The organism is Acidovorax sp. (assembly GCF_027492855.1).
Lineage (GTDB): Bacteria > Pseudomonadota > Gammaproteobacteria > Burkholderiales > Burkholderiaceae_C > Acidovorax.
Genome location: NZ_JAPUDY010000099.1, coordinates 1 through 55,358 on the forward strand (window position 1 = coordinate 1; position 55,358 = coordinate 55,358).

The window sequence follows — 55,358 nt, forward strand, 5'->3', positions numbered from 1 at the left end:
TGGATCTCGGTGCCCGCGCTGTTCCTGGCCTTTGCCATCTGGCAGGTCTGGAGCGTGGTCGCCGTGAGCCTGCCGGGCCTCGGGTTCAAGTATTCGACCAACCAGCTGTTCTGGCTGGCTGCAGCGCCCGCGCTCTCAGGCGCCACGCTGCGCATCTTCTACTCGTTCATGGTGCCGCTGGTGGGTGGCCGCCGCTGGACGGCGATCTCCACCGCATCGCTGCTGATCCCTGCCATCGGCATAGGCTTTGCGGTGCAGGACAACACCACGGCCTATCCCACCATGCTCATCCTGGCGCTGCTGTGTGGCCTGGGCGGCGGCAACTTCAGCTCCAGCATGGCCAACATCAGCTTCTTCTTTCCGAAGGAGCGCAAGGGCTCGGCGCTGGGCGTGAACGCGGGCCTGGGTAACCTCGGTGTGTCGGTGGTGCAGTTCCTGAGCCCGCTGGTCGTCACGGCCGGCATCTTCGGTATCTTTGGCGGCGAAGGCCAGACCATTGTGAAGAACGGCCAGACCGTGCAGGTGTGGACACAGAACGCCGCCTTCATCTGGGTGCCATGGATCGCCATCACCGCGCTGGCCGCCTGGTTCGGCATGAACGACATCGCCGACGCCCGCGCTTCGTTCGCCGCGCAGGCCGCCATCTTCAAGCGCAAGCACAACTGGCTGATGTGCGTGCTGTATCTCGGCACCTTCGGCTCGTTCATCGGCTATGCGGCGGGCTTCCCGCTGCTTATCAAGAGCCAGTTCCCCGGTGTGAACCCGCTGGCCTACGCCTGGCTGGGCCCTCTGGTGGGCGCCGTGATCCGCCCCTTTGGTGGCTGGCTGGCCGACAAGCTGGGTGGCGCACGTGTCACGCTGTGGAACTTCATCGTCATGGCCATGGCTGTGGTGGGTGTCACGGTTTTCCTGCCTTCGGCGGGCAATGAAGGTCAGTTTGCGGGCTTCTTCGTGTGCTTTCTGGTGCTGTTCCTCACCACCGGCATTGGCAACGGTTCCACGTTCCGCATGATCCCCGTGATCTTCCTCACCGAAGCCATGCGCGGTGTGGATACCCGCGACACCGCTGCCGTGGCCCAGGCCAACAAGGAAGGCAACACGCTGGGCGCCGCCACGCTGGGCTTCACCGCCGCCATGGCCGCCTATGGCGGGTTCTTCATCCCCAAGAGCTACGGCAGCTCGATTGCCCTGACCGGCAGCCCCCATGCAGCGCTGTGGACGTTCTTCGCGTTCTACATCATCTGCATCGTGATCACCTGGTGGTACTACGCGCGCAAGCGTGCCGAGATGCCTTGCTGACGATCACCCCTGAACAAAACAGAAAAAGGAGCCCCCGATGAGCCATTTCCTCGACCGCCTTTCGTACTTCTCGCAACCCCGCGAGACCTTTGCCCAAGGCCACGGCGAAACCAACGGTGAAGACCGTACCTGGGAAGACGCCTACCGCGACCGCTGGGCGCACGACAAAATCGTGCGCTCCACCCACGGCGTGAACTGCACGGGCTCCTGCTCGTGGAAGATTTACGTCAAGGGCGGTATCGTGACCTGGGAAACCCAGCAGACCGACTACCCCCGCACCCGGCCCGACCTGCCCAACCACGAACCCCGTGGCTGCGCGCGCGGCGCCAGCTACAGCTGGTACCTGTACAGCGCCAACCGCGTGAAGTACCCCATGGTGCGTGGCCGCCTGCTCAAGCACTGGCGTGCCGCCATCGCCCTGGCCAAGAGCCCGGTGGACGCCTGGGCCAGCATCGTCGAGAACGACGCTTCCAAGCGCGAATGGCAAAAGCAGCGCGGCCTGGGTGGCTTCGTGCGCAGCACCTGGGATGAAGTCAACCAGATGATCGCCGCCGCCAACGTGTACACCATCAAGAAGCACGGCCCGGACCGCATCATCGGCTTCTCGCCCATACCCGCGATGTCGATGATTTCGTACGCGGCAGGCTCGCGCTACCTGAGCCTGATCGGCGGCGTGTGCATGAGCTTCTACGACTGGTACTGCGACCTGCCACCCAGCAGCCCCCAGGTGTGGGGCGAGCAGACCGACGTGCCTGAGAGCGCCGACTGGTACAACAGCTCGTACATCATTGCCTGGGGTTCCAACGTGCCCCAGACGCGCACGCCCGATGCGCACTTCTTGACCGAAGTGCGCTACAAGGGCACCAAGGTCGTGTCCATCACGCCCGACTATTCCGAAGTCGCCAAGCTCGGCGATTTGTGGATGCACCCCAAGCAGGGCACTGACGCCGCCGTGGCCATGGCCATGGGGCATGTGATCCTGAAAGAGTTCTATTTCGACAAGCGCTCCGCTTACTTCGACGACTACGCGCGCCGCTACACCGACCTGCCGCTGTTGGTGGTGTTGAAGGAAAAGACCCTGCCCGACGGCCGCACGGTGATGGTGCCCGACCGCTACGTGCGCGCCAGCGACTTCCCCGGCCAGCTCGATCAGTCCAACAACCCCGACTGGAAGACCGTGGGCTACGACGAGTTGGGCCAGGTCACGCTGCCCAATGGCTCCATTGGTTTCCGCTGGGGCTCCGACGGCCGCGCTGACCAGGGCCTGTGGAACCTGGAGAACAAGGAAGCACGCACCGGCAATACCGTCAAGCTCAAGCTGTCGGTGCTGGAAGACGGCGCACAGGCGAACGAAGTGGCGAGCGTGGCTTTCCCTTATTTCGGTGGCGTGCAGTCGCCCAACTTCACGGCCAACGTGCAGGCCAGCGATGTGATGGTGCGCCCCGTGCCCGTGACGCATCTGGAACTGGCTGGGCATGAAGCCCAGGGCCGCGTGATGGTGGCGACCGTGTTCGACCTGCTGGCCGGTAACTACGGCATCGACCGCGGCCTGCCCGGTGAAGAACCCGGCGGCAGCTACGACGCCGACCGGCCTTACACCCCCGCGTGGCAGGAAAAGATCACGGGTGTGCCCCGCGACCAGATCATCACCGTGGCGCGCCAGTTTGCCGACAACGCCGACAAGACGCATGGCAAGTCCATGGTGATCATCGGCGCGGCGATGAACCACTGGTACCACTGCGACATGAACTACCGCGGCATCATCAACATGCTGATGCTGTGCGGCTGTATCGGCCAAAGCGGTGGCGGCTGGGCGCACTATGTGGGCCAGGAAAAGCTGCGGCCCCAGACCGGCTGGACGGCACTGGCCTTCGCGCTCGACTGGATCCGCCCGCCCCGCCAGATGAACAGCACGAGCTTCTTCTATGCCCACACCGACCAGTGGCGCTACGAGAAGCTGGGCATGGAGGAAATTCTTTCGCCGCTGGCCGACAAGAAGGCCTACAGCGGCTCGATGATCGACTACAACGTGCGTGCCGAGCGCATGGGCTGGCTGCCTTCGGCGCCCCAGCTCAAGACCAGCCCGCTGCAGGTGGCCAAGGACGCCGCCGCGAAAGGCATGGACGCCAAGGACTACGTGGTCCAGTCGCTCAAGGACGGCAGCCTGCAGATGAGCTGCGAGGACCCGGACCATCCGGACAACTGGCCGCGCAACATGTTCGTGTGGCGCTCCAACATCCTGGGCTCGTCAGGCAAGGGGCATGAATACTTCCTCAAGCACCTTCTGGGCACCACCCACGGCGTGCAGGGCAAGGACCTGGGCAAGGACGAGGCCAAGCCCGAGGAAGTGCAGTGGCACGCCAATGCGCCCGAAGGCAAGCTCGACCTGCTGGTCACGCTCGACTTCCGCATGAGCACCACTTGCCTGTACTCCGACATCGTGCTGCCCACGGCCACCTGGTATGAGAAGAACGACCTCAACACCAGCGACATGCACCCCTTCATCCACCCGCTGTCTACAGCCGTGGACCCTGCCTGGCAGGCCAAGAGCGATTGGGAGATCTACAAAGGTTTCGCCAAGGCCGTGAGCGAGGTCAGCGTGGGCCACCTGGGCGTCGAAAAGGACGTGGTGCTTACGCCCATCATGCATGACACGGCAGGCGAAATGGCCCAGCCGTATGGCGTACGCGACTGGAAGAGGGGCGAGTGCGAACTCATCCCCGGCAAGACCGCACCGCAGGTCACCGTGGTCGAGCGCGACTACCCCAACCTGTTCAAGCGCTTCACGGCCCTGGGCCCGCTGATGGACAAGGCCGGCAACGGCGGCAAGGGCATCGGCTGGAACACGCAGACCGAAGTGGGCCAACTGGGCGACCTGAACGGCCGCGTGAAGGAAGAGGGCGTGACGCAGGGCATGCCCCGCATCGTGAGCGACATCGACGCCACCGAGGTGGTGCTGATGCTGGCGCCTGAGACCAACGGCCATGTGGCCTGCAAGGCCTGGGATGCGCTCAGCAAACAAACCGGGCGCGACCACGTGCACCTGGCGCTGCACCGTGAGGACGAAAAAATCCGCTTCCGCGACATCCAGGCGCAGCCGCGCAAGATCATCAGCTCGCCCACCTGGTCGGGCCTGGAAAGCGAGAAGGTCAGCTACAACGCGGGCTACACCAATGTGCATGAGTACATCCCATGGCGCACCCTCACCGGCCGCCAGCAGTTCTACCAGGACCACCCGTGGATGCGTGACTTCGGCGAAGGCTTTGTGAGCTACCGCCCACCGGTGCATTTGAAGACGCTGCACGAAGTCGAAGGCAAGAAGCCCAACGGCAACAAAGAGATCCAGCTGAACTTCATCACGCCGCACCAAAAGTGGGGCATCCACAGCACGTACAGCGACAACCTGATGATGCTCACGCTGAACCGGGGCGGATCGGTGGTGTGGCTGAGCGAAGACGACGCGAAGGTCGCTGGCATCGTGGACAACGATTGGGTCGAACTCTTCAACGCCAACGGCGCCATTGCGGCCCGCGCGGTGGTGAGCCAGCGCGTGAACCCCGGCATGGTGATGATGTACCACTCGCAAGAGAAGATCATCAACACCCCCGGCTCCGAGATCACCGGCACCCGTGGCGGTATCCACAACTCGGTCACCCGCATCGTGCTCAAGCCCACCCACATGATCGGCGGCTACGCGCAGTACAGCTACGGCTTCAACTACTACGGAACCATCGGCACCAACCGCGACGAGTTCGTGCTGGTGCGCAAGATGGATCGCGTGGACTGGCTCGACGACGAAGAACCCGCATCGGCCGCGCACGCCTGAAGCCGAAGACAAGGAGAAACACGATGAAAATTCGCGCACAAATCGGCATGGTGCTGAACCTGGACAAGTGCATCGGCTGCCACACTTGTTCCGTCACCTGCAAGAACGTCTGGACCAGCCGCCCCGGTGTGGAATACGCCTGGTTCAACAACGTTGAAACCAAGCCCGGCATTGGCTACCCCAAGGAGTGGGAAAACCAGGACCGCTGGAACGGCGGCTGGGTGCGCAGCCCCGACGGCTCCATTGCCCCCCGCCAGGGCGGCAAGTGGAAGCTGCTCATGCGCATCTTCGCCAACCCCAACCTGCCGCAGATTGACGACTACTACGAGCCCTTCACGTTCGACTACGACCATCTGCAGTCGGCGCCTGAAAGCAAGGCCGCACCCACGGCCCGCCCACGCAGCCTGATCACCGGCAAGCGCATGGAGAAGATCGAGTGGGGCCCGAACTGGGAAGAAATCCTGGGCGGCGAGTTCAGCAAGCGCAGCAAGGACAAGAACTTCGACGAGGTGCAAAAAGACATCTACGGCCAGTTCGAAAACACCTTCATGATGTACCTGCCGCGCCTGTGCGAGCACTGCCTGAACCCGGCGTGCGTAGCATCGTGCCCCTCGGGCTCGATCTACAAGCGCGAGGAAGACGGCATCGTGCTGATCGACCAGGACAAGTGCCGTGGCTGGCGCATGTGTGTCTCGGGCTGCCCCTACAAGAAGATCTACTACAACTGGCAGTCGGGCAAGGCCGAGAAGTGCATCTTCTGCTACCCCCGCATCGAAGCGGGCCAGCCGACGGTGTGCTCTGAAACCTGCGTGGGCCGCATTCGTTATCTGGGTGTGCTGCTGTATGACGCAGACCGCATTCAGGAAGCCGCCAGCGTGGAACGCGACCGCGACCTGTATCAGGCGCAGCTCGACATCTTCCTGGACCCGAACGACCCCGACGTCATCAAGCAGGCCCGCATCGACGGTATCCCGGACAGCTGGATGGATGCCGCGCGCAACAGCCCCGTCTACAAGATGGCCGTGCAATGGAAGGTGGCCCTGCCGCTGCACCCCGAGTACCGCACGCTGCCCATGGTCTGGTATGTGCCACCGCTTTCGCCCATCACCGCTGCAGCCAACGCGGGCCATGTGGGTGTGAACGGCGAGATTCCGGATGTGTCGCAGCTGCGCATCCCCGTGCAGTACCTGGCCAACCTGCTCACCGCAGGCGACACCGGCCCCGTGGTGCGTGCGCTGGAGCGCATGCTGGCCATGCGCACCTACCAGCGTGACAAGCATGTGGAGCAGCGCCAGAACCTGTCGGTGCTCAAGCAGGCAGGCCTGTCGATGGCCGAGGTCGAGGAGATGTACCACGTGATGGCGATTGCCAATTACGAGGACCGCTTTGTGATTCCATCGGCCCACCGCGAGTACGCCGAGAACGCGTTCGACATCCGGGGCGGCTGTGGTTTCTCGTTTGGCAACGGTTGCTCTGATGGCGCCACCGAGACCAGTATGTTCGGCGGCAAAAAGCCTCGAACTATCCCGATCAAGGCCACGGTCTGATCGCACACAGGAAGGAATCACCATGTTCAAGAAGAACCCGACCTCTGTGCGCCTGACCCTGCGCGCCCTGGGCTACCTGCTGAGCTACCCCGATGCGCAGCTGCGCAGCGTGATGCCGCAGCTCATCGACGCGCTGCAGCTGGAACAGGCCTTGAGCCACGAGCGTGTGGCCGAGTTGACGAGCGTGTGCCAGCACCTTGCGGCGCTGGACCCGCTGGAGGCCGAAGCCCGCTACGTGGACAACTTCGACCGGGGCCGCCAGACCTCGCTGCACCTGTTCGAGCATGTGCACGGCGACTCGCGCGACCGGGGGCCAGCGCTCATCGACCTGATGCAGACCTACGAAAAGGCCGGACTGCAATTTGAGGCCGACGAGTTGCCCGACCACCTGCCGGTGGTGCTGGAGTTCGCCTCCACCCAGCCGCCAGAAGTGGCCAAGGAGTTTTTGGGCGAAATGGCCCACATCCTCAACGCCTTGTTCAGCGCGCTGGTGGCGCGCAACAGCCCATACGCCAGCGTCGTTGCCGCCGTGCTCGAAGTGTCGGGCCAGCGCGTGCAGTCGGTAGCGCTGACCCCCGAGCCGCCCATGGACGAAGTCTGGGCCGAGCCCGAAGCGTTTGGTGGTTGCAGCACCCAGGGCCAGTCCAAGCCCGACCAGCCGCAACCCATGCATTTTGTTCGTACCCCCCGCGCTGAGCGGGCACCAGAAGGAGTCTCCGTATGACCGCCTGGCTTGATACCCTGTTGTTTGGCATCTATCCCTATATTTGCCTGGCCGTCTTTTTCATTGGCAGTTGGGCGCGGTTCGACCGCGACCAGTACACCTGGAAAAGCGATTCGTCGCAGTTGTTGCGCACCGGCAGCCTGCGCTGGGGCAGCAATCTGTTCCACATCGGCGTGCTGTTCCTGTTCTTCGGCCACACCGTGGGCATGCTCACGCCGCACTTCCTGTATGAGCATTTCATGAGTGCGGGTGCCAAGCAACTCATGGCCATGGTGTCGGGCGGCATTGCGGGCACCCTGGGCTTCATCGGCCTGTCTATCCTGCTGCACCGCCGCCTGTCGGACCCGCGCATCCGCGCCACGTCCAAGACCAGCGACATCCTGCTTCTGGTGCTGCTGTGGGTGCAACTGGCGCTCGGCCTGGCCACCATTCCGCTGTCTGCGCAGCATCTGGACGGCTCCATGATGATGAAGCTGGCCGAGTGGGGTCAGCGCATCGTTACCTTCCGGGGTGGTGCGGTGGAACTGTTGGCCGAGGCGGGCTGGATCTTCAAGGCACACATGTTCCTGGGCATGAGCATCTTCCTGATCTTCCCGTTCACCCGCCTGGTGCACGTGTGGAGCGGTTTTGGCACGCTGGCCTATGTGCTGCGCCCCTACCAGGTGGTGCGTGCGCGCCGCCTGAACCTGCCGCCCGGTCATATGCAACCGCAAGACCGCAGCCACGGCGCTTGAATCCACACCACAAAAGGAGCACACCATGAGCGGATGTGGAACCGGGGGCTGCGGTTGCAGCTCCACCGATACCCAAGGCACTGCTGGCGCACACGCCAGCACGCTGACCCCCGCGCAGTCGGCGGCCTACGAGGCCCTGGCTGCGACGATGGGTCAGGCAAGCGTTCCGGCCACACAGCAGCCCGAAGCGGGCGGTGCGCTGGCCGCAGTGGCACGCATCAACGGCGTGGCCCTGAATGCACCGCATGAGCCATTGGACGAAGAATCCCTGCGCCAGCGCGCATGCACCGAACTGCTGCGCCAGGCGGCCCAGCAGGGTGGTCTGCTGGCGATGGACGATGCACCGGGTGTCGAAGGCGCTATCAGCACCGAGGCGTCCAATGCCATCGAGCTGCTGCTGGACCGCGAGCTGCCTATTCCCGATCCCTCGGAAGAAGCCTGCCGCCGTTACCACGAGGCGCATCCCGCCGCGCACGCCCAGGGCGAGCGCGCACAGCTGCGTCATGTGTTGTTTGCCGTCACGCCGGGCGTCGATGTGAAGCAATTGCGCCTGCGTGCCGAGGCCCTGCTGATCGAGCTGCGCTGTGCAGACGACGGCGGCGCGAAGTTTGCGCAGGCAGCGACCCAATGGTCCAACTGCCCCAGCTCTAGCCAAGGCGGCGAGCTGGGTTGGCTGACCCGTGCCGACTGCGCTCCCGAGTTCGCCCGTGAGGTGTTCGGCGGCGCAGAGATCGGCGTGTTGGCGCGGCTGGTGCACAGCCGTTTTGGCCTGCATGTGGTGGAGGTGGTGGCCCGCGATCCGGGGCAGCAGCCCGCGTTCGAGGAAGTGCGCCAGGCCATTGCGCTCACGCTGCGCCAGCAGGCCTGGGTGAACGCGCTGCGCCAATACCTGCAACTGCTGGCGGGCGTAGCGGTGGTGGAGGGCGTAGCACTGGACGCGGCCGATTCTCCGCTTGTGCAGTAGTAGTTGCGTCGCACTTCATTCGATTGCCTGCCCATGCCTGATGAACTGCTGGATCGCCTGCGCCGGTTCCACAACGATGAGTTTCCACTGTACCGTGAGCAGTTCCAGACGCTGGTGGACGAGGGGCAGCACCCCACCACCCTGTTCATAGGCTGCTCCGACTCGCGCCTGGTGCCCTACCTGCTGACCGGCGCGGGGCCGGGCGAGCTGTTTTTGGTGCGCAACGTGGGGGCTTTCATTCCGCCTTACGACGGGTCGCACGGCCACCATGGCACCACGGCCGCCATTGAATTTGCGGTGCTCAATTTGCAGGTGCGCCGCATCGTTGTGTGCGGCCACAGTCACTGTGGGGCTATCAAGGCGATGTATGGTGAGGTGTCGCCCGAAGCCCCCAACCTGAACCACTGGCTGGATTTGGGGCGCGAGGCCCTGCTGCCCATGCAGCCCGGCCCTGAGGTGCTGCGCCGCACGGAGCAGCGGGCGGTGGTGCTGCAGCTGGAGCGGCTCATGGAGTACCCCATGGTCCGCAGCCGCGTGCAGTCGGGCCAAATCAGCCTGCATGGCTGGCACTACGTGATCGAGGAAGGAGAAGTCCATGTGTTCGATGTTCAGACAGGCGGCTTTGTGCCGGCCTCGCGCGCGGACAACAGTGGCACCGGTCCCTACCACCCGTATGTGGAGCATGATGGGCAGGTCCTGCTGGACGAGTTGTGACCTCGTTCGGTGTTCCTGCGGCGCGCCCGCGGGGAATGAGCCCTTCTTGATGGAGCGCAAGACCGCACTGGCGTGAAACCCAAATCATCGGCACCCATGAAACGCGAATCACCGCCCCTCTTGCACCCCGCCTCGCCCATGCAACCCATCAGCCTGGATGTGTTGCGCGAGAAATACCTCAAACCCGGTGAAACCACCGCCGACGAGCTGTATCAGCGCGTGGCGCGGGCTCTGGCATCGGTCGAAGCTCCTGCATTGCGCGACCAGTACGAGGCCTTGTTCCTGGCCAATCTGAAGGCAGGTGCCATCGGCGCGGGCCGCATCATGAGCGCTGCGGGCACCGACATCCAGGCCACACTCATCAACTGCTTTGTGCAGCCCGTGGGCGATTGCATCCAGGGCGTAGACGACGAGGGTTTTCCGGGCATCTACGAAGCGCTGCGCGAGGCGGCTGAGACCATGCGGCGCGGCGGCGGCGTGGGCTACGATTTTTCGCGCATCCGGCCCAAGGGTGCGCATGTCAAGGGCACGGCCTCCATGGCCTCGGGTCCTTGCAGCTACATGAACGTGTTCGACCAGTCCTGCTCCACGGTCGAGAGCGCGGGCGCCCGCCGGGGCGCGCAGATGGGTGTGCTGCGCATCGACCATCCGGATGTGCACGAATTCATCACCGCCAAGCGCACGCCGGGCCGCTGGAACAATTTCAACGTGTCGGTGGGCGTATCGGACGAGTTCATCCAGGCCGTGCAGAACAACGCGCAGTGGGAGTTGGTGCACAAGGCCCCACCCGGCGCGGCCTTGCAGGCCCAGGGCGCCCGCCAGCGCGCCGACGGCCAGTGGATCTATGCCACCGTGCCCGCACGCGAGATGTGGGACACGATCATGAAGTCAGCCTACGACTTCGCCGAGCCCGGCATCTTGTTCCTGGGCCGCATCAACGAAGACAACAACCTGCAGTACTGCGAGGAAATTGCGGCTACGAATCCTTGTGTGACGGCCGATACCTGGGTGATGACCACCGAAGGCCCTGCGCAGGTGGCTGACCTGGTGGGGCGCCCGTTTTCTGCCGTGGTCGATGGGCGCGCCTACAGGGTAGAGAGTCACGGATTCTTCAAGACCGGCACCAAGCCCGTGCTGGAGCTGAAAACCCAGGAGGGGCATGCGCTGCGCCTCACGGCGGACCACCGGGTGCGCCGGGTGGCACGCAAGACCCGCTACTGTCTGGAGGTGGAATGGACCGAGGCCGCGCAGCTGCAGCCAGGCGATGAGGTGGTGTTGCATGACCACAGGGCCTTTGAAGGTTGGGCGGGGGCGGGGACACAAGCCGAGGGGTATTTGCTGGGGTTGTTGATTGGTGACGGAACCCTTAAGACCGACAAGGCCGTGATTTCAGTGTGGGCGCCAGAGTTGAAGGCAGTGGGGCTGGACTCCGTGGCTTACGCAGCATCCGGCGCGGATGGCATTGTGCGTGCAGCCACTGCGGCTGCAGCCACTTTGCCGCACCGTGCCGACTTCAAGGGGTTTCAGCGCCCCGTGGCGGGGCGTGGCGAGGCTCGCCTGGCCAGCGCTGCATTGTGGAAACTGGCCCATGAACTGGGCATGGCGCCTGGAAACAAAATCATCACCCCTGCCATGGAGCGGCAATCTTCAGGTTTTGCGCAAGGCCTGTTGTGCGGACTGTTTGATGCCGATGGCTCGGTGCAAGGGGCTCAGGACAAGGGCCTCAGCGTGCGCCTTGCACAAAGCGACGAGGCGCTGCTGCAGACCGTGCAGCGCATGCTGCTGCGCCTGGGCATTGCATCCACGCTGTACTGCAACCGCCGTCCGGCGGCTGTTCGACCGCTGCCTGACGGCAAAGGCGGCTTGCAAAGCTATGCCACGCGCGCCCAGCACGAATTGGTCATCAGTGGCGGCAATCTGCAGGTGTTTGCCGAACGCGTCGGTTTTTGCGACACCGAAAAATCGGCCCGCCTGGACGAAGGACTGGCGCAGTATCGCCGTGCGCTCAACCGCGAGCGGTTCACCGCAACGGTGCAGGCGGTGGCCGATGCCGGGGTGGAGGACGTTTACGACGTGACGGTAGCCGATGTGCATGCCTTCGACGCCAACGGCATTGTGGTGCACAACTGCGGTGAGCAGCCACTCCCCTCCTACGGCTGTTGCGACCTCGGTCCTGTCATCCTCACGCGCTTTGTGCGCAACCCGTTCGGTTTTGGCGGCGTGGCGGCGTTTGACTTCGAGGCGTTCAGCGCGGCAGTGGCGTTGCAGGTGCGCGCGCTCGACAACGTGCTCGACGTGACCTTCTGGCCGCTGCAGCAGCAGCGCGACGAGGCCATGGCCAAGCGGCGCATTGGCGTGGGCTTTACCGGCATGGGCAACACCCTGGCCATGCTGTGCCTGCGATACGACTTGCCCGAGGGCCGCACCATGGCTGCGCGTATCGCCGAATACATGCGCGATGCGGCCTATGCCGCCTCGGTGGCGCTGGCGCGCGAGAAGGGGGTGTTTCCAAAGTTCGATGCCCAGGGGTATTTGGCGGAAGGCACGTTTGCCAGCCGGTTGCCCGAATCCCTCAAGGCCTTGATCCGTGAGCACGGCATTCGCAACAGCCATCTGCTGTCCATTGCGCCCACCGGCACGGTAAGCCTGGCCTTTGCCGACAATGCCTCCAACGGCATCGAGCCGCCGTTCTCGTGGATGTACAAGCGCAAGAAGCGTGAGTCGGACGGCAGCACCACCGAATACGCAGTGGAGGACCATGCCTGGCGGCTGTACCGCGACCTGGGCGGTGATGTGAACGCGCTGCCCGACTACTTCGTCTCGGCGCTGGCCATGTCGGCGCAGGACCATATCGCCATGATGGAGGCGGTGCAGCCTTTTGTGGACACGGCCATCTCCAAGACTGTGAACATCCCGGCGGACTATCCGTATGAGGACTTCAAGGACCTGTACCTGCAGGCCTGGCGCGCACGGCTCAAGGGCCTGGCCACCTATCGGCCCAACAGCATTCTGGGTTCGGTGCTGGAAACCCATGCCGAGCCTGCATCCGCCCCGGCTGTGCCGCCGACCCCGGCCGCGCCGCCCGTGGACCCCATGCGCACCATGATCGAGAGCCGACCGCAGGGCGGCCTCTCGGCCGTGGCCGAGAAACTGGAATATTGGACGCAGGAAGGCCACAAGACGCTGTACCTCATCGTCTCGTTCCTGCCGGTCCCCACGGGGGTTGGCAATGGCATGGTGGACCGCGCCATCGAGTTCTTCATGCCCGTGGGGCAGAGCGGCGAGTCGCAGCAGTGGATCACCTCCAGCATGCGCATGCTCTCGCTGGCGGCGCGTGGCGGCTTCTTGGAGCGTGCGCTCAGCGACATGCGCAAGGTGGCCTGGGACCGGGGCCCCGTGCGCCTGGGCCAGCACCGCAAGGACGACGGCACGCTGGTGCCCATGTGGCATGACTCCGAGGTGGCGGCCATGGCCTACGCCATCCAGAACATCCTGGCGCGCCGCGTGGCCGACCCCTTGCAGCAGCAACTGCCGTTGGATGAGCCTGCACCGTCCCCCACGGCCGTGCCCCAGGCCATGGCGGGCAAGAAGTGCAGCGAATGTGGCGCCCACGCCGTGATCCGCAAGGATGGTTGCGACTACTGCACGCAATGTGGGCATCTGGGAAGCTGCGGGTGACACCTTCGCGCCCCACTATTCCTCTCGGGGTTGTCTCGGGCAAGCCCTCGCCTGAGGCGCTGGCGCAGATGGACAAGCACTGGCGTTGGCGCTACGTGATGCTGGCGCCCCACCGGCTCGGTTTTTTGCTGGCCATGGTGGTGCTGGTGGCTTCGGGGGCATGGTGGGCGCTGGTGCAGGTGGACCGGTCCACGGGGTGGTGGGGCTTGCCCGCTGCGCTGCCGCCCACGCTGGTGCACTCGGCGGTGATGGCGTTCGGTTTTATTCCGCTGTTTTTCTCCGGTTTTCTGTTCACCGCAGGCCCCAAGTGGCTGGGGGTGGAGCCCCTGGCGCCGCAGGCGCTGTTCAAGCCCCTGATGGCTCAGGCGGCGGGCTGGCTCTTGTGGTTGGCTGGGGCGCATGGGCATGTGATGGTGGCGCTCGCCGGGCTGGTGCTGGCCTGGGGTGGGCTGGTTTGGATGACCGTGCAGTTTTGGGGCCGCGTGCGGCTGAGCCAGGCGCATGATCAGCTCCATGCCCGCGTGATTGGGGGCGCCTGTGTGATCGGCTGCCTCAGCGTGGCCGGGTTGTGGCTCAGCCTGGCGCTGGGGGTGCCCGCCTTGGCGCGGGTTTGGGTGTTCACGGGCCTGTGGGGGTTTGTGGTCGTGGTGTACGTCACGGTGGCCCACCGCATGATTCCGTTTTTCACCTCCAGCGCCGTGCCCATGGTGCAGGCCTGGCGGCCGTTTTGGGTGCTGTGGCTCATGCTGGCAGCGGCCCTGCTGCAGGTGCTGGCTGCGTGGCTCGAATGGGCCGGTGTGCCCGCCAGCGCAGCGGGCCCTGCCTGGGGGTTGGTGTGGGGCACGCTGCAATTGGTGGTGGGCGGGGTGCTGGTCTGGCTGGCGTGGGTGTGGGGGTTGGTGCAAAGCCTCAAGAACCGGTTGCTGGCCATGCTGCACATCGGATTTTTGTGGCTGGGGCTGGCCTTTCTGCTGGGCGGCGTGTCGCAGTGGCTGGCCTGGGGGTTGGGTGTGGGCGGCTTGGGCATCGGGGCATTGCATGCGCTCACCATGGGCTGCCTGGCTTCGCTGATGCTGGCCATGGTCACGCGGGTGTCGTGCGGGCACAGCGGGCGGGCGCTGGTGGCTGACCGCATTGCGTGGTCGCTGTTCTTGTTGCTGCAGGTAGCCACGGTGCTGCGCATCGCTGCAGCCGTGCCGGGCGTGCCCGGTGGCGCGGTGCCCTGGCTGTTGCTGTTGGCAGCGGGCCTGTGGGCTGGCACCATGGGGGCCTGGGGTGTGCGCCTGGGTCGCTGGTATGGTTGCCTGCGGGCCGATGGCCGCCCCGGTTGAGATGGTGTGCATGAGCCCGTTCAAGGATTGTTTTCCATGGCTGTCATCCCCTGGCCTTTGAGCCCGTCTTTCAAGCCGAAACCCGCCGCCGCGAGCACGCCGGTGGCCGATGATGTGGCGGGTATGGCGGCGGCGCTGATCCAGTCGCGCCAGACCATCCTGCCCAAGCGCTTGGGCGCGCCAGGGCCGAATGCAGCCGAGCTGGCGCAGATTTTGAACGCTGCCGCCCATGCGCCCGACCACGGCCAACTGGTGCCCTGGCGCTTCATCCTGGTGCCCGAGGCCTCGCGCAAGCCGCTGGCCGACGTGTTTGCCCAGGCCCTGAGCGAGCGCGACCCCGCAGCCACGCCCGAGCAGGCTGAGCAGGCGCGCGAGAAGGCCTATCGCTCGCCCGTGCTGCTGCTGGCCGTTGTGGATGCCGCGCGCGGCGACGCCGAGATCGACCTGGCCGAGCGCACCGTCTCGGCCGGTTGTGCCGTGCAGAACATGCTGCTCATGGCCACCGCCCAGGGCTATGGTTCGGCGCTCACCAGCGGCAAGGCGCTCAAGGCAGACAGCCTGCGCGCACTGTTCGAGCTGACGCCGTCCGAGCAGGCCCTGTGTTTCGTCAGCATCGGCACCGTGTTGTCGCGCAAGGCCGTGCGCGCAAGGCCGGTGGCCGGTGCGTATGTGAGCACGCTGGACGCGAAGCGGGGCGTGTTGCCCGGCTTTTGATTTGTTTTTGATTGCGAGACTTTTTCATGGAAATTTCCAGCTTCGACGACCTGCTGCAAGCCTCACGCCAGCAGCCCGAGCCCCAGCGCCTGCTGTTTGTGTTTGCCGCTGCCGAATTGCCCGACGACGCCACCCCCGCGCAGCGCGCCCGCTTTGAAGCCGGGCAGGGCGGCGCCCTGGTGCCGCTGATGTGTGTGGACAAGGCGCCGCATGAGCTGGCCTCGTTCAACGCTTTGGTGGAAGAGGCCCGGCAGTTCACCGCCCCCGGCCACGACTGGGCCATGGTGTTTGCCGCAGCCATGTCAGGCACGCTCAACAAGGCGCCCACCAGCGCCGATGCCGAGGCGCCGCTGCAGCGCATGGTGGACGCGATCAAGGGCGGCGCACACGGCGCCTATATCCCGTTCGACCGCCAGGGCCTGCCCGTGCGATTGGGCTGAGGGGCCGGGTTGTGGCAACGGCAACCACTAACCAGGGCGCTGCCCGCCACCTTCCAGGCTTTAGCGCCCCGGCGGTGGGGTTCGAGCAGCCCTTTGCCATGCTGGAGGCCTGCCACGAACGTGTGTTGCGCACCCTGGCCCTGCTGGCGCGGCTGCGCGCCCATGTGCGCCAGCACGGGGCGGACGGCGACGCGCGCCAGGCCGCGCGTGACGTGCTGCGCTATTTCGACATGGCCGCGCCGCTGCACCATGAGGACGAAGAACTGCACGTCTTCCCGCTGCTGCTCGCGCAGGCCACGCCCGAGCTGAAAGCCCTGGTGCTGCGGCTGCAGCAGGACCATGTGGCGATGACCGCCGATTGGGCGGCCGCCCGAACGGGCCTGCTGGCGCTGGTGGACGGTGGCGCACAGGCATTCACCCCGCAGGACGAGGCTGCGTTCGACCGTTTTGCCGAACGCTATGGCGCACACATTGAAGCCGAAGAGGGCGCGGCCTATCCCGCTGCCGTCGCCCTGCTGGCCCCGGCCTCCTTGGCCACCATGGGGCGCGAGATGGCTGCACGGCGCGGCGCCTAATGTTCGCTATAAAAACAATAGCTTGTTGCGATTGATGGACGGGCGGTAGAGCCTTTTTTCTATCAAATAAAGTGGACACGAGGCCGCTTCGCGTGGCTCCACCCCGCTGCTTCCCACTGACGATGCCAGCCATGCCGCCTGGGCAGCACCTGTAACCACGCAAGGCGCCGTGGCCGCGCGATACTGGGCGCCGCCCCGTTTTGCCTGTCTGCCCGCCGGTTGTTTCGTATGCGCCGTCCCCTCTTTGTTCTTCGTGTCCTCGCCACGCTCGCACTGGCCTGGGCGGCGGCCGCTGCCTGTGTGGCGCTGCATACCCCCTTGCCCTGGATGATCGGCCCCTTGTTGGCCACATCGCTGGTGTCGATCATGGGCGGCCCCACCGAAAGCTGGGGCCCGCTGCGCAACGCAGGGCAGTGGACCATCGGCGCGGCACTGGGGCTGTATTTCACGCCCGATGTGGTGGCGCTGATTGGTGGCCTGTGGTGGGCCATCGTGCTGGGCATCGTGTGGGCGCTGCTGCTGGGCTGGCTGTTTGGCGCCTGGCTGTACCGGGTGCATGCGCCGCGCATGCATGGCGTGCCCGCGCCCATGCTGCGCGCCACCAGCTACTTTGCGGGCGCGATCGGCGCGGCGTCCGAGATGACCTTACTGTCCGAGCGCGAGAACGCGCGCACCGACCTGGTGGCGGCCAGCCACAGCCTGCGCCTGCTCATCGTCACGGTGACGATTCCGTTTGCGCTGCAGTGGAGCGGCCTGCACGGCCTCGATATCCTGCCGCCCACGCTGCGCGTGGTGAGCTGGCCGGGCTTGGCGCTGACGGCGCTGCTCACCGGGGCCGGTGCGCTGCTCATGGACCGCCTGGGCCGCGCCAACCCCTGGTTCATGGGGGCGATGCTGGTGTCCATGGGGCTCACCATGGCGGGGCAGAGCCTGTCGGCCGTGCCCCAGGGGCTGGTCAACGCGGCACAACTGGTGATTGGCGTCAGCCTGGGGGTGCGCTTTCGCAAGGAGTTCCTGCACACGGCGCCGCGCTGGCTGGCCACGGTGGCCGTGGGCACGCTGGGGCTGATGGGTGTGTGCGCCTTGTTCGCCGGGGCGCTGGCCTGGGCCACCGGGCTGCCCTGGGTCACGCTGCTGCTGGGCACTTCACCCGGCGGTATTACCGAAATGGCCATCACGGCCAAGGTGCTGCAACTGGGCGTGCCGGTGGTGACGGCCTTCCAGGTGTGCCGACTGATTGCGGTGCTGATGCTGGTGGAGCCGATGTACCGGCGGATTTACCCCGCCGGTCAGTGAACCACCACGGGGTTCTGCGCCAGGCCCGCATAGCGGTCCAGCGCGTCTTCCACCTCTTCCTGCGTGGGGGTGTCGCGCTGCCAGGCCAGGATCTGCTCCTGAAACATTTCGGCCCAGGAGCCGTCGAGATAAACCTCTTTGCCCGAGCGCTTGTCCACGATTTCAAAGCCGTGGCGTGCGAGCTGGGGGGTGGCGGGGGCGGTGTCGTTGAGCGCCTGGGCGCTCTTTTTCTCCACGGCGTCGGGCAGCATGTGGACCACCACGAAGGATTCTGAGTCGTAGAGCATGTGCATCGTGTTCCCCTTGTCGATATAGATGTCAGATGACAGCGGGTTCGCAGAGTTCAAGTGGCCGCCATTTCCATCCTCTGCTGCGTTCCAGTATTTCATGAAATCCGGTGCGCGCCGGACTCGCGGGGCTTTTTTGCGCAAATAGAGCTTGAGCGCAACACCCGGCTGGACGTTCAGGGCGCTCAGGGCGCGCTGCTGGCGCGCAACTGCAGGTCGGCAAAGTCGCCGTTGGCCTGGGTGAGCTTGATGCGCACCGGCAAATAGCCCAGTGCGGGCGCCACCCACAGCTCGGCTTTCTGGTCGTAGTCCTTGCGGGGCAGGCGCAGCAGCTTGAGCGTGGGCGTGGGGCCCACGGGCAGGTCCAGGGTTTCGGGGCCTTCGATGGTGAAGGCCCAGCGGTCGGCGCTGCGGGCGCTCACGGCGGTCAGCGTGATCTGGGTGCCGGGCACAAAACGGGCCGGGTCTGCGGCCAGCAAGGCGCCCAGCTGGATAAAGAGGCTCAGGCGGTCTTGCGCGCCGGGGCCCACGGCTGCCTCGGGGGTGTTGGCGCTGAAGGTGACGCGGCCCTTGGCATGGTCGAAATGCGCGGCCTGCTCGCTGCGGGATTTGTCGGCAAACCGCTCGGGCCGCAGGCCCTGCGCGGTGATCTGGCCCACGCTGCGTTGGGTGCGCGAGCCGACCAGGAAGGCGCTTACCTCCTGCCGGGCCTCGTAGCGGCTGCCATCGTGCTGCCACAGCAGCTCGGCCCGCGCGCTGTAGGCGAATTTTTTGGCTTGCCCGCTCACGTCGAAAGCCAGCCGGGTGGGGGGCGGAATGCGTACGGGTGGCGGTGGGGCGCCTGCGTTGCGGGCTGTGTTGGCGCCGGGGAGCACGATGTCCTGCCCGTCATCGGCTGCGGTGGGCTCGGGGGCGGGTGGTGCTGAGGCTGCCGGTACGGGGGGCTGGGCTGGGAGGGCGGTCTCAGGCTCTGGCGTGGAGGCCGGGGCCGCCGGGCTGGTGCTCACATCGGCGTCGGCGCTGGCCATCTGCACGGGGGCTTCGGCCGGGGGAGCCTGTGTGGGTGCAGGGGGTTCGGCAATGGCCTGGGATGGCGTGGGGCGCTCTTCCTGCACGGGCGGCGCGGGCTTTGTTTTGCGCACGGGTGGAGGTTTGGGCGTCGGCGCAGCCACCACAGGTGGCGGCGCGGGCGGTGGCGGCGGCGGGGCCGCCACGCTGCGGGTGCTGAATACCCGGCCGCTCTCGGGCTGGGAAGGGCTGTCCCAGGCCAGGGGCACGGCACGCAGCGCCAGCCAGTGCAGGGCGAGCACCAGGGCGGTGATGAGAACCAGCGCGCTGCGGGGCATTCGTCGGCGTGGTGCGAGGTGGGGCTCAGGCGGTGCCTGCGCCCAGGTCGCTCGATAGCTGGGCCGCGGCGGCGCGCAGCGGGGCGTCGATGGCTCCATCCCACTCGGGGTCGAAGGTGGCGATGGAGCCTAGCGTGGTGATGCCCAGCACCAGGTGGCCGTCGGCGTCGAACACCGGCGCGCAGAACGCGACGATGCCGGGCAGCAGGGTGTCCACCACCCGCGCCGCGCCGTGCGTGCGCACCTCGGCCAGCAGGGCATTGACCTCGGTCATGGTGGAGGGCAGGTCGGTGCGGCGCATCTTGACGGCGCGGGCCAGTTCGTCTTTGATCAGCGGTGCGACCACGTCGTGCGCCATGAGCGCGGCAAAACAGCGCCCCGTGGCCGACGACAGCAGCGGCATCACGTCGCCCAGGCGCAGGTTGGCGGTCACGGTCTGGGGCGATTCCTCCCAGTGCACGATGGTGGGGCCATGGTTGCCCCACACGGCCAGCGCCAGCGTGTGGCCGATACCTTCCATGAGTTCGGGCATGCGTTCGCGCGCCAGGCGCACGGCGTCCAGCCGGGCCAGCGAGGCCAGCCCCAGTTTGAGGGCGGCGGGGCCCAGGTCGTAGCGCGCATTGCGCGGGTCTTGCGTGACCAGGCCCAGGCGCTGAAAGCTCACCAGGTATCGGTGTGCCTTGGCCGCGCTCATGCCGGCCGAGGCCGCCACGTCCTTGAGCATCAGCGGCCCGCGCGAGCGCGCCAGCCCCTCCAATAGGGCAAACCCCACCTCTACAGATTGAATACCTGCACGTTCTTTGTCCATGTGCAATAGAATTTGGTTGTTTTGTTTAGTTAAATCAATTTACCCAAGCGTAATTCGTGTTGGGTGAAGAATTTCAACCTCTGAAGACAAAGGTTCTGCCCCATGAAACTTGCTACTTACAAAGACGGCTCGCGCGACGGCCAGCTGGTTGTCGTCTCCCGTGACCTGGGCACGGCCCATTATGCGACTGGCATCGCCAGCAAGCTCCAGCAGGCGCTGGATGACTGGGGTTTCGTGTCGCCCCAGTTGCAGGACCTTTACGACCAGCTCAACAGCGGCCGCGCACGCCACGCCTTCCCTTTTGATCCGGCCCAGTGCATGGCCCCGCTGCCGCGTGCATACCAGTGGGCGGATGGTTCGGCCTACATCAACCACGTCGAATTGGTGCGAAAAGCACGCAACTCAGAGGTTCCTGAGAGCTTCTACACCGATCCGCTGATGTACCAGGGTGGCAGCGACGACTTCATCGGCCCCCGCGACGACGTGGTGGTGCCCAGCGAAGCCATGGGCATCGACTTCGAGGCCGAAATTGCCGTGGTGACGGGCGATGTGAAGATGGGCACCACCGCCGACCAGGCGCTGGACGGCATCCGCCTGGTGATGATTGCCAACGACGTCTCCCTGCGCAACCTGATCCCCGCCGAGTTGGCCAAGGGCTTCGGCTTCTTCCAGAGCAAGCCCGCCACCGCCTTCGGCCCTGTGGCCGTGACGCTGGACGAACTGGGCGACGCCTGGGACCACGGCCGCGTCAACCTCACCGTGCAATCCACCTGGAACGGCCGCAAGGTCGGCATGTGCGACGCAGGCCCCGAGATGACTTTTCACTTCGGCCAGCTCATCGCCCACGTGGCCAAGACGCGTAACCTGCGCGCTGGCTCCATCATCGGCAGCGGCACCGTGAGCAACAAGGGCGTTACCGACGCCAACGGCCGCACCGAATGGCCCAAGGGCTATAGCTGCATCGCCGAAAAGCGCTGCATCGAAACCATCCAGGACGGCAAGCCCAGCACCGAGTTCATGAAGTTCGGCGACACCATCCGCATCGAGGTCAAGGGCAAGGACGGCGCCAGCATCTTCGGCGCCATTGACCAAGCCATCGCGGCCCCTGCCGCCTGATGGACGGACTGCAAGATTTTTGAATAAAACAGGCGCTAGCGCTTATTGAATAAGCGCTAGTAGCTATTAATTTGATAGTGAAGCAATAGTAAATCAATAGGAGACAGCCCCATGCAACGCAGAACCCTCTTGTCCGCCCTGGCCGCCGCAGGCGCCACCTCCGCAGCCCCTTGGGCCGCTGCCCAATCCGCCTGGCCCGACCAGCCCCTGCGCTGGGTCGTGCCGTACCCGGCTGGCGGCGGCACCGACGTGCTGGCGCGCACCGTGGCCGAAGCCATGCGCCAGACGCTGGGCCAGCAGATCGTGGTGGACAACCGCCCCGGCGCATCGACCAACATCGGCGCGCAGATGGTGGCCACGGCCAAGCCCGACGGCAACACCTTCATGTCGGCCGACAACGCCGTGCTGGCTTTCAACGAACACCTGTTCAGCAAGCTGCCCTTCAACCCCGACAAGGACTTCACCTACGTGGGTGGCATCAGCCGCTTCCCGCTGGCACTGGTGGTGCATCCCTCGTTCGAGGCCAAGACGGTGAAGGAATTCCTCGCCTACGCCCGCGCCAACCCCGGCAAGCTCAACTACGCATCGCCCGGCAACGGCTCGCCGCACCACCTGGCGATGGAGATGTTCAAGCACCGCACCAAAACCTTCCTCACGCACATCCCCTACCGCGGCGCAGCGCCCGCGCTGCAGGATGTGATGGGCGGCCAGGTGCCTTGTATGTTCCTGGACCTGGCGGCGGGCCTGCCCATCATCACCTCGGGCAAGGTGCGTGCCCTGGCCATCGGCTCGGCCAAGCGCGTGGCCGCGCTGCCCGACGTGCCCACCCTGGCCGAAGCCGGTGTGCCCGACACCGAGGTGTTTGCGTTCCAGGGCATCCTGGCCCCCGCTGGCCTGCCTGCGGCCATCACCACGCGCCTGAACGCCGACCTGAACAAGGCACTGCTCAACCCCGCCGTGGTCAAGCGCATGGCCGACTTCGGCATGGAAGCCCTGCCCGGCACGCCCGAGCAGTTCCACACCATGGCGCGGGCCGAGTCCAAGCGCTGGGGCGAGATCATCAAGGCAGCCGGGGTGAAGCTCGACTGATTGATCACCACGGCCTGCCTGGCCGCCTGCTTACTCAGGCAGGTGGCACACCGCTTCCATGTTGTTGCCCTCGGGGTCGATGACAAAGGCGCCGTAGTAATGCGCGTGGTAGTCGGGCCTGAGGCCAGGGGCGCCGTTGCCCTTGCCGCCTGCCGCAAGGGCGGCGGCGTAAAACGCATCCACCTGCGCACGGTTCTGGGCGCGCCACGCCAGGTGGCAGCCCGTGGTGGCGGGCGGGCCTCCGTAGGGCGAGGGGCCGTCGATGAACCACACATCGGCCTTCTTGCCATCGGGCTCGGACGCATCCGGGTAGGCAAAGCCCAGTATGTTCGCGCCGTAATTGCCTTCAAAAGACAGGCTGTAGCCCAGTGGCTCCAGGGCAGCGCTGTAGAACGCCTTGGCGCGGCCGATGTCGGTCACGCGGAAAGTCATGTGGTCAAGCATGGGGGGGCTCCTGAATTGGTTGTGGTGTGCACGGCTGCTTTGGCTACGCACATAAATACTGTAATTAATCACAGTATTTTTGGCAAGGGATATATCCGGCGCTGCCAGCGCTGCCGGCGGTTGGCGTTTTGGGTGCCCATCCCCCATCGTTGATGGTTTGTCGTGCTGGTGACGTGTTGGCCGGTGGCACCGCCCGCACAATGAATTGAACGGCTCGCCGCCACGCGGAGCGCGCCGTTTTCCCCACAAACCCCTGCCACCATCCCATGCTGAACTTCGACTTCCACAACCCCACCCACATCGTCTTCGGCCAGGGCCGCATTGCCGACCTGGACAAGCTGGTGCCCGCTGCTGCCAAGGTGCTCATCCTGGTGGGCGGCGCCAGTGCCGAAAAGACGGGCACCCTGGCCGAGGTACGCGCCGCGCTGGGCGAGCGCCCGCACGCCACCTTCAGCGGCATCGAGCCCAACCCAAGCTACGAAACCTCCATGAAGGCCGTGGCGCAGATCCGCGAAGGCGGGTTTGACTTTCTGCTGGCCGTGGGTGGCGGTTCGGTGATCGACGCGGTGAAGTTCATCGCCGCCGCCGTGAAGTTCGAAGGCAGCGACCCCTGGGCCATCCTTGAAAAACACGGACGCAACATCCGGGGCGCGCTGCCGTTTGGCACCGTGCTCACGCTGCCCGCCACGGGGTCTGAAATGAACAACGGTGGCGTCATCACCCACCGCGCCAAGGGCGCCAAACTGTCGTTTGGCAGCCCACACATGTACCCCGTGTTCTCGGTGCTCGACCCCACCAAAACATACACCTTGCCGCCCCAGCAACTGGCCAACGGCGTGGTCGATGCATTTGTGCACACGGTGGAGCAATACCTCACCTACCCGGTCAACGCGCCCGTGCAGGACCGTTTTGCCGAGGGCATTTTGCAGACGCTGATCGAGATCGGCCCGCGCCTGCTCACGGCCCCCGCGCCTGTGTACGACGACCGCGCCAACCTCATGTGGGCCGCGACCATGGCGCTCAACGGCCTGATCGGCGCGGGTGTGCCGCAGGACTGGGCCACACACATGATCGGCCACGAACTCACAGCGCTGCACGGCATTGACCACGCACGCACGCTGGCCATCGTGCTGCCTGCGCTGCTGCACGAGCGCAGGGGCGCCAAACGCGCCAAGCTGCTGCAGTTCGGCGCGCGCGCGTGGGGCATCACCAAGGGCAGCGAGGACGAACGCATCACCGCCGCCATCGAGCGCACGCGTGGTTTCTTCGAAAGCATGGGCATCGCCACGCGCCTGTCGGGCTATGGCCTGGGCGCCGACACCGTGGGCGCGGTGGTGGCGCAGCTCGAAGCGCATGGCATGGTGGCGTTGGGCGAGCAGCGCGAGATCACGCCCGCCGTCAGCCGCCGCATCCTCGAAGCTGCGCTGTAGCGCGGTCGCCCGGACTTCGGCTCCCGCCGCCGCAGCGGCACTTCGCGCCGTGTGGCGGGGTTTCGTCGCAAACACGTTGGGGCTGCCGCAGTGCGTGCCTACAGTGCCTTTTATGCCGCCTTTGGTGGGCTGCCTGAAAGGTTTCTGATGATGTCCCTGCGCTTCTTGTTCCAGCCCCGACCCCTTATTGCCGCCGCGCTGTTGGCGCTGGCGGGGCATGCAGCCGCGCAGCACGCGGGCTATCGCACGATGGTCGTGCCCGGTGCGGCGCCCGTGACGGTGGCGCTGTTCTACCCCACGGCCACCGCTGCCCGCACCGTGTCCATGGGCCCCTGGCAGCCGGTGGTGGCGCCTGGCGCACCAGCAGCAGCGGGGCCGCTCAAGGGCCTGATCCTGATCTCCCACGGCACGGGCGGAACCGAGCTGGGCCACCACAACCTGACCACGCGCCTCGCGTCCGACGGCTACCTTGTCGCCGCACTGCGCCACCCTGGCGACTATTGGGAAGATCGATCGATGGTCACGTCGGGCCGCTATTTCGGCGAGCGCCCGCGCCAGGTCAGCCGTGTGCTCGATGCGCTGCTGGCCAGCCAGGAATGGGGCGCGCGCATTCCTGCCGAGCGCATTGGCGCGGTGGGCCACTCGGCGGGGGGCTACACCGTGCTGGCGCTGGCCGGTGCGCAGGCCGAACCCGTCCGCGCCTTCCGGCACTGCCGCAGCGTGCAGGATGACCCAATGTTTTGTTCACTGGGCAAGCTTGAGGCGGGCAGCGCAGCGCTACCGCCCCCAGCAGCGCCCACGGCGGCCGTCAGTGCCGCTGTGCCCCTGGACGGGCCGCGCGTGTCCGTGCCCGACCCGCGCATCCGCGCCATCGTGGCAATGGCGCCGGTGGCGGTGGTGCTCACCCCCGAAAGCCTGGCCGCCATCACCGTGCCGACGCGCGTCATCATGGCCGAGCGTGATGTGGTGCTCAACGGCAAATATCACGGCCAGCATGTGGCAGCGCACATACCACGTGCGGAGACGAGCACGGTGGCGGGTGCCGGGCACTTTGCCTTCATGGCGCAATCGACCTGGCCGCTGCCGTCGGACGCTGGCGACGCCGCAGCCAACCCCGAGGGCTTTGACCGTGTGGCCTACCACGCCACGCTGGAGAACCAGGTGGCGGAGTTCTTTGGGCGGCTGTGGCGGTGACACCGGATTTTTGAATAAAAAGGCTGCTGGCGCTTATATTTAAAGCGCCAAAAGCTATTAAAAAGTGAGCATTCTCCGGTGGCCCACACGCGCAGGCATCACGCAGGCTGCGCCGCCTTGGACGGGTTGGCCTCTACCTCCACCAGGCAGTCGTAAAACGTCGGCGCCCGGCCCAGGTCGGTCAGGGCCTGGCTGGTGACCTCGTTCACGTTGGTGCCATCGAGCCCCATCTTGCGCCACCAAATGCCCAGGCCGTTGACCACGCCGGGGCGTGCGCGGCGTGAGACGGTGGCGTGGCACAGGTAGCTGCCCCGGCCGTTGAACACGCGCACCACGGCATCGTTGGCAATGCCGCGCGCTTCGGCGTCGTCGGGGTGGATCTCCAGCACCGGGCGGCCTTCGATGTTGCGCAGGCTTTGTACATTGACGAACGTAGAGTTCAGAAAGTTGCGCGCAGGCGGCGAGATCATGGCCAGCGGGTAGCGCGCGTCCGAGCCCTGCAGCTCGTGGTTGGGCAGGTGGTCGGGCAGGCCGTCCAGCCCCTGTGCGGCCAGGCGGGCGCTGTAGAACTCGCACTTTCCACTGGGGGTGGGAAAGCCGCCTTCGGCAAACGGCGCATCGGGCACGGCCAGCGTGGCAAAACCTTGCGATTCGAGCAGCGCGTAATCCACGCTGCTGCCAAAGGCCTGGCGGCACAGGGCCTCGTCGCTGTCGGCAAAACAGGGATCGGCAAAGCCCATGCGTGCGGCCAGGTCGCGGAAGATCTGGGCGTTGCTGCGGGCCTGGCCCTGGGGTTGAATGGCCGGGCGGTTCAGCACCACGTCGGTGTGGCCGTAGCTGAGGTGTACGTCCCAGTGTTCGAGCTGCGTGGTGGCGGGCAGGATGTAGTCGGCGTAGTCGGCCGTGTCGGTCTTGAAATGCTCCAACACCACGGTGAACAGGTCTTCGCGCGCAAAGCCACGCACCACCTTGCCCGACTCGGGCGCCACGGCCACGGGATTGCTGTTGTAGACCACAACGGCTTCGACCTGGGGGCCGAATTCTGGCGATGCGCCGCGCAGCAGGTCGTCGCCGATGGTGGACATGTTGATGGTGCGCGGTGTTTTTGTTGGCATCAGTTCGGGCCGCTGCAGCACCCCGCGCTGCGCCGGGAACTGCCCCGAGCTGGACAACAACACGCCGCCCGCGCGGTGCCGCCAGGCGCCGGTGAGCGCAGGCAGGCAGGCCACGGCACGCACCGCGTTGCCGCCGCCGCGCACGCGCTGCATGCCGTAGTTCAGGCGGATGGCGGCGGGTTTTGTGGTGCCGTAGTCCTTGGCGAGCTGGCGGATTTGTTCCACGGGCACGCCGCAGATTTCGGCTGCGCGCTCGGGCGGCCATTGCAGGGCACGCTCGCGCAGCCGATCCCAGCCCAGCGTGTGGCGGGCGATGTAGTCATGGTCCAGCCAGTCGTTGGCGATCAGCTCGTGCATCAGCGCCAGGGCCAGGGCGGCATCGGTGCCGGGGCGCAGGGCAATGTGTTCGTGGCATTTGTCGGCCGTTTCGCTCTTGCGCGGGTCGATGCACACCAGCCGCGCGCCGTTGCGCTTGGCCTGCTGCGCGTAGCGCCAGAAATGCAGGTTGCTGCCGATCGAGTTGCTGCCCCAGATCAGGATGAGCTGCGCCTCGGCAAAAAACTCCACCTTCATGCCGACCTTGCCGCCCAGGGTCTGTATCAGCGCCTCGGCCCCGGCAGATGCGCAGATGGTGCGGTCGAGCTGCGAGGCGCCCAGCTTGTGGAAGAAGCGGCGGTCCATGCTTTCGCCCTGCACCATGCCCATGGTGCCCGCGTAGCTGTAGGGCAGGATGGCCTCGGGCGCGCGCGCAGCGATGGATTGAAGGCGCTGCGCGATGTCGGCCAGCGCTTCGTCCCAGCTAACCGGGGTGAACTGCCCGCTGCCCTTAGCGCCCGTGCGCTTGAGCGGGGTGAGCACACGCTCGGGGTGGTAGCTGCGCTCGGTGTATTTGCTCACCTTGGCGCACAGCGCGCCGTCGGTGTGCCGGTGCTCGGGGTTGCCCTGCACGCGGGTGGCGACGCCGTCCTCCACGGTGGTGAGCAGGGCGCAGGTGTCCGGGCAGTCGTGTGGGCAGGCGCCACGTACCTGGATGGGGGCAGGTTGGGCCGAAGCGGTGGAAGGCGTGGACATGGGTGGAGTGAACGTTAAACTGCCAAAAGGGTTGGAAGCGGCGCGCATGTCTGGACAACATCCTCAAGCCGTGCGCATCGTTGGCCCCAGCAGGCTGCTTACCGGCAGCGTCGAGGGGTCAACCTCGTGATGTTTGACAAGAACAGAAGAGATTTCACCATGAAGCCAATGACATGGGGGCGCAGGCAGTTTTCTGTGGGCCTGGGCGCGGTGGCGCTGGGTGGTTTCCAGATGGCGCGGGCACAAAGCGACGGCCGCATCGTGCTGGGGCAGTCGGCGGCCTTCACGGGGCCTGCGGCCCAGCTCGGGCTGCAGTTCAACCAAGGCGCCAAGCTCTTTTTCGACCAGCTCAACAGCCTGGGCGGCGTGGGCAAACGCACGGTCGAGATCCGCACCTTGGACGACGGCTACGAACCTGACCGCTGCGCCGAGAACACCCGAAAGCTCATCGAGGACGAGGTTTTTGCGCTGTTTGGCTACATCGGCACGCCCACCAGCCTGGCTGCGCTGCCGTTGTTCACCAAGGAAAAGGTGCCGTTCTTCGGCCCCTTCACCGGGGCTGAGGCGTTGCGTCAGCCGTTCAACCGGCTCATCTTTCATGTGCGCGCCTCGTACTACGACGAAACCGCGCTCATCGTGCGCCAGCTCACCAACCTCGGGCTCAAGAAGATCGCAGTGTTCTACCAAAACGACGCCTATGGCAAGGCGGGGCTCGAAGGGGTGACGCGGGCGCTGGCAGAACTTAAGCTCACTCCGACGGCCATGGCCACAGTGGAGCGCAACTCGACGGATGTGGCGGCGGCGGTGGAAAAGCTCGTGCCCGCTGCGCCCGACGCCGTGGTGCAGATCACGGCCTACGCCTCGGCGGCGGCGTTTGTGCGCGCGGCACGCGCAGCAGGTTTTGGCGGCACGTTCTACAACGTGTCATTTGTGGGCACACAGGCGCTGGCCGACGAACTGGGCAAGGACGGCGCGGGCGTGGTGGTGTCGCAGGTGGTGCCCTCGCCCTATCAGCCTTCGCGCCAGATCACGCGCGAGTTTCTGGAGTCCATCAAGAAGGGCGGCAGCAAGGTGCAGCCCAACTACTCCAGCATGGAGGGCTATCTGGCCGCGCGTGTGTTCGCGGAGGGCCTGCGCCAGGCGCAGTCCGGCGGCAAGGTCACGCGTGAGAGTTTCATTGCGGGCACCGAGGCCATTGGCACCCAGGTCATTTCGGGGTTTCCGGTGTCGTTCAGCGCCACCAGCCACGCGGCGTCGAAGTTTGTGGAGATGTCAATGCTGACAGGAGACGGACGGGTGCGCACTTGAGACCCTAACGTAGGGCCAATGCGGATGGCGTGCGTTCCGTGCCGCTCCTATATTCCCGCGCACTGCGCCATTTCCGGAGCAGACCCCGGAGGCGGCAATGCAATTCACACCCCCTGTTGCTCGTTGGGCGCGCGCGTGCTGCACCGTGCTGGCGCTGGCAGGCAGTTCCATCGCGCTCGCGCAGGTGCAGGCACCGACGCCGCCCATTGTGCTGGGGCAATCGGTGGCGCTCACGGGCGCTGGTGCGGCGCTTGCTGTTCCGTTTCAACAGGGTGCCAAGCTTTATTTTGACCGGGTGAATGCCTCCGGCGGAATCGGCGGACGGCGCATCGAATTGCTCACGCTCGATGACGCAGGGGCGCCCGAGCCCGCAGTGGCCAACACGCAGAAGCTGCTGGCGCAGAATCCGCTGGCCCTGTTTGGCTACTACGGCTCGCCCCAGGTCACGGCCAGCTACAAGCTCATCAAAGACGGCGACGTGTTGCTGTTTGCGCCGATGGCGGGCGGTGACGAATTCCGTGGCGCGGTGTACCCCAACGTATTCACGTTGCGGCCAGGCTACGCCGAAGAATCAGCCGCTGTGATGCGCCATGCCACCACGCTGGGCGCACGCAAGCTGGCGCTGCTGCATGGGGCCGACAGCGAATCCATGGCTGCGCTGGAGTCCGCCGAAAACACCCTCAACGGCCTGGGCGCCAACCTGGTTTTCAAGGGCACCATCACCGCGCCCGGAAAGGCGCTGGCCGCCAAGCCCGAATCCCTGTTGGTGATTGGTGATGCGCGGGCAGCGGGCGCTGCCATCCGCGATGTGCGCGCGCAGGGCTTTCGCGGGCCGGTCTATGGGTTCTCGAACACGGGAGAAAGCCTTCTTGCGGAGCAATTGGGCACGGCAGGCGCGGGCGTGGTGGTGGTGCGCGGCGTGCCCCGCAGCGACAACGCGCGCATGGCCATCGTGCGCGAGCTGCAGGCCGACGCGGCGGCGGGCAAGCTGGGCAAACCCAACGTGTACATGCTGGAGGGCTACATCGCAGCCCAGGTCATGACCGAGGCGCTGCGCCGCATGGGCAAGGACATCACCCGCGCCCGCCTGCGCAAGACGCTGGAGGGCATGGAAGAGTGGAATCTGGGCGGCTTTCGCGTGCACTTTGCGGGCGACCGGGTGGCGTCCCGCCTGCTGGAGCTGGGCCTGATCGACGCGCAGGGCCGGGTGCGGGAGTAGCGGGGCGTCAATAACCCGTTAACCCAGGGTGCGCCTGCGCGCCAGCCCCTGCATGAATGCCTCGCAGCGTGCCAACTGCGCGAGGCTCACATACTCATCAGGCTGGTGTGCCTGCTGGATGCTGCCAGGGCCACACACCACGGTGGAGATGCCCGCGTTTTTAAATAGCCCCGCCTCGGTGCCAAAGGCCACCAGTGTGGTGCCGGCTTCGCCCGTCAGCTCTTGTGCCAGGCGCGTCACGGGGTCGTCTTTGTTGCCCAGAAAGCTCGGGATCTCGCAGATGGTCTCGAAGCCAAAACCCGCCGAGGGCGCGATCTTCTTCATCGCTGGCTCCAGCGACTGCGCGTAGGCCACCACCTCGGCCTGCATTTGCGCGGCGTTGGCCGTGGGCAGGTCGCGGAACTCGTAGCGGAACTCGGCGTCGCGCGGCACCACGTTGTCGGCAATGCCGCCGTGGAACTGGCCCACGCTGGTGGTCGAGAACGGAACATCAAAACCTTCGAAGCGGGGCTCTTCACGCTCAAAACCTTCGCCCATGTCGCGCAGTCGGCCCACCACGCGGGCCGCCATCTCGATGGCATTCACCGAGTGCGGGGTGAGCGAAGAGTGCGCCTCTTTGCCGCGCACGCAGCACTTATAGCGGTACACGCCTTTGTGCGCGATGGCGGGCACCATGCTGGTGGGTTCGCCCACGATGCAGGCCAGGGGCAAGATGCGCGCGTCGCGCAGGTCGGCGATCAATTCCTTCACGCCAAAGCAGCCAATCTCTTCCTCGTAGCTGAAGGCGAAGTGGATGGCAAAGGGCGCATCGCTGTTCAAGAACTGTTCGGCCTGCGACACGGCGATGCCGATGAAGGACTTCATGTCGGCGCTGCCGCGCCCATAGAGCCTGCCGTCTTTCACCAGCGCGCTCAGCGGGTCCATGCTCCAGTCCTGCCCATCCCAGGGCACGGTGTCGGTGTGACCCGAGAGGATCACGCCAGCGGGCTTGCCTTCGCCCAGCGTGGCGAACAGGTTGGCCTTGGTCTTGTCGGCGTTGAAGGTGAGGCGGCTTTTTACGCCCAAACGTGCCAGGTGGTCGCGGATGAAGTGGATCAACTCCAGGTTGGAGCGGTCGCTGACGGTGTTCATGCGCACCAGGGTTTGCGCAAGTTCGAGGGCGGGGGAGGAGGGTGTCATGTTGCAGTGCAAATAAACCCCGGTTGGCGTGGGACAGGCCAGCGGGCTAGACTGTGAGATCGTAAGGATGCATATCATGAACGTTATCGACTCCATCGTCACCCAGGCGGCCGGTATTGCCGCGGTGCGCCGGGATATTCACGCCCACCCCGAACTGTGTTTTGAAGAAGTACGCACCGCCGACGTGGTGGCGCAAAAGCTCACCGAATGGGGCATTCCCATCCACCGCGGCCTGGGCAAGACCGGCGTGGTGGGCATCGTGAAGGGGCGCGACGGCGGCGCCAGCGGCCGTGCCATTGGCCTGCGCGCTGACATCGACGCCCTGCCCATGCAGGAATTCAACACCTTTGCCCACGCCAGCAAACATGCCGGCAAGATGCACGCCTGTGGCCACGACGGTCACACCGCCATGCTGCTGGCGGCCGCGCAGCACTTTGCCAAGCACCGCAACTTTGATGGCACCGTGTACCTGATCTTCCAGCCTGCCGAAGAAGGCGGCGGCGGCGCCCGCGTGATGATCGAGGACGGCCTGTTTGAGCAGTTCCCCATGCAGGCCGTGTTCGGCATGCACAACTGGCCTGGCATGCCCGTGGGCACCTTCGCTGTGAGCCCCGGCCCGGTGATGGCGTCCACCAGCGAGTTCAAGATCACCATCCGTGGCAAGGGCGGCCACGCGGCGCTGCCGCACAACAGCATCGACCCGGTGCCGATCGCCTGCCAGATGGTGCAGACCTTCCAGACCATCATCAGCCGCAACAAGAAGCCCGTGGATGCGGGCGTGATCTCGGTCACCATGGTGCATGCGGGCGAAGCCACCAACGTGGTGCCCGACAGTTGCGAACTGCAGGGCACGGTGCGCACCTTCACCGTTGAGGTGCTGGACATGATTGAAAAACGCATGCGCCAGATCGCCGAGCACGCCTGCGCTGCCCACGACGCCACCTGCGAGTTTGAATTTGTGCGCAACTACCCGCCCACCGTCAACTCGCCTGCAGAGGCCGAGTTTGCCCGCAAAGTCATGGCAGGCATCGTGGGCGAAGACCATGTGGTGGCGCAAGAGCCCACCATGGGCGCCGAAGACTTTGCCTACATGCTGCAGGCCAAGCCGGGTGCTTACTGCTTCATCGCCAATGGCGACGGCGCGCACCGCGAGATGGGCCATGGCGGCGGGCCCTGCATGCTGCACAACCCCAGCTACGACTTCAACGACGACCTGATCCCGCTGGGTGCCACCTACTGGGTCAAGCTGGCCGAAGAGTGGCTGGCTCAGCCAGCGGCCTGAGCGCGGCTATCCCTTCCGGTGGGCCCGCCAGGGGTGGCCGGATTCTTCTTGCCTATCTGCCGATCTCCGATGCATCCTTTGCATCGGGGTCGCTGTTTTTTCTTCATTCTTGATCACCCTTCCAGAAAGCTCTGCCCATGATTGGTATCGCCAACGCCTTCTCGCCCAGTTATGTCCGCGCACGCACCCAGTTTCTGGAGGCAGCCGCTACCGCAGGTCTGCCCATCGAATCACATGCCCATCCGCTCAAGGGCCGCGATGGTGAAGACCTGGCCATGGACGTGGTGCGCGACGGCCCGCCGGACGCTGACAAGCTGCTCATCGTGAGCAGCGCCTGCCACGGGGTGGAGGGTTACTGCGGCAGCGGCGTACAGGTGTTTGCACTGCACGACAAGGAGTGGCGTGACAAGGCCCACGCGGCGGGCGTGGCCACGCTCTACATCCACGCGCTCAACCCCTACGGCTTTTCGCATGTGCGCCGCTTCACGCACGAGAACGTGGATTTGAACCGCAACTTCCAGGACTTCAGCAAACCCCTGCCTGTGAATGAGGCCTACCGCGAAGTCCAGCCCTTGCTGCTGCCCGAGCAATGGCCGCCCGCGGCCGACAACGCCGCTGCCGTGCAGAAGTACATCGCCACCAAAGGCGAAGCCGCGTGGCAGGCCGCCATCTCGCAGGGGCAACACGAGTTTCCGCAAGGGCTGTTTTTTGGCGGCACCGAACCCACCTGGAGCAACCGCACGCTGCGCCAGGTGCTGCGCCAGCACGGCACGCGCGCCTCGCGTGTTGCCTGGATCGACCTGCACACCGGCCTGGGCCCCAGCGGCCATGGCGAACGCATCTACGCGGGCAACGACGACGATGTGGCGGTGGTCCGCGCGCGTGCCTGGTGGGACGGTGGCGGCGCCACGCCGGTCACGTCGATCTATGACGGCTCATCCACCTCGGCCTTTCTGACCGGGCTGATGTGGGCCTCGATCTACGACGAATGCCCGCAGGCCGAATACACCGGCATTGCGATGGAATATGGCACGGTGCCCGTGCTCGAAGTGATGAACGCGATCCGCGCCGAACAATGGGCGAACCTGCACCCCGAGGCACCCGCCGAGCAGCATGCGCAGATCAAGGCGCAGATGCTCGCGGCCTTCTATACCGACACCGATGCATGGAAGGGCCAGATCGTGAGCCAGGCGCGGCAGTCGATGTTCCAGGCGGTGGACGGTCTTACGGGCTGATATTGATAGCTAAATATGGTCTGGCGCTTATTCATAAAGCGCAAGCAGCTATCAAATATGGAGCATTCAGGCTGCGCCACGAAGAGGAGCGCAACAGGAGCCTCCCGCGTCAGTCGCCCCAGGGCAGCATCAAGGTGAGCAGCGACAGCTGGTCGAACTCCGGCGCGAAGGCGTCGATGATGAGTTGCGGCTCGGGGCATAGCGTGGTGTCGGTGATCACACCAAACTGCACGCCGCCGCCATAGCTCAGGATGGAGACCCCCAGGCCGATGTCGCCCGACTGCGGCACCCAGAACATGCACTGCGTGACGCGCGAGCCACACAGCGCGAGTTGCTCCTTGGGGCCGGGCACATTGGTCATCACGGCCGTGGTCTTGCGGCCAAACAGGTTGAGCAGCGCCTCTTGCGCGGGCTTGATCATCAGGCCCGCCACGGCCAGCATGGCGAACGCCAGGATGGGCTGGGTGCTGCCCTTGAGCGCACTCATGCGCCGACGCACCTCGTACACGCGCTCCACCGGGTTGGCCATGCCGATGGGCAGCACCAGCGGAACCAGGCCAAAGCGGTTGCCCAGTTTCCAGGCTTCTTCCATGGGGCGCAGGTTCACGGGGATCATGGCGCGGATCTCCTGGCCCGTGGGGTCGTCGCCCTGGCCGCGCAGATAGCCGCCGATGGCGCCCGCCACGCAAGACAGCAGCACGTCGTTGATGGAGCAGTTGAGTGCCTTGCCGATGGCCTTGACCTCCTCCAGCGGGATCGGCGGGCACCAGGCCACACGCTTGGCCTGGCCGGGCTGGCCTTTCAGGCGCGTGGGAGAGTCGTCGGGCATCAGCGCCAGGGCCGCCGCGTCGCTCACCAACTGGTAGGCCACGCGTGCCATGTCCATGGTGCCCGTCAAGCCGCTCTGCATGATTTTCTCGGGGTCGCCCAGCATTTGCAGCGACTTGGCCGCGCTGTCGCCCGCCAGATCGAGGGCCTTCACGGTGAGGCCGGTGAAGGGCTTGATGAGGGAGTCCGTGATCCAGTCCTCGGCCGTCGCGCCTTCGGCTGCCGCGCGGTGCTTGCGTTTGGGGGGCTCCGAGCCGCCGTCCACCAGCGACATGGTCACCGAGATCAGCGCGATGCCGTCGGCAATGCAGTGGTGGATGCGCACGATGAGCGCGCTGCCGGGTTGGCCGTCGTCGCCCACGAAGTTCTCGATCAGGTGCAACTGCCACAGCGGGCGGCGCGGATCCAGCGGCTGCATGGAAAGTTCGCCCACACGGTCTTGCAGCGCGCGCTGCATGCTGTGGCCCTTGCCTGCCCCCTGGGGGCGCGGGAGCTTCTCGCGCAGCACATGGGCGGCGATGTCGAAATGGCGGTCTTCCACCCAGGTGGCGCCCGCAGCATCTTCCACCACACGCTGGCGAAAGCGTGGGTACTGCAGCAGGCGCTGCTGCACGCGCTCGCACAGGTCTTCCCAGGTGATGCCTGGCGACAGCGTCCACACGCCGTTGATCATCATGAGGTTGCTGGACGAGTCCATGCGCAGCCAGGCGGTATCGACCTTGCTCATGCGCTCGCCCGACAGGCCCAGCATGCCGGTGGCGGCGCGGCGCACATTTTTCTGTACGGCGGTGGCCGCCTTGCGGGCGACGGGAGGCAGGGCCTGTGCGGCGCGGCGAGCGGCAGCGGGAGCCTGCGCGCGCGCCTGGCGCAGAGAGCTGGCGGCGCCTTTGGCGGCAGTGGCGCTGGGAGCTGGAATACGGGTCACCATCGGATGTACACCTGTTGTGTTTGTTTTTGGGGGCTTGCCTCTATGGATTGCGTGGCGCGCGGCCGTGCACAGCCCGTAAGATACAACGCAGCAATCCCTTGCCGACACCGTTCTTTCCCTCCCCCGTCCTCTACTTTCGTTTTCCATTCTAGGAGCAACCGACATGGCCGATCTGAACGCCACCTTCGAAGCCGCTGTGGCCAATTCCAAGAACCTCAGCGCGCGCCCCGACAACGCCACGCTGCTCAAGATCTATGCGCTGTACAAGCAGGCCACCGCTGGCGACAACGCCGAGAAGAAGCCCAGCTTCTCTGACATGGTGGGCCGCGCCAAGTGGGATGCCTGGAACAACCTCAAGGGCACCGAGGCCGATGCCGCCAAGCAGCAATACATCGACCTGATCACCTCGCTGAGCTGATCGGTCCAGGCGGAAAAGCCTGTGACCAACCCCAACAAAAAAGCGACCGAGGTCGCTTTTTTGTTGGAAAAACGTTGCGAGGTAGAGCTGGCTCAGGCGCGAGCATCCTGCGTCCAGCCCTTGGGCAACCCTGCCTCGGGCGTCATGCCGTAGATTGGCTCGCCCGGCAGACCCGCCTGCAGCGGTGCGCGTGCGGCCATAAGGCGCCCAAGGTCCACGCCCGTGGCGATGCCCATGGCCTCGAACATGAACACCAGGTCTTCAGTGACCACGTTGCCTGATGCGCCGGGCGCGTAGGGGCATCCACCCAGGCCGCCTAGCGACGCATCGAACGTGCGCACCCCCACGTCGTAGGCCGCCAGGCAATTGGCCAGGCCCAGGCCTCGTGTGTTGTGCATGTGGGCCGCACCGGCCCGGGCGCCCAGCTCAGCGCGCAGGCGGGTGAACAGGCGGCGCACCTGTGCCGGGTTGGCCATGCCGGTGGTGTCGGACAAGCCCACCTCGTCGGCGCCCGCCTCGGCGCACAGGCCTGCGAGCCAGATCACGTCGTCTTCGGGCACCTCGCCCTGCAGCGTGCAGCCAAACGCGGTGGAAAGCCCCACCTCCACCTGCATGCCGGGTGCTTGCGCATCGCGCAACCGGGCCACGGCGCGCACCTCTTCGACCATTGCCTCACGCGTCTTGCGCACATTGGCCAGCGAATGGGCCGCGCTGGCCGACACCGGCAACGTGACCTTGTGCACGCCACTGGCCAGGGCCGCCTCGGCGCCGCGCAGGTTGGGCGCCAGAGCCATCACGGTGATGCCGGGGTGGGAGAGTGCGTGGCGCACCACCTCGGCCACATCGGCCATCTGGGGCAGCAGGCGCGCAGGGACGAAGGAGCCGACCTCGATCTCGCGCAGGCCAGCCGCCACCAGCGCATCAATCCAGCGCAGCTTGTCGGCGGTGGGCATGGTGGCTTTGACGGACTGCAGGCCGTCGCGCGGCCCGACTTCGCTGATGAGAACGTCCGAAGGTTTCATGGTGGGGCGTTGTCTTGGAGGGGGAATGCGGACTCAAAGGATAGCGCGGCAGCGGCGCAGCATGTGCCTTGGGTGTATTGAGCAAAGTGGCAGATTTTGCTGCCATACCGGCAAATTGGCCTGCGATATGCAGCAGTCTGGGAGATTCCCATTGCTGCGGTGCTCCGGGACACTGTTTCTATTCCACCCGGAGACAAGCAGCATGCCTTCCAAAAACCACTTTTCCACCCTCTATCTCAGCGCGCCCGATGTCATTGCACTGGTGCAGCGCAAGGGCATCGAACAGTGCCTGCGCGGCATCGCCGACAACATCGAGGCGGATTTCCTGCGCTGGAGCGCGTTCGACAAGTCGGCCCGCGTGGCCAGCCACTCGCGCGACGGTGTGATTGAACTCATGCCGATCGCCGACGACCAGACCTATGCGTTCAAGTACGTCAACGGCCATCCCAAGAACACGCGCTGGGGCTTGTCCACCGTGATGGCGTTCGGGGTGCTGGCCGACGTGGCCACGGGCGCGCCCTTGCTGTTGAGCGAGCTGACCCTGACCACCGCACTGCGCACGGCTGCCATGTCGGCCGTGGCGGCCCGTGCCCTGGCACGCCCCGGCGCGCGCTCCATGGCGCTGATCGGCAACGGCGCACAGAGCGAGTTCCAGGCGCTGGCATTTCACCACCTGCTGGGCATCGACACCCTGCGGCTGTTCGACACCGACCCAGCCGCCACCACCAAGCTGCAGGCCAACCTGCAGGGCACGGGCCTGCGCACTGTGGCCTGTGCGAGCGCGGCCGAGGCCGTGCGCGGCGCCGACATCGTGACCACGGTGACAGCCGACAAGACCAACGCGACCATCCTCACGCCTGACATGCTGGCGCCCGGCATGCACATCAACGCAGTGGGCGGCGATTGCCCCGGCAAGACAGAGCTGCATGCCGATGTGCTGCGCCAGGCACAGGTGTTCGTCGAATACGCCCCGCAGACGCGCATCGAGGGTGACATCCAACAACTGCCGTCCGACTTTGCAGTGACCGAGCTGTGGGAGGTGCTGGCGGGCGAGCGCGCCGGGCGGGCCAACGATGCGGCGGTGACGGTGTTCGACTCGGTGGGCTTTGCGCTGGAGGATTTTTCGGCGCTTCGGTTTTTGCGCGATGCGGCGACCGAACTGGGCATGGGCCAGCCCATGGAACTCATCCCCGAATTGCAAGACCCCAAGAACCTGTTTGGGGTGCTGAGCCTGCGCAGCCCGCGGCTGCGCGCAGCCGCCTGATCAATCCTTCCACACCACGCTGCTCGCCGGATCAGCGCGCGTGGTGCGGAAATGGTTGGCCGCGTGGGCCGGGTCTGCCATGCCGAACGAGATGCCGCAGACGATGCTGCGGTCTGCGCCAATGCCCAGCACCTCGCGCAGCACGCCGGGGTAAGACGCCAGTGCGGCCTGGGCGATGGAGCCCACGCCCAGGCTGTGCGCGGCCAGCATGAAGCTGCTCACATACGCGCCGCAGTCCACTGCGCCATACACGCCCAGCGCCTCGTCGCTGGTGACGATGGCCACATGGGGCGCACCAAACATCGTGAAGTTCTCTGCCGCCTGGCGGGCCGAGGCTTCGCGGTCGCCCTTGGCAATGCCCAGGGCTTCGTACAAGCCCCAGCCACATTCACGCCGCCGTTCCTGGTACACGCCCCGGTATTCGCGCGGCCAGGGCAGGTCGGGTGCTGGTGGGTGGGTTGCCATGTGGGCTTGCAGCGCGCTGCGCAGGCGCGCCAGCGTGGCGCCGCTGGCGATGGTGAGCTGCCAGGGTTGTGCGTTGCACCACGAGGCGGTGCGCTGCGCGGTGGCCAGGATGTGTTCGATGGTGGCGCGGGGCAGCAGCTCGGGCAGAAAGGCGCGGCAGCTGTAGCGCGTGTGGAGCAGTGTGGAGAGGGTGTCGAACGCAGCGGTTTCGGTGGTGGCAGATGCCATGGTTGTGCTGGCTCCTATGCCTTCTTGGCCTTGCTGGCCGCCTTGCCACCTGGCTTGTTCGCACCGGCGTCCGCGACGTGTTGTTGTTTCTTCTTGGCGCCAGGGTGGGGTGCATTGAGCAGCGCGTCGAGTTGTTCGCCAATCTCGGCTTCGATGCGGTCTTTGAACGCACCCAGCAAAAAGCCGAGCTGCGCCTTCATCTCGAACTGGTGCGCATCCACCAGCAGCGTGCCCTTGACGCCCGAGCGGGTGAAGGTCAGCGTGTCTTCGGTGTCACCTTCTTCGTAGGTGCATTCCATGTCGAACTTCTCTTCGGCCTTTTCAGCCCATGAGAAAGCCACCTTGCGGGCCTCCTTGAAGCCCAGGTGGTGGTCGCGGTGGATGTGGATATCGGGCATGGGGCGTCTCCTTATGGTGTTTTCTGCGAAGGCAGCAGGGCACGCAAAGTCTCGTGGCGCTGCGACTGGGGCTGCTTCGTCAGTTGTCGTACGGCATCATAAAACCGGGGCCAGTCGCGTGCTTCGCGCTCAAACAGGGCTTCGAACCCAGGCACCAGTTCATCGTAGGCGGCCTGGGCCGCAAAGCTGGCGTTGTTGGCCTGGGCCACCCAGCGGTCGTAGCCCACCACCTGGGCCGTGGTAGCCACGGGCGCGGGGCCACCTGGTGTGCCCAGCCAGCGTGCACGCAGGGTCGCGTAGTCGGCGCGGAAGTTTTGCATTGCTTCAAATTTCATAGCTGCCAGCGCTTGTTCGTTGGGCGCTAGAACCTCTTTTTGTTCGTAAATATCGGCCAACCGAGCGCGGGTGGCGCGCGTCAGCGCACGGAATGCGCTGCGCCGCGTCTCGCTGGTGGCAAAGGCCTCGCGCGCCTGCGGAGTGGCCTGCTGGGCCAGCCACTGCGCGCTGCCGATGCGCTCGACCGCCGTGGCGAAGGATTCGTTGAACAGGGTGTCGTCCTTGGCGTAGACGACCTGGTGCGCCAGTTCGTGGAACAGCAGGCGCACGAAGTCGCCCTCGGGCCAGGCGATGAAGGTAGACAGAAGCGGATCGCCGCCCGCCCAGTTCATATAGCCCAGCGTGGAGTAGGCGGGCACGCCATACACCTCCACCTCCAGGCCTTGCGCGGCCAGTTGTGCTGCCTCGGCCTGCGCGTCGGCCTCGGTGAAGTAGCCCCGGTAGCCAATGCACCCCGTCACCGGAAAACACCAGGTGTGCAGCGTGAGCGCATAGGGCGGCGCGGCCACCACGTTCCACACGGCGGCGGGGCGTTTCAGGTCGGCATAGCGGCGGTAGCTGGCGTTGTCGGGCAGGCCCAGTTCGGCCACGGCAAAGGCGCGGGCGCGCTGTGCCAGTTGCAGCCGTTCGCGCAGGGCGGGCGAAATGTCGGTGCGCGCAATCCAGTGGTCGATGGGCTCCGCCGCCTGCATGAGCTGCGCGTGCCCGCGCAAGGATTGCAAGTAATAGCCCAGCGAACCCGTGGCGCTGGCGCACCCGGCCAGCGCGCAGCAGAGCCACAGCGTGCACACGACCCGCAGGCGATGAAAAAACAGGTGCATGCGGGCAGTTTATGGGCAGATCGGACTGGGCGCTGGCGCGGTGTCAGCAGTTTGGCCGCAGTCGTTTCTAGAATGCAGCACATGACCGCTGAAACCGCCCCCGCGCTGCCCGAAGGCCTGTTTGCCGACGACGCTGGTTGTCCGCGCTGCTTTTGGTGCCAGTCCATGCCCGGCTACCGCCACTACCACGACCACGAATGGGGCTTCCCTGTGGCGGACGACCGGCGCTTGTTCGAGAAGTTGTGTCTGGAGGGCTTTCAGTCGGGCCTGAGCTGGCTCACCATACTGAACAAGCGCGAGGGTTTTCGCGCCGCGTTTGCCAACTTCGACGCCGAGCAGGTTGCCGCTTTTGGCCCGGCCGATGTCGAGCGCCTGGTGCAGGACGCCGCCATCGTGCGCCACCGGGGCAAGATCACCTCCACCATCAACAACGCACAGCGCGTGCTGGATCTGCGCCGCGAGTTCGGCTCGCTGGCGCACTACGCGTGGCGCTACGAGCCCACGGCGGCCGAACGGCCCGGGCGCATCACACGCGAAGTGGCTCGCACGCTGTCCACCTCGCCCGCATCCATCGCCATGTCCAAGGATCTAAAGAAACGCGGCTGGAGTTTTGTGGGCCCCACCACGGTGTATGCCTTCATGCAGGCCATGGGGTTGGTGAACGACCACCTGGAAGGTTGCCATTCGCGCGCTTTGGCGCTCAAGGCGCGGGCGGAGTTCGTGGTGCCCTAAGGGCTGTAGGGCATTGCAGGCCTATCATGGCGTGCCAACAAGCTACCCTGCTCGAATGAAGCACGTTTGCCCCCATTGCCAGAAGCCCGGCGTTAGCCACTTGGCGCTTCGCTGGTCCTCGCGAGGAAGCCCTGCGCAATGCGGCTATTGCGAAGGGCCGTCTCATGTACTAGCCAGCACGTCCAGCGGTATTGGGGTGTTCACCTGGATGACGCCGATCTGTGGCTTGGTGTTGGGTGTGGGGCTTTCGTCCATTGGCGTCGTGACGGCAGGTTTGCTGGTGGCAGCTTTGGGCAACGTGTGGATGTGGCGCCGGTGTGAGCTGTTTCCGATAGATAAAAAGGCCGCGCAAACGGCGAACCGGGTGGGCTGGGCAAGCAGCCTTTTTTGGGTGGTGGCGGTGTTCTTTGGCTGATTCCGGGAGACGGTCATGCTGGGCAGTGCGCAAAAGCTTCAGGCACGCTGACCTTTCTCATTGATCACCACCTCGCCATCTTCCTTGGTGAAGGCGCCTTGCTGGGGCGTGGGCAGGATGTTCAGCACCTGTTCCGATGGGCGGCACAGCCGTGTGCCCAGCGGCGTGGCCACGATGGGGCGGTTGATGAGAATGGGGTGTTGCAGCATGGCGTCGATGAGCTGTGCGTCGGTTACGCCCGGCGCGTTCAGTTGCAGCTCGGTGAAGATCGCTTCCTTGGTGCGCACGGCGTTGATCACCGGTTCACCCGTGGCGGCGATCAGGGCTACCAGCGTGGCGCGGTCGGGTGGGGTTTTGAGGTACTCAATGACCTCGGGCTCCAGGCCGCTGTTGCGGATCATGGCCAGCGTGTTGCGGGACGTGCCGCATTTTGGGTTGTGATAGATGGTGATGGAGCTCATGGTGGGGCTACAAAGAGGTCGGGTCGATGGGTGAAAGTGTGCCACTGTGCGCGGGCCATCCTGGTAGCTGCCCCAGCGCGTGCAGCAGTTGCTGGCCTGCATCGTTCAGTGTGCCGTTGTTGTGCACCTCCAGGTGGGCCGTGCCTGGGGGCAACGTGAACGCCATGGCCCGCTGCACGCGGGCTTCCACTGCATCGGGCGTTTCGCGGCCACGCGACAGCAGGCGCTCGCGCAGCACCTGCGGGCTGGCCGTGATGTGCACGGCCACCAGGTGGGGGAACTGCGCCAGCGCATCGGCCAGGTAAGCGCGTGAGCCGTTGAGCAGCACCCAGTGGTCCTGGGCCAGTGGCGCAAGCTGCGCATGCCGGATGCCGTAGCCCAGGCCATTGGCCTCCCAGTGCAGGGCAAACGCTTGCTCACGGCGCAACGCCGCAAATACTTCGGGCGAAACACTTTCATGGGCTTCGCCGCCGGGTATTGCCATGCGGCTAATGGTGCGCCGTGCCCAATGCACGGGGCAGGGGGCGGGCAAGTGCGCGCTCAGCCAGTCGAGCAGGCTGTCTTTGCCCGCGCCCGATGGGCCCATGAAGTAGACCAGCCGGGCCGTCATGCGCCCATCTCCAGGTGGTCCAGCAACACAAAGTTTGCGCCCGGTGCGGGTTCGGCAAACAGCGCCAGGCTGTTGAATTTGAGCGTGGGCAGGTCGGAGAAAAATTCCTGTGCGGCATCAAGCACCAGCGCCTGGGTCTGCGGGTCCACCTGGGCCAGATTGCCGGTGATGGACAGGTGGAAGCGGAACTCCTCCAGCACGAACGGATAGCCCCAGCGCTGCAGCAGCGTGTCCTGCCGGGGCGTGAGCCCGGCAGCGCGGCGGCGGGCCAGGTCGGCATCAGACAGCGGGGCGGCCAACGGTTGCAGCGCTGTCACGCAGGCTGCGGCCGCCTCGTGGATCTGCGCATTGGCGGCATGCGAGGGCGCAGGTACAAGGGCCAGGAAGTCGTCGATGCGCTCCACCTGCAGCGGCGGCAACACAAAGGGCTGCAGGCTGTGCGCCACGGCCTGCACGGCATGGTGCAGCGTGACCCAGTCGATGCCCGGTGCCAGCGCAAACGGGGCCTTCAGCGTGGCATGCCAGCCATAGCGGCGGGGTGCGGCGGTCAGCCGGTGCAGGTCGTCAGCGGCGACGCCGTCGATGGCGAGCTGCTGCATGGGTTGCAGCAGGGCGGCGCAGCGGCCCAGCCAGTGGCTGCCCGCCAGCCAGCCCAGGCTGCCAGGGTTGGGCGCGAAATACACCGCATAACGGTGGTGGGCGGTGGTCGTAGGGGCTTCAGGGTTGTTCATCGTGGTCAATGGTCAGTTTTACGCGGTCGCCCGCAAACCAGGCGCGGGCCCATTCGATGGGGGCACCGGCCAGGTCCACGTTCAGGCTCTCCACCAACAACACCGGGCGGGTAGCGGGCTGGCGCAGCTGTGCGGCCACCTCGGCGCTGGGCAGTTCGGCGGTGATGCGGCTTTCGCGGCGCGTGTAGTCGGCCACGCCATGGGCAGCAAACCCGGCGGTGATGGAGCCGGTCTCGCGCACCACAGCCGCCAGGTCTTCAAAGCGGGGCAGGGGAAAGTAGCGCTCGCTCAGGTGCAGCGGCTGGCCCTCGGCCTCGCCCATCACGCGCAGCGCCAGCAGCGGGCTGCGGGCGGGCACCTGCAGGACCTGGGCCAGTGCGGCGGTGGCACGCACCGTCTGCGCGTGCAGCACCACCAGGCTGCCGCGCAAGCCGGCCTGCGCCAGTCCCTGCTGGTGGCGTGTGCGCTTGCCCAGAACCAGGTCCACCGCAAAGTCTTCCACATAGGTGCCGCTGCCCTGCGTGATGCGCACCAGTCCCTGGCTGCACAGGCTGGCCAGCGAGCGGCGGATGGTGTGCCGGTTCACGCCGAACTGCTCGGCCAGCGCGTGTTCCGAAGGCAAGCGCTGGCCCGGAGGGTAGATGCCGCTGCCAATGGCATCGGCCAGTTCGGCGGCGATGCGGGTCCAGAAACTGTCGCGCGCCGGGCGCAAAGACGGGGCGGCAAGCGCGGGTGGCGCGGTGGAAAGGGGGGAGGTGCTGGCTGTCATGAAACCTACATGTGCGCTCTTTAAGCTGGCGGCAGTTGTTCAATTTGTCTATACAACTTTCAGGGTACCACTTTCATGTTTCAAGCCTTTGACAACCCGGGTCCAGGTCGGCCCATGGGCCGTGCGCACTGGATGGCGCTTCTGGCCCGGGCGCCGCTGGGTCTGCTCGAATCCGCCCTGCGTGAGCAGGCCACGCGCCCTGCGCGCTGGCTGCGCGCCCCCGAGACCGGCCTGATGATGGTGCAGGGCCGCGCGGGCGGCACGGGTGAGCGCTTCAACGTGGGCGAGGTCACCGTGACCCGCTGCGCGCTGCGCGTGTCGGCTGAGTCCGAGACCACAGATGCCACCGTGGGCGTGGCCTACGTGCTGGGCCGCTCGCACCGCCAGGTGCAACTGGCCGCGCTGGCCGATGCATTGCTGCAAGACCCCGCCCAGCAATCCCTGCTGGATGGGCAACTGCTGGAGCCGATCCGCAGCCACCTGCGCAGCACCCAGGCCGTGCGGCAGGCGCGTGCGGCCAGCACCAAGGTGGACTTCTTCACCGTGGCACGCGAAAGTGGCAGTGACACCGAGGAGGATGCGGAATGAGCGCGCCCACCTTGGCGTCCTTGGGCGCAGGATTCTCGAACGAAGCCTTTGGCAGCCAGGCCGTGTTCCGTGCGGTGCTGCAGGCGTTGTCGCACCCCGGCCGTTGTATTGCGCTGGAACATGACGCACAGACCCCGGCCATGGGCCACGCGGCGTCGGCTGCCGTGCTGCTGGCCCTGCTCGACAGCGACTGCACGCTGTGGCTGTCGCCCTGCTTGGCGGCCAGCGATGCGGGTGCGTGGCTGCGTTTCCACACAGGCTGCACGCTGGTGCGCGAGCCCGGGCAGGCCCGGTTTGCCTGGGTGGCGTTGGGCGATGCGCTGCCTGCGCTGCAGAGCCTGGCCCAGGGCAGCGACACCTATCCCGACCAATCGGCCACCTGCGTGGTGGATGTGGCGCACGCCATGGCAGGTGCCGGTGCGTGGCGCCTGACGGGCCCCGGCATCCAGGGCGCAACCGCCCTGCAGGTCGATGGCTTGCCCGAAGACTTCGGGGCCCAGTGGGCCGCCAACCATGCGGCGTTTCCGCGTGGTGTGGATGTGTTGCTGGGCACGGCGGAGCACATCGTCGGCCTGCCCCGCACCACCCGTGTGGCTTGTGCACCTCAATCTCAGGAGGCCTGAGCATGTACGTTGCCGTCAAGGGCGGAGAAGCCGCCATCCTCAACAGCTACCGCCTGCTCGCCGAGCAGCGCCGGGGCGATGCCGCGCAGCCTGAGCTGTCGGTGGCGCAGATCCGCCAGCAGCTCAAGCTCGCCGTGGACCGGGTGATGACCGAAGGTTCGGTGTACGACCCCGAACTCGCGGCACTGGCCATCAAGCAGGCGGCGGGTGATTTGGTCGAAGCCATTTTCTTGCTGCGCGCCTACCGCGCCACGCTGCCGCGCCTGGGCACTACCTGCCCGCTCGACACCGCGCGCATGGCGCTGGACCGCCGTATCTCGGCCACCTTCAAGGACCTGCCCGGTGGGCAGGTGCTAGGCCCCACCTACGACTACACGCAGCGGCTGCTGGACTTCACACTGCTGGCCGAGGGCAAGGCGCCGGGCGCTTCGGTCAACGCGACAGCGCCCGCCGCAACGCCGCCCGGTCCCACCCCGCGCGTGGTGGACCTGCTCAACCAGGAAGGCCTGATCGAGACCCGCCCCGTGCCGCCCGGCGACCCCCTGCCCACCGACCTGACACGCGAGCCGCTGCGTTTCCCGGCCAACCGGGCCACGCGCCTGCAGAACCTGGCGCGGGGCGACGAGGGCTTTCTGCTGGCCATGGCGTATTCCACGCAGCGTGGTTATTCGCACTCGCACCCCTTTGTGGGTGAGGTGCGCCTGGGCACCGTGGCCGTGGAGATCAAACCCGAGGAACTGGGTTTTGCCATTGACATCGGCGACATCGAGATCACCGAATGCGAGATGGTGAACCAGTTCGCCGGCAGCAAGCACCAGCCGCCGCAGTTCACGCGCGGCTACGGCCTGGCGTTTGGCCACAGCGAGCGCAAAGCCATGGCCATGGGCCTGGTGGACCGCGCCTTGCGCGCCGATGAGCTGGGCGAACCCGTGGAGTCGCCCGCGCAGATGCAGGAGTTCGTGCTGGGCCACAGCGACAGCCTGGAGGCCTCGGGCTTCGTGCAGCACCTGAAGCTGCCGCACTACGTGGACTTCCAGTCCGAGCTGGAGCTGGTGCGCAAGATGCGCGCCGCTGCAGCCCCCCCATCCCCCCCCGACCAGGGAGACGCTGCATGAATGCACCCCTAGAACCCGCCGTGGTGGGCCTGCCCGCCGACGTGGCCCCGGTGGACGGCCACTTCAACTTTGCCTACCTGGACGAGCGCACCAAGCGCATGATCCGCCGCGCTATCCTCAAGGCGGTGGCCATTCCCGGCTACCAGGTGCCCTTCGGCTCGCGTGAAATGCCGCTGCCCTATGGCTGGGGCACGGGCGGTATCCAGGTCACGGCCGCCGTGATCGGCCCGCAGGACTGCCTCAAGGTCATCGACCAGGGCTCGGACGACACGGTCAATGCCGTCAACATCCGTCGCTTCTTCGAGCGCACCACGGCCGTGGCCACCACCACCCGCACCCGTGAGGCCACGCTGATCCAGACGCGCCACCGCATCCCCGAGGCGCCGCTCACCGAAGGCCAGGTCATCGTCTACCAGGTGCCGGTGCCCGAGCCCATGCAGCGCCTGGAGCCGCGCGAGACCGAAACGCGCACCCTGCACGGCCTGGCCGAGTACGGGCTCATGCACGTCAAGCTCTACGAAGACATCGCGCGCTACGGCCACATCGCCACCACCTACGACTACCCGGTGCTGGTCAATGGCCGCTACGTGATGGCGCCCTCGCCCATCCCCAAGTTCGACAACCCCAAGATGCACATGAACCCCGCGCTGCAGCTGTTTGGCGCGGGCCGTGAAAAGCGCATCTACGCGGTGCCGCCCTACACGGCGGTCGAAAGCCTGGGTTTCGAGGACCACCCCTTCGAGGTGCAGCGCTGGGACGCGGCCTGCGCGCTGTGCGGCGCCACCGACAGCTTCCTCGACGAGGTGATCACCGACGACCAGGGCGGGCGCATGCATGTGTGCTCCGACTCGGACTACTGCCAGGAGCGCCAGGCGCTCCACACGGAGGCCACGCCATGACCCATCTGGCCATTCGTGAGGCCGTGGAGTCGGACCTCGAAGACGTGCTGGCGCTGTACGAAGGCATCGAGGACCGCTCGCAGGATGTGCTGAGCCTGCCAGAGGCGCACGCCCTGTGGGCGCAGTTTGCGCGCTACCCCAGCTACCGGCTGTGGGTGGCCTGTGACCCCGCGCAGCAGGGCGCCGTGGTGGGCAGCTATGCGCTGCTGGTCATGCACAACCTGGCGCACCGGGGCGCGCCCTCGGCCGTCGTGGAAGACGTGGTGGTTGCAGCCCACCGGCAGGGCCAGGGCATCGGCCGCCAGATGATGGCCCACGCCCTGGCGCGTGCGCGCGAGGCCGGTTGCTACAAGCTCGCGCTCTCGTCCAACGCGCGCCGCGCGGGCGCGCATGCCTTCTATGAATCCCTGGGCTTTGCACGGCATGGCCTGAGCTTTGTGATCGAGACCCTGACATGAACCACCCCGACAACGCTGCGCCGCTGCTGAGCGTGCGCAACATTCAAAAAAGCTATGGCGAGCGCGTGGCGCTGCAGGACGCCTCCTTTGACCTGTGGCCCGGCGAGGTGCTGGCCGTGGTGGGCGAGTCCGGTTCGGGCAAGTCCACCCTGCTCAACGCGATCGCGGCGCGCAGCGCGCCCGATGCGGGCACGGTGCAGTTCCGCCAGCGCGACGACGTGCTGCAGGACGTCTATGCCATGAGCGAAGCCCAGCAGCGCCTGCTGGCGCGCACCGACTGGGGCTTCGTGCACCAGAACGCCGCCGACGGCCTGCGCATGGATGTGTCGGCCGGTGCCAACGTGGGCGAGCGCCTCATGGGCCTGGGCGAGCGCCACTACGGCCGCCTGCGCGCCACGGCCGCCGAATGGCTGCAGCGCGTGGAGATCGACGCCGCGCGCATCGACGACGCGCCGCGCACCTTCTCGGGCGGCATGCGCCAGCGCCTGCAGATCGCGCGCAACCTGGTCACGCAGCCGCGCCTGGTGTTCATGGATGAACCCACCTCGGGCCTCGATGTGTCGGTGCAGGCGCGCCTCTTGGACCTGCTGCGCCAGCTCACGCGGCAGATGCAGCTGGCCGCCATCGTCGTCACGCACGACCTGGCCGTGGCCCGGCTGCTGGCGCACCGCATGGTGGTCATGCAGCGCGGCCGCGTGGTGGAGACGGGCCTGACCGACCAGGTGCTCGACGACCCGCAACACCCCTACACCCAGCTCTTGGTTTCTTCGGTACTGCAGCCATGAACAACCTCCCTATTCTTCAGATGCAAGGGGTGGCCAAGCGCTTCACCCTGCACCACCAGAACGGTATCGAACTGCCTGTGCTGGAGCGCGTGGACCTGGCCGTGCAGCCCGGCGAATGCGTGGTGCTCGATGGCCCCTCGGGCATGGGCAAGAGCACGCTGCTCAAGATGGTCTACGCCAACTACCGCGCCAACGCGGGCCGCATCACCGTGCGCTCGGCCAATGGCGAACTGGTGGACGTGACCCAGGCCACGCCGCGTGCGCTGGTGCAGCTGCGGCGCGACACCGTGGGCTATGTGAGCCAGTTCCTGCGGGTCATCCCGCGCGTCTCGGCGCTCGACGTGGTGGCTGAACCGCTGGCCGAAGACGCGGGGGACAATCTGGCTGCACTGGAGGCAGCGCGCGAGGCCGCCCGTCAGTGGCTCACCCGCCTGCGCATTCCCGAGCGGCTGTGGCACCTGCCGCCCGCCACGTTTTCAGGGGGCGAGCAGCAGCGCATCAACATCGCGCGCAACATGATCAAGCCCAAGCCGCTGCTGCTGCTGGACGAGCCCACCGCATCGCTGGATGCGGCCAACACCGAGACGGTGATCACCATGATCCGCGAGGCGGTGGCGCGCGGATCGGCCTTGGTGGGAATTTTTCACGATGCGCAAGTGGGCGCCGCAGTGGCTACGCGCCGCGTGAATGTGGGTGATTTTCGAGGAGCGTCCGCATGAGCACCGTTGTGTTCAAGAACGCCCGCATGGTGCTGCCCGGCGAGGTGGTGCAGGGTAGCCTGCAGGTGGGCAATGGGCGCATCGCGGCGGTGGATGGCGGTGGCACCTCGGCCCTGCAAGGCATTGACCTGGGCGGAGATTACCTGTTGCCTGGCCTGGTGGAAATCCACACCGACAATTTCGAGCGCCACCTGATGCCGCGCCCCAAGGTGCAATGGGCCGAGATGCCTGCGCTGCTGGCGCACGACGCCGAGATCGCCGCGGCCGGCATCACCACCGTGCTCGATGCGCTAGGCGTGGGCGAGGCCGACGTGGACAGCCTGCGCGGCAGCGCCTGGAACCGCGTGCTCGACACCATCGACACCTGCACCGAGCGCAATCTGCTGCGTGCCGACCACCACCTGCACGTGCGCTGCGAGCTGCCCGCACCCAACACCATCGACCTGTTCGAGCCATTCCACGGCCACCCGCGCCTGTCACTGATCTCGCTGATGGACCACACCCCCGGCCAGCGCCAGTGGGAGGACATCGGGCAGGCGCGCACCTACTACACCGGCAAGAAGGGCTGGAGCGCCGAGAAGTTCGAGCGCCAGGTGGCGCACGCCGCCACCCTGCAGGCGCAGTACGCCGAGCCCCACCGTGCGTATTTTGTGGACTACTGTCGCACGCATGGCATCTCGCTGGCCAGCCACGATGACACCACGGTGGCGCATGTGGAGCAGGCCCATGCGGAAGGGGCTGCCATGTCGGAGTTCCCGACCACCATGGCCGCTGCACGCGCTGCGCACGAACGCGGTCTGCTCACCGTGATGGGCGGGCCCAATGTGGTGCGTGGTGGCTCGCACTCGGGCAACGTAGCGGCGGCCGATCTGGCCCGCGCGGGGCTTCTGGACATCCTCTCGTCGGACTACGTGCCTGGCTGCCTGCTGAGCGCTGTGATGCGGCTGGTTGATGAGGGAATCCTGCCCCTGCCGCAGGCTGTGGCCACTGTCACGCGCAACCCGGCCCGGGCTGCGGGCATGGCAGACCGGGGTGCGCTGTCGCCCGGCCTGCGTGCCGACCTGGTCCAGGTGCACATGGCTGATTTGCCCGATGGCACTCGGCAGGCCGTGGTGCGCGGCGTGTGGCGCGAAGGGCAGCGTGTGCTGTAGGTGCTGCTGTCTTGTTCTCACTGACATCCAAACTTCTCTCAACTGTCAAAGCACTGTCATGCGCGGCAACCACACTTGGTTGTCTAGACGACTTAAACATCAGGAGGCAGCCATGACCGCCGCACTTCACATTAACCAGTTGAACAAACACTTCGCCAATGGAAAACAGGCCTTGCGCGACATCAACCTCACCGTGCAGCGTGGCGAGAAGGTGGCGCTGATCGGGGCGTCAGGCTCGGGCAAGTCCACGCTGTTGCGCCATGTGGCGGGCCTGGTGGTGGCCGATGCGGCGAGCGACTCGCGGATCGAGGTGGATGGCTGCTGTGTGCAGCAGGGCGGCCGCATCCATGGTGACATCCGCAAGGTGCGTTCGCAGGTCGGTTTTGTGTTCCAGCAGTTCAACCTGGTGGACCGTCTGCCCGTGCTGATGAACGTGCTGGTGGGGCTGTTGCACCGCACCCCCCGGTGGCGCGGCTGGCTGCGTTTGTTCAAGCCGCAAGAGCGCGCACTGGCGCTGGAAGCGCTCGGCCGCGTGGGCATTGCCGAATGCCATGCACAGCGCGCGTCTACGCTGTCTGGTGGGCAGCAGCAACGCGCGGCCATTGCGCGCACGCTGGTGCAGGGCGCCAAGGTGGTGTTGGCCGATGAGCCGATTGCCTCGCTGGACCCCGAGTCCTCGCGCAAGGTCATGGACATCCTGGCGCGCATCAACAGCGAGGACCGCTGCACCGTCATCGTGTCGCTGCATCAAGTGGATGTGGCCATCAAATACTGCCCGCGCGTGGTGGCCTTGCACCACGGGCAGGTGGTTTACGACGGCCCCTCGGCGGCCCTCACGCCCGATTTGCTGCGCAGCCTGTATGGCGTGCAAGCCGATGAAATATTGGCTGACGCATCGCCTGTTCACCCTCAGCGGGCGTCCGATGTCACACCCGCACCTCACTGGGCGCCAGCGCTGGCTTAGCCCTTTCTCTTTTTTTTGGAGTTCTTCATATGTTCAAGAAACTGTGCACCACCTTGGCCCTTGGCCTGGGCCTCGCCACGGGCGCCACTGCCCAGGACATCAACTTCGGCATGATCTCGACCGAAGCCTCGCAAAACCTCAAGGCCGACTGGCAGCCGCTGCTGGACGACATGGCCAAGCAGACCGGTCTGAAGATCAACGCCTTCTTCGCGTCCGACTATGCCGGCCTCATCGAAGCCATGCGCTTCAACAAGATGCAGGTGGCCTGGTTGGGCAACAAGTCGGCCATGGAGGCCGTGGACCGCGCCAATGGTGAAGTCTTCGCGCAGATGGTCAACGCCGACGGTACCCAAGGCTATTACTCGCACCTCATCGTGCACAAGGACAGCCCCATGGCCACACTGGACGATGTGCTCAAGCAAGGCAAGTCGCTGAGCTTTGGCAATGGCGACCCCAACTCCACCTCAGGCTTCCTGGTGCCCGGCTACTACGCCTTCGCGCAAAACAAGATCGACGCGAAGACGCACTTCAAGATCACGCGCAGCGCCAACCACGAGACCAACGCCCTGGCCGTGGCCAACAAGCAGGTTGATGTGGCCACCAATAACAGCGAAAACCTCGAAAAACTCAAAGAGCGCCAGCCCGAGAAGTTCAAGGACATCAAGATCGTCTGGACATCTCCCTTGATCCCGCTCGACCCTCTGGTGCTGCGCAAGGACCTGCCCGAGCCGCTCAAGGCCAAGATCAAGGACTTCTTCTACAACTACGCCAAGACCGATGCGCGCGAGAAGGAGATCGTGATGAAGATCTCCAAACTCTCGGGCTTCAAGCCTTCGACCAACGCGCAGCTCACGCCGATTCGCCAACTCGACCTGTTTGGCAAGCGCAACAAGATCGAGGCCGACGGCACGCTGGCCGACGCCGACAAGAAGACCCGCCTGGCCGAGATCGACCAGCAGCTGGCATCGCTGAAGTAATCCGTTTGTTTGTGTTTGCGGTCCAGGTGCCTTCCATGTCTTCTGCTTTGAATCCTTCGCTGGCCACCCTGGCCCGCACCACGGCGCCCAAGCGCAGCCTGGCTTGGTATTTGTCCTGGGGCATCCTGCTGGTGCTCTTGGCGGCGTCGTGGAAGGGCGCCGACATGCGCCCGCTCGACCTGTGGAACGACTCGGGCAACATGGCCCGCTATGCGGCGGAGTTCTTTCCGCCCAACTTCGCGCAGTGGCCGATGTATGTGCAGGAGATGCTGGTCACGCTGCAGATCGCCTTGTGGGGCACGGCCCTGGCCGTGCTCACCGCCGTGCCGCTGGCGCTGCTGGCCTCGTCCAACATCGTGCCCTGGTGGGTGTACCAGCCGGTGCGCCGTGTGCTCGATGCGTTCCGCGCCATCAACGAAATGGTGTTCGCCATGCTGTTCGTGGTGGCCGTGGGCCTGGGGCCTTTCGCGGGCGTTCTGGCGCTGTGGATCCACACCTCGGGCACGCTGGCCAAGCTGTTTTCCGAAGCGGTCGAGGCCATCGACCCGCAGCCGGTGGAAGGCATCCGCTCCACCGGTGCGAGTGCGCTGCATGAAATCATCTACGGCGTGATCCCGCAGGTGATGCCGCTGTGGATCTCGTACACGCTCTACCGGTTCGAGGCCAACGTGCGCTCGGCCTCGGTGGTGGGCATGGTGGGCGCGGGCGGCATCGGCGTGGTGCTGTGGGAGATCATCCGGGGCTTCCAGTACGCCGAGACCTGCGCGGTGATGCTGATCATTGTGGTCAGCGTGAGCCTGATCGACGTGGTGTCTGCCCGTATCCGCAAGACGATGATCTGAGGCCAGCCCTGGGGAAGGGCCTGGCTGGGTGCTCAGCGGAATTCCGGAATGTCGGGCACTGAGCCCCACATGCAGAACGACGTGGGGTGAAACGGAAACTGGCGCGGCGGTGCATCTGGATCGGTGACCATGCGCACGCCGCTCGAAAACTCATACACCATGCCGTCCGGTCCCTCGAAGTAGAGGAACATCGCGCCAGAGGTCGGGTGCCTGCCCGGACCGAACACCACGCGGATGCCGCGTGACTGCAGCAGATACCAGGTCCGCATCAGGTCGTCGATGGAAGCCACCTGGTGGTTGATATGCTGCACGCCCGCATGGGTTGAGGGAAACAGGGCGATCTTGTGATGTACCTCGTCGATGCGCAGCAGCGGCGCGGCTCCGATGCGGTCGCTGACTTTGGCACTGAGGACCGTGGTCCAGAAGCGCTCGTCACGCGCCGGATCGATGGTGCGCAGCCCCACGTGCGAAAAACCGGTGTTCCCCGTGTCTCGTGCCGGGAAGAAGCGCACACCACTGTGAAAGGGCGCAACCGCCAGCTCGATGGCATTGCCGCTCGGGTCCGAAAATCCGATGAAGGCCCGCACGCGCCGCTGCTCGCACTCGTCGGGCCGGCCTTCATGCACTGCATGGCCCAGCCGTTCCAACTCGGCCGCCGCCAACTGCAGCGCATCCATGGAGGCCACCTCGAAGCCGGTGGTGTGGCTTGCAGGATCTCCGTCAAAGTACACCAGCGTCTGTTCGCGTGCATCGCTGCGAAAGCCCACCGCCATGCCATGCCGGGGAGGCCCGTAACGCTGGCCCTCGCGCAGGCCCAGGATGTCGCTGGCGTAGCGGCAGGCACCATCGAGGTCACGGGTGCCCAGGCGCACGTAGCAGATGTCTTTGAGTGCAATCATGTTGGGTGTCCTGTCTCGCTGCTCTTGGTCTGCAGGGCGCTTTTTTGCCGCCCTTTCCCGCTGTTCGGTTCAGTTCAGTTTCAGCTTGGCATCGGCGATCACGCGGCCCCATAGCTGCGTTTCGCGGCCGATGTACTCGGCGAATTCGTCCGGACTTTGGTCCAGACGGTTGTAGCCCAGCGTGCGGTAGCGGTCCATGAGGTCTGGCGTGGACAGCACTTCGGTGGCGTCAGCCGCAATCTTTTCGCGCAGCGCCTTGGGGGTGCCTCGGGGCGCGAACAGGCCAAACCAGGCGTTGGCCACGAAGTCCTTGGCGTAGGTAGAACCCGCCATGCCGGGAACGCCAGGCGCAAAGGGTGATGGCTGCGGTGCCGCCACGCCCACAAAGCGAATACGGCCTGATTTCTCCATGGGCCCGGCGCTGGCCAGGCTGCCCAGCGCCCACTGGATCTCGCCGGTGGCCACGGCCGCGAACAGTTGTGGAATCTCCTTGTAGGGCACATGCGTCATGCGTGTGTTGCTGGCAGCAAGCAGCCTGAGCGCACCCAGGTGACCGGGGCTGCCCGGTCCCCATGATCCGTAGGTGATGCGGTCCGGTGCAGCCTGGGCAGCACGCACGATGTCGTCGATCGATTTGAAGGGGCTGTCCTTGGCCACGGCCACGAAGAAGTCGGTCTGCAGGGTGGGACGGATCGGCTCGAAGTCGCGCACTGGTTCGTAGGGCAGGCGGCTGTACAGGTGGATGTTGGAGGTCAGCATGGTGCTGTCCAAATGGATCAGCTCATGGCCGTCCGATGCGGCGCTGCGTGTGGCATTGAAGGCCACGACACCGTTGCCGCCGGGCTTGTTGTCCACGATGACCGGCTGGCCCCAGCGGCGTGCAAGCTGCTCGGCCACCAGGCGCAGGGAGACGTCCGGCCCGCTGCCGGCCGAGGCGGCCGTGGTGA

The 55,358-nt window shown here is 65.9% G+C and carries 53 protein-coding genes (1 of these 53 running past the window's edge); 35 read left to right on the forward strand and 18 right to left on the reverse strand.

The window, feature by feature from the left end; translation table 11 throughout:
• From Q0105_RS18315 to Q0105_RS18375, 13 genes are all read left to right on the forward strand, one after another.
• Window positions 1-1,299 (forward strand): NarK family nitrate/nitrite MFS transporter (locus Q0105_RS18315; RefSeq protein ID WP_298213739.1); only part of this gene is annotated, 1,299 nt, incomplete at its 5' end.
• A 37-nt stretch (window positions 1,300-1,336) separates the two neighbouring features.
• Entirely contained in the window at window positions 1,337-5,125 is a 3,789-nt protein-coding gene (locus Q0105_RS18320) for a nitrate reductase subunit alpha (protein ID WP_298213741.1), read from the forward strand.
• Window positions 5,126-5,148: 23 nt separating this feature from the next.
• Entirely contained in the window at window positions 5,149-6,672 is a 1,524-nt protein-coding gene (gene narH / locus Q0105_RS18325) for a nitrate reductase subunit beta (protein WP_298213742.1), read from the forward strand.
• 22 nt (window positions 6,673-6,694) lie between these two features.
• On the forward strand, window positions 6,695-7,396 hold the full coding sequence (gene narJ / locus Q0105_RS18330) for a nitrate reductase molybdenum cofactor assembly chaperone (protein ID WP_298213744.1): 702 nt from the start codon (window positions 6,695-6,697) through the stop codon (window positions 7,394-7,396).
• Window positions 7,393-8,130: a respiratory nitrate reductase subunit gamma gene (gene narI / locus Q0105_RS18335; protein WP_298213746.1), complete on the forward strand. Its 738-nt coding sequence runs from the start codon at window positions 7,393-7,395 to the stop codon at window positions 8,128-8,130. Before narJ ends, narI begins: the two co-directional genes overlap by 4 nt.
• A 148-nt stretch (window positions 8,131-8,278) precedes the next feature.
• Entirely contained in the window at window positions 8,279-9,094 is an 816-nt protein-coding gene (locus Q0105_RS18340; protein WP_298214437.1) for a peptidylprolyl isomerase, read from the forward strand.
• Window positions 9,095-9,127: 33 nt separating this feature from the next.
• Complete coding sequence (locus Q0105_RS18345) at window positions 9,128-9,808, forward strand: carbonic anhydrase (RefSeq protein ID WP_298213748.1); 681 nt, start codon at window positions 9,128-9,130, stop codon at window positions 9,806-9,808.
• A gap of 96 nt (window positions 9,809-9,904) precedes the next feature.
• Window positions 9,905-13,486, forward strand: coding sequence for an LAGLIDADG family homing endonuclease (locus Q0105_RS18350; RefSeq protein ID WP_298213750.1), 3,582 nt, complete (start codon window positions 9,905-9,907; stop codon window positions 13,484-13,486).
• The gene (locus Q0105_RS18355) at window positions 13,483-14,817 is read left to right on the forward strand and encodes an NnrS family protein (protein ID WP_298213752.1); all 1,335 of its coding nucleotides are present in this window, start codon (window positions 13,483-13,485) and stop codon (window positions 14,815-14,817) included. The genes Q0105_RS18350 and Q0105_RS18355 overlap by 4 nt, the downstream gene beginning before the upstream one ends.
• A gap of 36 nt (window positions 14,818-14,853) precedes the next feature.
• Window positions 14,854-15,531 (forward strand): nitroreductase, encoded by a 678-nt coding sequence (locus Q0105_RS18360; protein ID WP_298213754.1) that lies wholly within the window; start codon window positions 14,854-14,856, stop codon window positions 15,529-15,531.
• A gap of 26 nt (window positions 15,532-15,557) precedes the next feature.
• Complete coding sequence (locus tag Q0105_RS18365; protein WP_298213756.1) at window positions 15,558-15,971, forward strand: ribonucleotide reductase subunit alpha; 414 nt, start codon at window positions 15,558-15,560, stop codon at window positions 15,969-15,971.
• Window positions 15,972-16,069: 98 nt separating this feature from the next.
• A complete protein-coding gene (locus Q0105_RS18370; RefSeq protein WP_298214439.1) occupies window positions 16,070-16,546 on the forward strand; it encodes a hemerythrin domain-containing protein in 477 nt (158 codons plus the stop codon).
• Between the two features lie 228 nt (window positions 16,547-16,774).
• The gene (locus tag Q0105_RS18375) at window positions 16,775-17,842 is read left to right on the forward strand and encodes an AbrB family transcriptional regulator (RefSeq protein WP_298213758.1); all 1,068 of its coding nucleotides are present in this window, start codon (window positions 16,775-16,777) and stop codon (window positions 17,840-17,842) included.
• Here the strand turns inward: Q0105_RS18375 and Q0105_RS18380 are convergent.
• The 3 genes from Q0105_RS18380 to Q0105_RS18390 form a co-directional block, all read right to left on the reverse strand.
• Window positions 17,836-18,135: a DUF3567 domain-containing protein gene (locus Q0105_RS18380; RefSeq protein WP_298213760.1), complete on the reverse strand. Its 300-nt coding sequence runs from the start codon at window positions 18,133-18,135 to the stop codon at window positions 17,836-17,838. The two genes, Q0105_RS18375 and Q0105_RS18380, sit on opposite strands and share 7 nt — an antisense overlap.
• A 179-nt stretch (window positions 18,136-18,314) precedes the next feature.
• Window positions 18,315-19,475, reverse strand: coding sequence for a DUF3108 domain-containing protein (locus Q0105_RS18385; RefSeq protein ID WP_298213762.1), 1,161 nt, complete (start codon window positions 19,473-19,475; stop codon window positions 18,315-18,317).
• A gap of 25 nt (window positions 19,476-19,500) precedes the next feature.
• Complete coding sequence (locus tag Q0105_RS18390) at window positions 19,501-20,283, reverse strand: IclR family transcriptional regulator (protein WP_298213764.1); 783 nt, start codon at window positions 20,281-20,283, stop codon at window positions 19,501-19,503.
• Between the two features lie 102 nt (window positions 20,284-20,385).
• On the opposite strand from Q0105_RS18390, the gene Q0105_RS18395 reads away from it, so the two are divergent.
• Together Q0105_RS18395 and Q0105_RS18400 are read left to right on the forward strand one after the other, a co-directional pair.
• Entirely contained in the window at window positions 20,386-21,399 is a 1,014-nt protein-coding gene (locus tag Q0105_RS18395; RefSeq protein WP_298213766.1) for a fumarylacetoacetate hydrolase family protein, read from the forward strand.
• A gap of 111 nt (window positions 21,400-21,510) precedes the next feature.
• Window positions 21,511-22,488, forward strand: coding sequence for a tripartite tricarboxylate transporter substrate binding protein (locus tag Q0105_RS18400; RefSeq protein WP_298213768.1), 978 nt, complete (start codon window positions 21,511-21,513; stop codon window positions 22,486-22,488).
• A 30-nt stretch (window positions 22,489-22,518) separates the two neighbouring features.
• Here the strand turns inward: Q0105_RS18400 and Q0105_RS18405 are convergent, their stop codons facing one another.
• Window positions 22,519-22,932 (reverse strand): VOC family protein, encoded by a 414-nt coding sequence (locus Q0105_RS18405; RefSeq protein ID WP_298213770.1) that lies wholly within the window; start codon window positions 22,930-22,932, stop codon window positions 22,519-22,521.
• Window positions 22,933-23,198: 266 nt separating this feature from the next.
• Here Q0105_RS18405 and Q0105_RS18410 point away from each other — a divergent pair, with 266 nt between their 5' ends.
• A complete protein-coding gene (locus Q0105_RS18410) occupies window positions 23,199-24,362 on the forward strand; it encodes an iron-containing alcohol dehydrogenase (protein WP_298213772.1) in 1,164 nt (387 codons plus the stop codon).
• A 150-nt stretch (window positions 24,363-24,512) separates the two neighbouring features.
• On the forward strand, window positions 24,513-25,556 hold the full coding sequence (locus Q0105_RS18415) for a hypothetical protein (protein ID WP_298213774.1): 1,044 nt from the start codon (window positions 24,513-24,515) through the stop codon (window positions 25,554-25,556).
• Window positions 25,557-25,654: 98 nt separating this feature from the next.
• Here the strand turns inward: Q0105_RS18415 and Q0105_RS18420 are convergent, their stop codons facing one another.
• Entirely contained in the window at window positions 25,655-27,742 is a 2,088-nt protein-coding gene (locus Q0105_RS18420; protein WP_298213776.1) for a molybdopterin oxidoreductase family protein, read from the reverse strand.
• A 168-nt stretch (window positions 27,743-27,910) separates the two neighbouring features.
• Between Q0105_RS18420 and Q0105_RS18425 the strand changes: the two genes are divergently transcribed.
• On the forward strand, window positions 27,911-29,050 hold the full coding sequence (locus tag Q0105_RS18425; protein ID WP_298214441.1) for an ABC transporter substrate-binding protein: 1,140 nt from the start codon (window positions 27,911-27,913) through the stop codon (window positions 29,048-29,050).
• A 97-nt stretch (window positions 29,051-29,147) separates the two neighbouring features.
• The gene (locus Q0105_RS18430; protein WP_298213779.1) at window positions 29,148-30,269 is read left to right on the forward strand and encodes an ABC transporter substrate-binding protein; all 1,122 of its coding nucleotides are present in this window, start codon (window positions 29,148-29,150) and stop codon (window positions 30,267-30,269) included.
• 18 nt (window positions 30,270-30,287) lie between these two features.
• Here Q0105_RS18430 and argE read toward each other — a convergent pair whose 3' ends face one another.
• The gene (gene argE / locus Q0105_RS18435) at window positions 30,288-31,448 is read right to left on the reverse strand and encodes an acetylornithine deacetylase (protein WP_298213781.1); all 1,161 of its coding nucleotides are present in this window, start codon (window positions 31,446-31,448) and stop codon (window positions 30,288-30,290) included.
• A 76-nt stretch (window positions 31,449-31,524) separates the two neighbouring features.
• On the opposite strand from argE, the gene Q0105_RS18440 reads away from it, so the two are divergent.
• On the forward strand, window positions 31,525-32,730 hold the full coding sequence (locus Q0105_RS18440) for a M20 aminoacylase family protein (protein ID WP_298213783.1): 1,206 nt from the start codon (window positions 31,525-31,527) through the stop codon (window positions 32,728-32,730).
• 137 nt (window positions 32,731-32,867) lie between these two features.
• On the forward strand, window positions 32,868-33,965 hold the full coding sequence (locus Q0105_RS18445; RefSeq protein ID WP_298213785.1) for a M14 family metallopeptidase: 1,098 nt from the start codon (window positions 32,868-32,870) through the stop codon (window positions 33,963-33,965).
• A 109-nt stretch (window positions 33,966-34,074) separates the two neighbouring features.
• Here the strand turns inward: Q0105_RS18445 and Q0105_RS18450 are convergent, their stop codons facing one another.
• Entirely contained in the window at window positions 34,075-35,721 is a 1,647-nt protein-coding gene (locus Q0105_RS18450) for a wax ester/triacylglycerol synthase family O-acyltransferase (RefSeq protein WP_298213786.1), read from the reverse strand.
• Window positions 35,722-35,884: 163 nt separating this feature from the next.
• Here Q0105_RS18450 and Q0105_RS18455 point away from each other — a divergent pair, with 163 nt between their 5' ends.
• Window positions 35,885-36,139, forward strand: a complete 255-nt coding sequence (locus Q0105_RS18455; protein ID WP_298213787.1) for an acyl-CoA-binding protein — start codon at window positions 35,885-35,887, stop codon at window positions 36,137-36,139.
• 92 nt (window positions 36,140-36,231) lie between these two features.
• Here the strand turns inward: Q0105_RS18455 and Q0105_RS18460 are convergent, their stop codons facing one another.
• The gene (locus tag Q0105_RS18460; protein ID WP_298213788.1) at window positions 36,232-37,161 is read right to left on the reverse strand and encodes a hydroxymethylglutaryl-CoA lyase; all 930 of its coding nucleotides are present in this window, start codon (window positions 37,159-37,161) and stop codon (window positions 36,232-36,234) included.
• Window positions 37,162-37,363: 202 nt separating this feature from the next.
• On the opposite strand from Q0105_RS18460, the gene Q0105_RS18465 reads away from it, so the two are divergent.
• Entirely contained in the window at window positions 37,364-38,425 is a 1,062-nt protein-coding gene (locus Q0105_RS18465) for an ornithine cyclodeaminase (protein WP_298213789.1), read from the forward strand.
• Here Q0105_RS18465 and Q0105_RS18470 read toward each other — a convergent pair whose 3' ends face one another.
• The 3 genes from Q0105_RS18470 to Q0105_RS18480 are packed head-to-tail and all read right to left on the reverse strand — an operon-like array spanning window position 38,426 to window position 40,673.
• The gene (locus tag Q0105_RS18470) at window positions 38,426-39,118 is read right to left on the reverse strand and encodes a nitroreductase (RefSeq protein ID WP_298213790.1); all 693 of its coding nucleotides are present in this window, start codon (window positions 39,116-39,118) and stop codon (window positions 38,426-38,428) included.
• 14 nt (window positions 39,119-39,132) lie between these two features.
• Window positions 39,133-39,516: a polyhydroxyalkanoic acid system family protein gene (locus Q0105_RS18475; protein WP_298213791.1), complete on the reverse strand. Its 384-nt coding sequence runs from the start codon at window positions 39,514-39,516 to the stop codon at window positions 39,133-39,135.
• Window positions 39,517-39,527: 11 nt separating this feature from the next.
• Window positions 39,528-40,673: an aminopeptidase gene (locus tag Q0105_RS18480; protein ID WP_298213792.1), complete on the reverse strand. Its 1,146-nt coding sequence runs from the start codon at window positions 40,671-40,673 to the stop codon at window positions 39,528-39,530.
• Window positions 40,674-40,745: 72 nt separating this feature from the next.
• On the opposite strand from Q0105_RS18480, the gene Q0105_RS18485 reads away from it, so the two are divergent.
• Window positions 40,746-41,405, forward strand: coding sequence for a DNA-3-methyladenine glycosylase I (locus Q0105_RS18485; protein WP_298213793.1), 660 nt, complete (start codon window positions 40,746-40,748; stop codon window positions 41,403-41,405).
• Between the two features lie 162 nt (window positions 41,406-41,567).
• On the opposite strand, the gene Q0105_RS18490 is transcribed toward Q0105_RS18485, so the two are convergent.
• The 5 genes from Q0105_RS18490 to phnF are packed head-to-tail and all read right to left on the reverse strand — an operon-like array spanning window position 41,568 to window position 44,391.
• The gene (locus Q0105_RS18490) at window positions 41,568-41,837 is read right to left on the reverse strand and encodes a hypothetical protein (RefSeq protein ID WP_298213794.1); all 270 of its coding nucleotides are present in this window, start codon (window positions 41,835-41,837) and stop codon (window positions 41,568-41,570) included.
• 21 nt (window positions 41,838-41,858) lie between these two features.
• A complete protein-coding gene (arsC, locus tag Q0105_RS18495; protein ID WP_298213795.1) occupies window positions 41,859-42,281 on the reverse strand; it encodes an arsenate reductase (glutaredoxin) in 423 nt (140 codons plus the stop codon).
• Between the two features lie 7 nt (window positions 42,282-42,288).
• Window positions 42,289-42,891: a phosphonate metabolism protein/1,5-bisphosphokinase (PRPP-forming) PhnN gene (gene phnN / locus Q0105_RS18500; protein WP_298213796.1), complete on the reverse strand. Its 603-nt coding sequence runs from the start codon at window positions 42,889-42,891 to the stop codon at window positions 42,289-42,291.
• A complete protein-coding gene (locus Q0105_RS18505) occupies window positions 42,888-43,622 on the reverse strand; it encodes a DUF1045 domain-containing protein (protein WP_298213797.1) in 735 nt (244 codons plus the stop codon). The genes phnN and Q0105_RS18505 overlap by 4 nt, the downstream gene beginning before the upstream one ends.
• Window positions 43,609-44,391 carry a phosphonate metabolism transcriptional regulator PhnF gene (phnF, locus tag Q0105_RS18510; protein WP_298213798.1) on the reverse strand — a complete coding sequence of 261 codons (783 nt, stop codon included), beginning with the start codon at window positions 44,389-44,391 and terminating at the stop codon, window positions 43,609-43,611. The genes Q0105_RS18505 and phnF overlap by 14 nt, the downstream gene beginning before the upstream one ends.
• Before the next feature lie 75 nt (window positions 44,392-44,466).
• Here phnF and phnG point away from each other — a divergent pair, with 75 nt between their 5' ends.
• The 11 genes from phnG (at window position 44,467) to phnE (ending at window position 53,512) form a co-directional block, all read left to right on the forward strand.
• Window positions 44,467-44,979 carry a phosphonate C-P lyase system protein PhnG gene (gene phnG / locus Q0105_RS18515; protein ID WP_298213800.1) on the forward strand — a complete coding sequence of 171 codons (513 nt, stop codon included), beginning with the start codon at window positions 44,467-44,469 and terminating at the stop codon, window positions 44,977-44,979.
• Window positions 44,976-45,602 carry a phosphonate C-P lyase system protein PhnH gene (gene phnH, locus Q0105_RS18520; RefSeq protein ID WP_298213802.1) on the forward strand — a complete coding sequence of 209 codons (627 nt, stop codon included), beginning with the start codon at window positions 44,976-44,978 and terminating at the stop codon, window positions 45,600-45,602. The genes phnG and phnH overlap by 4 nt, the downstream gene beginning before the upstream one ends.
• 2 nt (window positions 45,603-45,604) lie before the next feature.
• Entirely contained in the window at window positions 45,605-46,717 is a 1,113-nt protein-coding gene (locus Q0105_RS18525; RefSeq protein WP_298213804.1) for a carbon-phosphorus lyase complex subunit PhnI, read from the forward strand.
• Window positions 46,714-47,616, forward strand: a complete 903-nt coding sequence (locus tag Q0105_RS18530; protein WP_298213806.1) for an alpha-D-ribose 1-methylphosphonate 5-phosphate C-P-lyase PhnJ — start codon at window positions 46,714-46,716, stop codon at window positions 47,614-47,616. Before Q0105_RS18525 ends, Q0105_RS18530 begins: the two co-directional genes overlap by 4 nt.
• Window positions 47,613-48,074 (forward strand): GNAT family N-acetyltransferase, encoded by a 462-nt coding sequence (locus Q0105_RS18535; RefSeq protein WP_298213808.1) that lies wholly within the window; start codon window positions 47,613-47,615, stop codon window positions 48,072-48,074. Before Q0105_RS18530 ends, Q0105_RS18535 begins: the two co-directional genes overlap by 4 nt.
• On the forward strand, window positions 48,071-48,859 hold the full coding sequence (gene phnK / locus Q0105_RS18540) for a phosphonate C-P lyase system protein PhnK (protein ID WP_298213811.1): 789 nt from the start codon (window positions 48,071-48,073) through the stop codon (window positions 48,857-48,859). Before Q0105_RS18535 ends, phnK begins: the two co-directional genes overlap by 4 nt.
• Window positions 48,856-49,578, forward strand: a complete 723-nt coding sequence (gene phnL, locus Q0105_RS18545) for a phosphonate C-P lyase system protein PhnL (RefSeq protein ID WP_298213813.1) — start codon at window positions 48,856-48,858, stop codon at window positions 49,576-49,578. Before phnK ends, phnL begins: the two co-directional genes overlap by 4 nt.
• On the forward strand, window positions 49,575-50,729 hold the full coding sequence (locus tag Q0105_RS18550; RefSeq protein WP_298213815.1) for an alpha-D-ribose 1-methylphosphonate 5-triphosphate diphosphatase: 1,155 nt from the start codon (window positions 49,575-49,577) through the stop codon (window positions 50,727-50,729). Before phnL ends, Q0105_RS18550 begins: the two co-directional genes overlap by 4 nt.
• A gap of 112 nt (window positions 50,730-50,841) precedes the next feature.
• Window positions 50,842-51,693 carry a phosphonate ABC transporter ATP-binding protein gene (phnC, locus tag Q0105_RS18555; protein WP_298213817.1) on the forward strand — a complete coding sequence of 284 codons (852 nt, stop codon included), beginning with the start codon at window positions 50,842-50,844 and terminating at the stop codon, window positions 51,691-51,693.
• A 29-nt stretch (window positions 51,694-51,722) separates the two neighbouring features.
• Window positions 51,723-52,670, forward strand: a complete 948-nt coding sequence (phnD, locus tag Q0105_RS18560) for a phosphonate ABC transporter substrate-binding protein (protein ID WP_298213819.1) — start codon at window positions 51,723-51,725, stop codon at window positions 52,668-52,670.
• A 35-nt stretch (window positions 52,671-52,705) separates the two neighbouring features.
• Complete coding sequence (gene phnE, locus Q0105_RS18565; RefSeq protein WP_298213821.1) at window positions 52,706-53,512, forward strand: phosphonate ABC transporter, permease protein PhnE; 807 nt, start codon at window positions 52,706-52,708, stop codon at window positions 53,510-53,512.
• A gap of 32 nt (window positions 53,513-53,544) precedes the next feature.
• Here phnE and Q0105_RS18570 read toward each other — a convergent pair whose 3' ends face one another.
• Window positions 53,545-54,411, reverse strand: coding sequence for a VOC family protein (locus Q0105_RS18570; protein ID WP_298213823.1), 867 nt, complete (start codon window positions 54,409-54,411; stop codon window positions 53,545-53,547).
• A gap of 69 nt (window positions 54,412-54,480) precedes the next feature.
• Window positions 54,481-55,358: the 3' portion of a tripartite tricarboxylate transporter substrate binding protein gene (locus Q0105_RS18575; protein ID WP_298213825.1), read on the reverse strand. The gene runs 172 nt beyond the window's last position; 878 of the gene's 1,050 nt are visible here — the last part of the coding sequence; the start codon falls outside the window, past its right edge; it ends in the stop codon at window positions 54,481-54,483.

Excerpts from the sequence above, each read along its gene's own strand:
- Q0105_RS18320 (WP_298213741.1), top strand. The coding sequence starts at position 1,337 with ATGAGCCATTTCCTCGACCGCCTTTCGTACTTCTCGCAACCCCGCGAG.
- narH (WP_298213742.1), top strand. The coding sequence starts at position 5,149 with ATGAAAATTCGCGCACAAATCGGCATGGTGCTGAACCTGGACAAGTGC.
- narJ (WP_298213744.1), top strand. The coding sequence starts at position 6,695 with ATGTTCAAGAAGAACCCGACCTCTGTGCGCCTGACCCTGCGCGCCCTG.
- narI (WP_298213746.1), top strand. The coding sequence starts at position 7,393 with ATGACCGCCTGGCTTGATACCCTGTTGTTTGGCATCTATCCCTATATT.
- Q0105_RS18340 (WP_298214437.1), top strand. The coding sequence starts at position 8,279 with ATGGGTCAGGCAAGCGTTCCGGCCACACAGCAGCCCGAAGCGGGCGGT.
- Q0105_RS18345 (WP_298213748.1), top strand. The coding sequence starts at position 9,128 with ATGCCTGATGAACTGCTGGATCGCCTGCGCCGGTTCCACAACGATGAG.
- Q0105_RS18350 (WP_298213750.1), top strand. The coding sequence starts at position 9,905 with ATGAAACGCGAATCACCGCCCCTCTTGCACCCCGCCTCGCCCATGCAA.
- Q0105_RS18360 (WP_298213754.1), top strand. The coding sequence starts at position 14,854 with ATGGCTGTCATCCCCTGGCCTTTGAGCCCGTCTTTCAAGCCGAAACCC.
- Q0105_RS18365 (WP_298213756.1), top strand. The coding sequence starts at position 15,558 with ATGGAAATTTCCAGCTTCGACGACCTGCTGCAAGCCTCACGCCAGCAG.
- Q0105_RS18370 (WP_298214439.1), top strand. The coding sequence starts at position 16,070 with ATGCTGGAGGCCTGCCACGAACGTGTGTTGCGCACCCTGGCCCTGCTG.
- Q0105_RS18375 (WP_298213758.1), top strand. The coding sequence starts at position 16,775 with ATGCGCCGTCCCCTCTTTGTTCTTCGTGTCCTCGCCACGCTCGCACTG.
- Q0105_RS18380 (WP_298213760.1), bottom strand. The coding sequence starts at position 18,135 with ATGCACATGCTCTACGACTCAGAATCCTTCGTGGTGGTCCACATGCTG.
- Q0105_RS18385 (WP_298213762.1), bottom strand. The coding sequence starts at position 19,475 with ATGCCCCGCAGCGCGCTGGTTCTCATCACCGCCCTGGTGCTCGCCCTG.
- Q0105_RS18390 (WP_298213764.1), bottom strand. The coding sequence starts at position 20,283 with ATGGACAAAGAACGTGCAGGTATTCAATCTGTAGAGGTGGGGTTTGCC.
- Q0105_RS18395 (WP_298213766.1), top strand. The coding sequence starts at position 20,386 with ATGAAACTTGCTACTTACAAAGACGGCTCGCGCGACGGCCAGCTGGTT.
- Q0105_RS18400 (WP_298213768.1), top strand. The coding sequence starts at position 21,511 with ATGCAACGCAGAACCCTCTTGTCCGCCCTGGCCGCCGCAGGCGCCACC.
- Q0105_RS18405 (WP_298213770.1), bottom strand. The coding sequence starts at position 22,932 with ATGCTTGACCACATGACTTTCCGCGTGACCGACATCGGCCGCGCCAAG.
- Q0105_RS18410 (WP_298213772.1), top strand. The coding sequence starts at position 23,199 with ATGCTGAACTTCGACTTCCACAACCCCACCCACATCGTCTTCGGCCAG.
- Q0105_RS18415 (WP_298213774.1), top strand. The coding sequence starts at position 24,513 with ATGTCCCTGCGCTTCTTGTTCCAGCCCCGACCCCTTATTGCCGCCGCG.
- Q0105_RS18420 (WP_298213776.1), bottom strand. The coding sequence starts at position 27,742 with ATGTCCACGCCTTCCACCGCTTCGGCCCAACCTGCCCCCATCCAGGTA.
- Q0105_RS18425 (WP_298214441.1), top strand. The coding sequence starts at position 27,911 with ATGACATGGGGGCGCAGGCAGTTTTCTGTGGGCCTGGGCGCGGTGGCG.
- Q0105_RS18430 (WP_298213779.1), top strand. The coding sequence starts at position 29,148 with ATGCAATTCACACCCCCTGTTGCTCGTTGGGCGCGCGCGTGCTGCACC.
- argE (WP_298213781.1), bottom strand. The coding sequence starts at position 31,448 with ATGACACCCTCCTCCCCCGCCCTCGAACTTGCGCAAACCCTGGTGCGC.
- Q0105_RS18440 (WP_298213783.1), top strand. The coding sequence starts at position 31,525 with ATGAACGTTATCGACTCCATCGTCACCCAGGCGGCCGGTATTGCCGCG.
- Q0105_RS18445 (WP_298213785.1), top strand. The coding sequence starts at position 32,868 with ATGATTGGTATCGCCAACGCCTTCTCGCCCAGTTATGTCCGCGCACGC.
- Q0105_RS18450 (WP_298213786.1), bottom strand. The coding sequence starts at position 35,721 with ATGGTGACCCGTATTCCAGCTCCCAGCGCCACTGCCGCCAAAGGCGCC.
- Q0105_RS18455 (WP_298213787.1), top strand. The coding sequence starts at position 35,885 with ATGGCCGATCTGAACGCCACCTTCGAAGCCGCTGTGGCCAATTCCAAG.
- Q0105_RS18460 (WP_298213788.1), bottom strand. The coding sequence starts at position 37,161 with ATGAAACCTTCGGACGTTCTCATCAGCGAAGTCGGGCCGCGCGACGGC.
- Q0105_RS18465 (WP_298213789.1), top strand. The coding sequence starts at position 37,364 with ATGCCTTCCAAAAACCACTTTTCCACCCTCTATCTCAGCGCGCCCGAT.
- Q0105_RS18470 (WP_298213790.1), bottom strand. The coding sequence starts at position 39,118 with ATGGCATCTGCCACCACCGAAACCGCTGCGTTCGACACCCTCTCCACA.
- Q0105_RS18475 (WP_298213791.1), bottom strand. The coding sequence starts at position 39,516 with ATGCCCGATATCCACATCCACCGCGACCACCACCTGGGCTTCAAGGAG.
- Q0105_RS18480 (WP_298213792.1), bottom strand. The coding sequence starts at position 40,673 with ATGCACCTGTTTTTTCATCGCCTGCGGGTCGTGTGCACGCTGTGGCTC.
- Q0105_RS18485 (WP_298213793.1), top strand. The coding sequence starts at position 40,746 with ATGCAGCACATGACCGCTGAAACCGCCCCCGCGCTGCCCGAAGGCCTG.
- Q0105_RS18490 (WP_298213794.1), bottom strand. The coding sequence starts at position 41,837 with ATGACCGTCTCCCGGAATCAGCCAAAGAACACCGCCACCACCCAAAAA.
- arsC (WP_298213795.1), bottom strand. The coding sequence starts at position 42,281 with ATGAGCTCCATCACCATCTATCACAACCCAAAATGCGGCACGTCCCGC.
- phnN (WP_298213796.1), bottom strand. The coding sequence starts at position 42,891 with ATGACGGCCCGGCTGGTCTACTTCATGGGCCCATCGGGCGCGGGCAAA.
- Q0105_RS18505 (WP_298213797.1), bottom strand. The coding sequence starts at position 43,622 with ATGAACAACCCTGAAGCCCCTACGACCACCGCCCACCACCGTTATGCG.
- phnF (WP_298213798.1), bottom strand. The coding sequence starts at position 44,391 with ATGACAGCCAGCACCTCCCCCCTTTCCACCGCGCCACCCGCGCTTGCC.
- phnG (WP_298213800.1), top strand. The coding sequence starts at position 44,467 with ATGTTTCAAGCCTTTGACAACCCGGGTCCAGGTCGGCCCATGGGCCGT.
- phnH (WP_298213802.1), top strand. The coding sequence starts at position 44,976 with ATGAGCGCGCCCACCTTGGCGTCCTTGGGCGCAGGATTCTCGAACGAA.
- Q0105_RS18525 (WP_298213804.1), top strand. The coding sequence starts at position 45,605 with ATGTACGTTGCCGTCAAGGGCGGAGAAGCCGCCATCCTCAACAGCTAC.
- Q0105_RS18530 (WP_298213806.1), top strand. The coding sequence starts at position 46,714 with ATGAATGCACCCCTAGAACCCGCCGTGGTGGGCCTGCCCGCCGACGTG.
- Q0105_RS18535 (WP_298213808.1), top strand. The coding sequence starts at position 47,613 with ATGACCCATCTGGCCATTCGTGAGGCCGTGGAGTCGGACCTCGAAGAC.
- phnK (WP_298213811.1), top strand. The coding sequence starts at position 48,071 with ATGAACCACCCCGACAACGCTGCGCCGCTGCTGAGCGTGCGCAACATT.
- phnL (WP_298213813.1), top strand. The coding sequence starts at position 48,856 with ATGAACAACCTCCCTATTCTTCAGATGCAAGGGGTGGCCAAGCGCTTC.
- Q0105_RS18550 (WP_298213815.1), top strand. The coding sequence starts at position 49,575 with ATGAGCACCGTTGTGTTCAAGAACGCCCGCATGGTGCTGCCCGGCGAG.
- phnC (WP_298213817.1), top strand. The coding sequence starts at position 50,842 with ATGACCGCCGCACTTCACATTAACCAGTTGAACAAACACTTCGCCAAT.
- phnD (WP_298213819.1), top strand. The coding sequence starts at position 51,723 with ATGTTCAAGAAACTGTGCACCACCTTGGCCCTTGGCCTGGGCCTCGCC.
- phnE (WP_298213821.1), top strand. The coding sequence starts at position 52,706 with ATGTCTTCTGCTTTGAATCCTTCGCTGGCCACCCTGGCCCGCACCACG.
- Q0105_RS18570 (WP_298213823.1), bottom strand. The coding sequence starts at position 54,411 with ATGATTGCACTCAAAGACATCTGCTACGTGCGCCTGGGCACCCGTGAC.